This window comes from Actinophytocola sp. (genome assembly GCF_035634895.1).
Taxonomy (GTDB): Bacteria; Actinomycetota; Actinomycetes; order Mycobacteriales; family Pseudonocardiaceae; genus Actinophytocola.
The window spans coordinates 1-57,671 of the sequence record NZ_DASQCC010000153.1 but is presented as its reverse complement, the minus strand read 5'-3'; the positions used below and the strand labels follow the sequence as shown (position 1 = coordinate 57,671).

Sequence of the window (57,671 nt, the reverse complement as noted above, 5' to 3'; positions counted from 1 at the left end):
GTGGGACCGCATCAGTCATGGGGTCGATGCTGGTCGAGCCCCGGCCGAGGGCGACAGAGACATTCCGGCAGTCACGTGCGCAGTCACGCTTGCGTCCAGGTGTGCCGCGCTGACTCTGCTGCCGGACGCCACCTCGGGGCGAGGCTCGACCAGACGTGCGTTGTCCGGCCAGTCCGCCACAGGAGGTGACAGGTCGTGAGTGGCACCACTCTCCGCCTGCCGTTGTCGTTCGGCCAGCGTCGGCTGTGGTTTCTCGATCAGCTGCGCCCCGGCGCGGTGGACTACCACCTGCCGATGCTCGTCCGGTTGCGCGGCAGGCTCGACACCGGTGCGCTGCGCGGCGCGCTGACCGAGATCATCGCGCGGCACGAGGTGCTGCGCACCAGGTACGCCGTGGTGGACGGCGAGCCCGCGCAGGTGGTCGAGGAGCCCACGGGGCTGGAGCTGGTCGAGACCGACGCACGCGGCCTCACCGACGACCAGGTCGCCGAGCTGGTGGAGAGCCACTGGCGGCGGCCGTTCGACCTCGCGCGGGGGCAGGTGCTGCGCGCGGCGCTGCTGCGGTTGCCCGACGACGAGCACCTGCTGCTGCTCGTGGCGGCGCACATCGCGTTCGACGGCTGGTCGTGGGGAGTGCTGGCCCGCGAGCTGCGGGAGCTGTACCGCTCGCTGACCACAGGTGAGCCCGCTTCCCTCCCGGCACTGCCGGTCCAGTACTCCGATGTCGCGCGGTGGCAGCAGGAGTGGCTTTCTGGGCAGTTTCCGGACGACCAGCTGGCGTACTGGCGTGCCCAGCTCGCCGGGCTGGCGCCGCTGGAACTGCCGACCGACCGGCCGCGTCCGCTGGTGCTCGACGCGACCGGCGCCCGTGCCTGGTTCAGCGTGCCCGCCTACCTCGTCGCCGCGTTGTCGCGGCTCGCGAGGCAGCGCAGGGCGTCGCCGTTCATGGTGCTGCTGGCCGCCTTCCAGCTCCTGCTCGGCCGCTACGCCGGCACCGACGACGTCGCGGTGGGCAGCCCGGTGGCGGGTCGCAACCGGGTGGAGACCGAGGACCTCATCGGGTTCTTCGTGAACACCCTTGTGCTGCGGGCGGACCTGCGCGGCGATCCGTCCTTCGTGGACCTGCTGGAGCGGGTGCGCGACAGCACCCTCGACGCGTTCGAGCACCCGGACCTGCCCTTCGAGCTGCTCGTCGACGACCTGGTCCCGGACCGCGACCTGTCCCGCAACCCCTTGTACCAGGTCAGTTTCGTGCTGCAGAACGCGGCGGCGGAGCCACTCGCCCTGCCCGGCATGGCCGTCGAGCCGGTGCCGACCACGTTCGCGGCCTCGCCGTTCGACCTGACCCTGCACCTGGTCGAGCAGCCGGACGGCTCGCTGGCCGGTGTCGTCGACTACGCCACCGCGTTGTTCGACGAGGACACCATCACCCGGCTCGGCGGCCACTACGTGCGCCTGCTGACCAGCATCGCGGCGGACCCGACCGCGCGCCTGTCCGAACTGGAGTGGCTGACCGAGCCGGAACGCACGCAGCTGCTGGTCGACTGGAACGACACCGCGGTCGCGACGCCGGCCGTCGGCGTGCACGAGCTGTTCGAGGCGCAGGTGGACCGTACCCCGGATGCGGTCGCGATCCGGTTCGGTGCGGACGAGATGACCTACACCGAGCTCAACACGGCGGCCAACCGGCTGGCCGAACGGCTGCGGGCGCGGGCGGTCGGACACGACTCGGTGGTCGCGCTGTGCCTGCCGAGGGAACCCGCGCTGGTCGTCGCGGTGCTCGGGGTGCTGAAGGCAGGCGCGGCCTACCTCCCGCTCGACCCGGACCACCCGGCCGACCGCCTGCGTGACCTGACCACCGACAGCGGGGTCACCACGGTCCTCACCACGCCGGCTCTGCGGTCCATTGTGGACGAACAGTTGCCGACCCTGCTGGTCGACGACCACGGCGACCACGGTGACGCGCCGGCCGGCAACCCGGTCCCGGTGACCACACCGGACAGCCTCGCCTACGTCGTCTACACCTCCGGCTCGACCGGGCGCCCCAAGGGCGTCCCGATCCCGCACCGGGCACTGGTCAACTACGTCACCTGGTGCCTGCGCGCCTACGCGACCGAGGGCGGCTCCGGCTCGCCGCTGTACTCCTCGCTGGCCTTCGACATGCCGGTCACCTCGGTGTTCCCCGCGCTGCTGTCCGGGAGGACGGTCACGATCGTCCCCGAGACCGGCGAACCCGGTCTCGGCGCGCTGGTGGCGGAACTCGAGCACGGCGGCTTCGGCCTGCTGAAGATGACCCCGTCCCACCTCGCCGTCCTCGGCCAGTCGCTGTCCGGCGACGGCATCCGGCGCGCGGCCCGGCGCCTGGTGGTCGGCGGCGAGGAGCTGCCGGGCGAGCTCCTCGCGCCGTGGGTCCGGCACGCGCCGGACACCATGGTGGACAACGAGTACGGGCCCACCGAGACAACCGTCGGTTGCTCGCTGTACGAGGGGACGGCCGCCGAGCTGCCCTCCGGGGTGCTGCCGATCGGCAAGCCCATCGACAACACCACGATGTACGTGCTCGACCGCGATCTGAAACCGTTGCCGATCGGCGTGCCCGGGGAGCTGTACATCGGTGGCGCGCAGCTCGCCAGGGGGTACGTCGGCAGGCCGGACCTGACCGCGGCGCGATTCGTGCCCGACCCGTACTCGCGCGAGCCGGGTGGGCGGCTCTACCGCAGTGGCGACCTCGCGAAGCTGCGGGCGGACGGCAACATCGTGTTCGCGGGCCGGGTCGACGACTACGTCAAGATCGGCGGGTACCGCGTCGAGCCGACCGAGGTCGAGGAGGCCCTCACCCGGCACCCGGCCGTCCGGACCGCCGTCGTCGTGGTGCGGGACCGGCAGTTGGTCGCCTACCTGCTGCCCGTGCCCGGCGCCGAGGACCGGCTCGGTGACCTCCGCACCTTCCTGGCCGACCGGCTGCCCGCCTACCTGGTGCCGAAGACGTTCGTGACCATGGCGGGGCTCCCGTACACCCCCAGCGGGAAGATCGACCGCAAGGCACTGCCGGCGCCGGAGGTGCGCAGGGCCGACCTCACCGGCGACTACGTCGCGCCGGCCACCCCGGCCCAGAAGACGATCGCCGCGATCTGGGCGGCGGTGCTCGACGTCGACCAGGTCGGCGCGCACGACGACTTCTTCGACCTCGGGGGCCATTCGCTGCTGGCCACCAGGGCGATCTTCCAGCTCCGCGAGGCGTTCGGCGTCGATCTGCCGCTGCGGCTGATGTTCGAGCACCGCACGGTGGCCGGGTTGGCCGAGGTGATCACGAACCAGGCGACGCCCGCGGGTCTCACGGCGCCGATCGTCGCCAGAGGGGACAGGCCCGCGCCGCTGTCGTTCGGCCAGCACCGGCTGTGGTTCCTCGACCGGCTCCAGCCCTCGGCCACCGACTACCTGTCACCGGTCGCGCTGCGGCTGCGTGGAGCGCTCGACCCCGCCGCCCTCCGTGGCGCGCTGGACCGGGTCGTCGCCCGGCACGAGGTGCTCCGCACCCGGTTCCGGCAGGGCGACGGTGAGCCGACGCAGCTCGTCGACCCGCCGGGGCCGGTGCCCGTCGAGCGGGTCGACCTGACCGGGCTCACGCCCACCGCGCGGGAGACGTCGGTGACCGAGATCGTCGCCGCCGACCTGCGCACCCCGTTCGACCTCGAACGCCAGTGGCCGGTCCGCGCCACGGTGGTCCGGCTGGCGGAGAACGAGCACGTCCTGCTGCTGACCATGCACCACAGCGCGTTCGACGGCTGGTCCGTGGACATCCTCGCGACCGAGCTGGCCGAGTTCTACGCGAACCCCGGGTCCACCGTGGACCCGCTGCCCGCGCAGTACGCCGACTTCGCCGTGTGGCAACGGGAGTTGCTCGCCGGCGGGACGCTTGCCGGGCAGCTCGACTACTGGCGGGACCAGCTCGCCGGCGTGGAACCGTTGGAGCTGCCGACGGACCGGCCCCGTCCGCCGGTCCGCGACTCGGCGGGCGCGGGATTCTCGTTCACCGTCCCCGCCGACGTGGCGCGGGCGCTGACCAAGCTCGGCAGGGCGCAGGGCGCGACGCCGTTCATGGTGCTGCTGGCCGCCTTCCAGGTGCTGCTCGCTCGCTACACCGGCCAGTGCGACATCGCCGTCGGTACCCCGGTCGCCGGCCGGGACCGCGCGGAGGTCGAGCGGCTGATCGGGTTCTTCGTCAACACCGTGGTCATGCGTGCCGACCTGTCCGGCGACCCGTCCTTCACCGACCTGCTGAACCAGGTGCGGCGCACCGCGGTCGACGCCTACGCCAACGCTGACCTGCCGTTCGAGCGGCTGGTGGACGAGCTGCGGCCGACCAGGGATCTGTCCCGCAACCCGCTGTTCGGGGTGCTGTTCGACCTCCGGCACGCCCAGCGCACGCCGTTCCGGTTGCCCGGTGTCGAGGTCGAACCGTTCGGCGTGGACATGGGGATCGCCAAGTTCGACCTCAGCCTCACCGTGGACGAGCAGCCCGACGGCGAGCTGTCGTGTTACCTCGACTACGCCACCGCGTTGTTCGACCGCACCACCGTCGAGCGGATGGCCGGGCACCTCGGCAGGCTGCTGACGGGTATCGCGGCGGACCCGGACGCCCCGGTGTCCCGCCTCGATCTGCTCACGCCGGCCGAGCGCGAGCAGTTGCTGGTGGGGTGGCGCGGGCAGGAGCTGGCCCGGCCGGACAAGACGCTGGCGGAGCTGTTCGCCGGCCAGTCACGGTCCACACCGGACGCACCGGCCGTCGTGTCCGACGCCCACGCGCTGACGTACGCGGAGCTCAACGCGTCGGCGAACCGGCTCGCCGGCCACCTGCGCTCGCTCGGCGTCGGCGCGGAGACCCCGGTGGCCGTCGCCATGCGCCGCGACGTCGACCTGGTCACGTCGCTGATCGCCGTGCTCAAGATCGGTGCCGCGTTCGTCCCGCTCGACCCGGACAACCCGGCCGACCGGCTGGCGTTCATGGTGCGTGACTCCGGCGCGGAGGTCGTGCTCACGCACTCCGCGTCGACCGGTGGGCTGCCGGCCGGCGCGGCGACGGTGCTCACGCTCGACACGCTGGGGGACCGGCTGTCCGCGTGCTCCACCGAGGACCCCCCGGAGCCCGTGGACCCACTCGGCGCCGCCTACGTCATGTACACGTCCGGGTCGACCGGCCTGCCGAAGGGCGTGGTGGTCACCCACGCCGGCATCCGCAACCGGGTGTTGTGGGCGGTGGACCGGCACCGGCTCGGCCCGGCCGACCGTCTGCTCCAGAAGACCACGATCGGCTTCGACGCGGCGATGTGGGAGTTCCTCGCGCCACTGGTGTCCGGCGGCGCCGTGGTGCTGGCGGCCGACGGGGTGCAGCGCGACGCGGCGGCCATGGTCCGGGCCGTCGTCGAGCAGGACATCACCGTGTTGCAGGTGGTTCCCTCGATGCTGCGGCTGCTGGTCGAGGAGCCCGGGCTGGCCGCGTGCCGCTCGTTGCGGATGATCTTCTGTGGTGGTGAGGCGCTGCCGGCCCGGCACTGCGCGCGGGCGCGGGAGATCCTCGGCGTCGAGGTGTTCAACACCTTCGGCATGACCGAGTGCTCGATCGACGTCACCGCGGCGTTGTACGACCCGGCGGAGCCCGGCGAGATCGTCCCGGCGGGCACCCCGCTGCCCAACACCCGGATCCTGGTGCTGGACGCGGCGGACAACCCGGTTCCGGTCGGGCTGCCGGGGGAGATCTGCGTCGCGGGGGTCCACCTGGCCCGCGGCTACGTGAACCGTCCCGACGCCACCGCTGCCCGGTTCACGCCCAACCCGTTCGCGACCGTGCCGGGCGAGCGGCTCTGCCGCAGCGGCGACCTCGGGCGCTGGCGTGCCGACGGGTCGCTCGAGGTACTGGGCAGGCGCGACCACCAGGTCAAGGTGAACGGGGTGCGGATCGAACTGGGCGAGGTCGAGGCCGCGCTCAACACCCACCCCGACGTCCGCGTCGGCATCGTGAGCGTGCACCAGCCCGACGGCGGCGACAAGCGGCTGGTCGCGCACGTGCTGCCGGCCGACGGCGCCCGGCCCGTCGCCGCCGACCTGCGTGCGCACCTCGGCAGGCGGCTGCCCGCGCCGATGCTGCCGTCGATCTTCCTCGTCCTCGGCGAACTGCCGGTCACGTCGAGCGGCAAGGTCGACCGCGCGGCGCTGCCCGCACCCGACGGCCACCGGTCCGACCTGGCCGGCGAGTACGTCGCGCCGAGCACCCCGGACGAGTGCGCGGTCGCCGCCGTCTGGGCCGACGTGCTCGGCGTCGACCGGGTCGGCGCACGGGACAACTTCTTCGAGCTGGGCGGGCACTCCCTGCTCGCCACCCGGGTGGTCTTCCGGTTGCGTCAGGACCACGGGGTCGAGCTGCCGCTCGCCGACATGTTCACCACGCCGACCGTGGCGGGAGTCGCCGAACTGCTCGGCAGGCTCAGGTCCGGGGCCGCCGCGACCGCGATCACGCCGGTGGCCGGACGGGACGACCTCGTGCTCTCGTTCGCCCAGCAGCGGTTGTGGTTCCTCGACCAGCTGGACCCGGGCAGCACGGAGTACCTGGTGCCGTTCGCGTTGCGCCTGCGCGGCCCGCTCGACACCGGGGCACTGGAAGCCGCCCTGACCGACGTGGTCGCCAGGCACGAGACGTTGCGCACCAGGTACGTGGCCGTCGACGGCGAGCCGACGCAGGTCATCGATCCGCCTGGCCTGCTGCGCCTGACGCGTGCCGCGCTCGGTGACCGGGACGTCGCCGCCGTCGTCGACGAGGAGAGCATGCGGCCGTTCGCGCTCGACCGCGAGTGGCCGATCCGGGCGGGGCTGGTGGGCGTCGCCGCCGACGAACACCTGTTCCTGCTGACCATGCACCACATCGGCGGCGACGCGTGGTCGACCGGGTTGCTGTTCGCCGAGCTGGCGCGGCGCTACGACGCGCACCTCGCCCGCGACGGGTCCACCGTGGACGCACTGCCCGTGCGGTACGCGGACTTCGCGGCGTGGCAACGGGACTGGTTCACCGGCGCGGTCCGCGACGATGAGCTGGCCTACTGGCGGGACCGGCTCGCCGGCCTGACCCCGACGGAGCTGCCGACCGACCGCCCACGCGCGGCACGGCGCGAGGTGGCCGGCGCGGTCGTGTCCCTCGACGTGCCTGCCGAGACCGGCGACGCGGTGCTCGGCATCGGCAGGACCCTCGGCGCCACCCCGTTCATGGTGCTGCTCGCCGCCTTCCAGGTGCTGCTCGCCCGCTACACCGGCGAGCACGACGTGGTCGTCGGCACCCCGGTCGCCGGCCGGACCAGGGCCGAGACGGCGGAGATGATCGGGCTCTTCGTCAATACGCTGGTACTGCGTGGCGACACGGCGGGCGATCCGGGGTTCCCGGAGCTCGTCGCCAGGGTCCGGGACGCGGCCGTACGCGACTACGCGCACCAGGACCTGCCGTTCGAGCAGTTGGTCGACGAGCTGACCCCAGAGCGGGACCTGTCCAGGAACCCGTTGTTCCAGATCATGTTCGAGGCCGACGCCGCCGGAGCGGCCACCCCTGAGTTCGGCGCCGCGGCCGTCGAGTGGGTGCACGGTGCGTGGCACCCGGCGAAGTTCGACCTCAGCGTGCGCGTCGAGCACCGGCCGGACGGCGCGATGAGCGTGCACGTCGAGTACGCCACCGCCTTGTTCGACCGCACCACCGTCGAACGGCTCGCCGGGCACTACCGCACGCTGCTGGCGAGCATCGCGGCGCGACCGGACACGCCGGTGCACGACCTGGAACTGCGCACCGAGGCCGAGCGGCGGGCGTGGCTCGACCTAGGTGCGGGCACGCGGGCCGAGGAGTACACCGCGTCCGTGCCGGAGCTGTTCGAGCGGCGCGTGGCGGCCGCCCCGGACACGGTGGCCGTGGTGTTCGGCGAGCTGGAGCTGACCTACGCGCGGCTGAACGAGCGGGCCAACCAACTCGCCCACCACCTGCGCCGCCTAGGCGTCGGCCGGGAGACCCCCGTCGCGGTCTGCCTCGAACGCGGGCCCGAGGTCGTCGTCGCGTTGCTCGGGGTGCTCAAGGCCGGCGGCGCCTACGTGCCGTTCGACCCGGACCACCCCCGGCGGCGGCTGTGGTCGATGCTCGACGACGCGGGCGCGGACGTCGTGCTCACCCAGCAACGGTTCGTCGACCGACTCACCAGCGGACGGGCGAAGGTGCTCGCGATCGACGACGACCAGCCGCCCTGCGCGGAGGAGAGCACCGACAACCCGGCGACCGTCCTCGGGCGGGACGACCTCGCGTACATGATCTACACCTCGGGCTCGACCGGGCAGCCGAAGGGCGTGCTGATCCAGCACGGTTCCTACGCCGAGCACTGCGCGGTGATCGCCGCCGAGTACGACATCGTGCCCGGCGACCGGGTCGTGCTGCTCTCCGCGCTGACCTTCGACGTCGCGATGGACCAGATGGCGGCCACGCTGCTGGCCGGCGCGACGGTCGTGGTGAGCGACCCGGTGTTCTGGAGCCCGGCCGAGCTGCCCGACCGGCTCGCCAGGTACGGGGTGACCACCGTGGAGATCACCCCGGCCTACTACCGGGAGGTGCTCGCCTCCCTCGGCTCCGACACCGACCGGCTGGCCGGCGTCAAGCTGATGAACGTCGGCAGCGACGTCGTCACCGTGGACGATGCCCTGCGCTGGGCGGAAACCGGGATGCCCGGCCGGTTCCTGTGCAACTACGGCCCGACCGAGGCGACCGTCACCTGCCTGCTGCACGCCGTGTCCGGCGACCTGCGCGACCTGCGCGGCGAGGCCGCGTTGCCGCTGGGGCGGCCGGTCGCCGGTACCCGCGCCTACGTCGTCGACGAACACCTGCGGCCGCTGCCCGTCGGGGTGCCCGGTGAGCTGTTGCTCGGCGGGGTCCGGCTCGCCCGCGGCTACCACCGGCGGCCCGCGCTGACCGCCGAGCGCTTCGTGCCGGACCCGTTCGGCGACGTGCCGGGCGCGCGGCTGTACCGGACGGGCGACCTCGTGCGGCGCAGGGCGGACGGCGAGCTCGAGTTCCTCGGCCGTATCGACCAGCAGGTGAAGGTCCGGGGCTTCCGGATCGAGCTGGGGGAGGTCGAGGCCGCGCTCGCCGGGCACCCCGACGTTCGCGCGGTCGCCGTGGTCGCGACGGGCGCGAGTGCCGGTGAGCGGGAGCTGGCCGCATACCTCGTGATGCGCGACGGGGCGCCGGTCGACCCGGTCCGGCTGCGGGCACACCTGCGCGAGCAGGTGCCCGAGTACATGATCCCGTCCTGGTGGACGGGCCTGCCCGCGCTGCCGCTGACCTCCAGCAAGAAGGTCGACCGCAAGGCGCTGCCCGCGCCGGACCGGTCCCGGCCGGACCTCGACGCGTCCTACGTCGCGCCGCGGGACCCCGCGGAGGAGGTCGTCGGTGAGATCTGGGCCGAGGTGCTCGGGCTGGACCGGATCGGCGTGCACGACGACTTCTTCGCCGCGGGCGGGCATTCACTGCTCGCCACCCGGGTCCTCGCCAGGCTGCGGGACGCGTTCGCGGTCGAGCTACCGCTGCGTGCCCTGTTCGAGGCGACCACCGTGGCGGACCTCGCCGAGGTGGTGCGGACGGCGATCGAGGCGGAGATCGACCAGCTCACCGACGCCGAGGTCGCGCTGCAACTGGCCAGGGAGGGCGACCGATGACCACGATGTCCCGCGAGGAGCTGCTGCGGCTGCGCCTGCGTGGCACGGCGAAACCCAAGCAGACCAACGAGATCGCGCCCGTACCGAGGGACGGCGGGTTGCCGCTCTCGTACGCGCAACGCAGGCTGTGGCTGGTCGACCGGATGCGCCCCGGCGGTACCGAGTACCTGATGCCGGTGCTGCTGCGGCTGCGTGGCGCGCTGGACACCTCGGCCCTGCGGCGCGCACTGGACGAAGTCGTGGCCCGGCATGAGGTGCTGCGCACCCGTTACGCCACTGTGGACGGTGAGCCGGTGCAGGTGATCGACGCGCCGGGGCCGGTGCCCTGGGCCGAGGTCGTCGGCGAACGGCGGCTCGCCGAGGTGGTGGCTGCGGCCGGCAGGCGGCCGCTCGACCTGGCCACCGAGTGGCCGGTCCGCGCGGTGCTGGCCCGAGTGGCCGCCGACGAGCACGCCTTGTTGCTGACCCTGCACCACATCGCGGCCGACGGGTGGTCGGAGTCGGTGCTGCTGACCGAGTTGGACGCCCTGTACCAGGCGTTCGCGGCCGGCAGGCCGTCCACGCTGCCACCGCCCGCCGTGCAGTACGCGGACTTCGCGGCCTGGCAACGCGCACGGCTGTCCGGGACACGGCTCACCGAGCGCCTCGACTACTGGCGTACTCGGCTGTCCGGGCTCGCGCAGCTCGAACTGCCGACCGACCGGCCACGCGGTCCGGTCCGGGACGCCGACGGCGCCACGGTCGCGTTCACCGTCCCGGCCGACCTCGCCGGCGCGCTGACCGACCTCGGCCGCAGGCACGCCGCCACCCCGTTCATGGTGCTGCTCACCGCGTTCCAGCTGCTGCTGGGCCGCTACGCCGGCCAGACCGACGTGGTGGTCGGCAGTCCCGTCGCCGGGCGGGACCGGACCGAGCTGGACCGGGCGATCGGCCTGTTCGTCAACATGGTCGTGCTGCGCACCGACCTGTCCGGCGACGGGTCCTTCACCGACGTCCTCGCCAGGGTGCGGGAAACCGCGTTCGGCGCGTACGAGCACCAGGACATCCCGTTCGAGCGGCTGGTCGACGAGCTGGCGCCGGTGCGGGACGCATCCCGCACCCCGTTGTTCCAGGTGGTCTTCCAGCTCGCCACCACCGCGGACGAGCCACCCACCGGGCTGCTCGCCGAGCAGGCGCGGGCCGGGTGGAGCATGGCCAAGTTCGACGTGAGCCTCGCGCTCGTCCCCCAGCCGGACGGTTCGCTCGCCGGGGAACTCGAGTACGCCACCGCCCTGTTCGACCACGCCACCATCGAGCGGATGGCCGGGCACTACCTGCGGCTGCTGACCAGCATCGCGGCTCGGCCCGACTGGCCGGCACGCAGGCTGGAGCTGCTGACCGACGCCGAGCGCGCGCGGTTGCTGGCGTGGAGCGGCCCTGGCGAGAGCTTCCCGACCGGGCCGAGCCTGCCCGAGGTGTTCCAGGAGCAGGTCGCGCGTACCCCGGACGCGGTCGCGGTGAGCCACAACGGCGCCAGGCTCACCTACGCCGGACTCAACGCGCGGGCGAACCGGCTCGCGCACCACCTGCGCGGCACCGGCGTCGGCCGGGAGACGCTGGTGGGTGTCTGCCTCGGCCGCGGCACCGACGTGGTGGTCGCATTGCTCGGCGTCCTCAAGGCGGGCGCGGGGTACGTCCCGCTCGACCCGGAACAGCCGGTCGCGCGCCTCGCCCACATCGTCGCCGACGCCGGGATCGACGTCGTCGTCTGCTCGGACGAGCTGACCGGGCGGTTCGCCGGCGGGGCGGTGACCACCGTGGCACCGGGCCAGGACACCGGGCCGGACACCGACCCGAGCCCACTGTCCACAGCGGACAACGTGGCGTACGTGATCTACACGTCCGGCTCGACCGGCCTGCCGAAGGGCGTGCCGGTGACCCACGGGAACGTGTTGCGGCTGCTGCGGTCGTGCGCGGCGGACTTCGGGTTCGGCCCGGCCGACGTGTGGACCCTGTTCCACTCCTACGCCTTCGACTTCTCGGTCTGGGAGCTGTGGGGCGCGCTGCTCCACGGCGGCCGGGCCGTGGTCGTGCCGTTCCCGGTCTCCCGCTCCCCGAGGGAGTTTCTCGACCTGCTGATCACCGAGCGGGTCACCGTGCTCAACCAGACCCCGTCGGCGTTCCGGGGTCTGCTCAGCGCGGTCGACGAGGTCGACCTCGCGCCGGACGCGCTGGCCCTGCGCCAGGTGGTGTTCGGTGGCGAGGCGCTGGACGTCGCGGAGCTGCGGCCGTGGTTCACGCGGTTCGGCGACACCGGGCCCCGGCTGGTGAACATGTACGGGATCACCGAGACCACCGTGCACGTGACCCTCCGCCCGGTCGGGCCGGCCGAGGACCGGCGCAGCCCGATCGGCCGCCCGCTGCGCGATCTGCGGGTGTACGTGCTCGACCGGGAGCTCGAACCGGTGCCGGTCGGGGTGCGTGGCGAGGTCCACGTGGCCGGGCCTGGACTGGCCAGGGGCTACCTCGACCGGCCAGGTCTGACGGCCGACCGGTTCCGCCCCGACCCCTTCGCGACCACGCCGGGGGAGCGGATGTACCGCACCGGGGACCTGGCCCGGTTCACCGCGGACGGCGACCTGGAGTTCCTCGGCCGGGCCGACGACCAGGTCAAGATCCGGGGGCACCGGATCGAACCGGGTGAGGTCGAGGCCGCCATCGCCACGCACCTGTCGGTGGCCGGGGCCGTGGTCGTCGCCCATCAGGGTGCCGGCGAGCGGGAACACCGGCTGGTGGCCTACGTGGTGCCGGTCGACGGTCACGCGGTCGGGGTGGCGGACCTGCGTGACCACCTCGGCCGGAGGCTGCCCTCGTACATGGTGCCGGCCGTGTTCGTGCCGGTCGACGCGCTCGCGGTGACGGCCAACGGGAAGGTCGACCGTGCGGCGCTGCCCGACCCGGACGAGTACCGCGGCGCGCACGAGGGCGACCGCGTCGCGCCACGCACCCCCGTCGAGCGGCTCATCGCGGAGGCGTGGGTGGAGGAGCTCGGCGGGCCGGCAGCCGGCGTGCACGACAACTTCTTCAGCATGGGCGGCGACTCGATCCGCGCCATCCGCGTGATCGGCGCGCTGCGGAAGCGCGGGATCGAGCTGACCGTGACCGACCTGCTGGTGCACCAGACCATCAACGGGCTCGCCGCGCACCTCGACGCCACCGCACAGTCCACTGTGGACAGTGTGGAGGAGTGGCGGGTCGAACCGTTCGCGCTGCTCGGCGACGCCGACCTGGCCGCGCTGCCTGCCGGACTGGTCGACGCGTACCCGATGTCGATGGTGCAGGCCGCGATGGTCTACCAGATGCTCGCCGACGAGCAGGAGAGCCCGTACCACAACATCACGCTCTTCCCGATCGTCGACGACGCCCCGTTCTCGCTGCCCGCACTGCGCGCGGCCGCGGCGCGCCTGGCCGCACGCCACGAGATCCTGCGCACCAGCTTCGACCTCACCGGCTACACCGAGCCGTTGCAGCTGGTCGCCGCCACCGGTGTCGTCGAGGTCGGCTACGACGACCTGCGCGGGCTCCCGGCCGACGAGCGGGACGCGGCCGTGCGGCGGTTCGTGGCCGCCACCCGGAGCAGGCCCTTCGACGTCGGGCGGGCCCCGTTGCTGCGCTTCCACGCGCACCAGACCGAGGACGACCGGTGGACCTTCTCGTTCATCGAGTGCCACGCCATCCTCGATGGCTGGAGCCACCACTCGCTGATCACCGAGCTGATGGCCGGGTACCGGACGATCCGCGACGGCGGCGAGCCGGAGCCGGCCGAGGCGCCCCCGGTCCGGTTCGCGGACTACGTCGCACAGGAGAAGCGGTCGCTCGCGTCCATGGTGGACAGTGAGTTCTGGGCGGATCGGCTCGGCCGGTTCGACCGGGTCGAGCTGCCTGCCGCCTGGGCGGCGGCACCAGGGGCGGGCGAGCGGCCCTTCCAGCTCCGGGTGCCCTTCGGCGACCTCGAGCCGGGACTGCGCAGGCTGGCCGGTGCGGCCGGGGCGCCGCTCAAGAGCGTGCTGTTCGCGGCGCACGTGAAGGTGCTCAGCGTGCTCAGCGGCCGGTCCAGGTTCCACACCGGACTCGTCGCCAACGGACGGCTGGAGACCGACGGCGGCGCCGCGGTGTGCGGCATGCACCTCAACACCCTCCCGGTCGGCGTCGAGCTGACCGGCGCCACGTGGACCGACCTGGTCAGGGAGGTGCTCGCCGCGGAGGTGGCGGTGTGGCCGCACCGCAGGTACCCGCTGCCGGAGATGCAGCGCGCGTGGGGCGGTGGCACCCCGCTCGTCGACATCGCGTTCACCTACCTCGACTTCCACGTGCTCGACAGCAGGCGGATCGAGTCGGCCGGGGTCGTCGACGTCAGTCCCAACGAGTTCGCCCTCGACGTGTGGACCTTCCCGGGCACGCTGTTCGTGTCCTGCCGGCCCGACCGGATCAGCAGGGCCAACGGGCAGCGGCTCGCCGCGTTGTACCGCCGCGTGCTGGCGGACATGGCCGCCGACGTGCTCGGCGACGCGCGGACGACCGCGCTCGACGAACGGGAGACCGCACGGCTGCTGGCCTTCGCCGAGGGGCCGCGCGCGGACTACCCCGACGCGTGTGTGCACGAGCTGTTCGAACGCCAGGTCCGCCGCACGCCCCAGGCGGTCGCGTTGCGGTGCGCGGACGGGACGACGGTCGGCTACGCGGAACTCAACGCCCGCGCCAACCGGCTCGCCAGTTACCTGCGGTCCAGGGACGTCGGGCCGGAGTCCCTCGTCGGCGTGTTGCTGCGGCGCGGCCCCGAGCTGGTGGTCGCGTTGCTCGCCGTGCTCAAGGCCGGCGCGGCGTACCTCCCGCTCGACCCCGGCGACCCGCCCCGGCGCCTGACCACCCTGCTCGACGAGGCAGGCGCCATCCTCGTGCTCACCGAGTCCGCCCTGGCCGATCCGCTCCCCGCGTCTGCCGTCCTGCTCGACACGAACACCGACATCGCCGCACAGCCCGACGTGGACCTCGACAGCGGCGCGACCCCGTCCTCGCTCGCGTACGTGGTCCACACGTCCGGCTCCACGGGCACGCCCAAAGGTGTCATGATCGAGCACCGCAACGTGGTCAACTACCTGTCCTGGTGTCTTGGCACCTACACCCCGCGCGGCGGCACCGGTGCCGCGCTGTACTCGTCGATGGCCTTCGACCTCCCGGTGACCACGGTGTTCCCCGCGCTGCTTTCCGGCCAGCCGGTGACCATCACCCCGGACGACGGCCTGCCGGGGATCGGCGCGCTGGCGGCGGAGCTGGAGCGCGGTGAGTTCGGTCTGCTCAAGCTCACCCCGTCCCACCTGGCCGTGCTCAACCAGACCCTGTCCGCCGACGCGGTCCGCAGAGCCACCGGCAGGGTGATCGCAGGTGGCGAGGAACTGGTCGGTGACGTGGTCTCCGCCTGGGCGCGGCACGCCCCGGACACGGTGGTGGACAACGAGTACGGGCCGACCGAGACCACCGTCGGCTGCTCGCTGTTCGAGGCGAGGGCCGCCGACCTGCCCACCGGGGTGCTGCCGATCGGCAGGCCGATCGCCAACACGGTGCTCCGGGTGCTCGACGCGAACCAGCGGCCGGCCCCCGTCGGGGTGGTCGGGGAGCTGTACATCGGCGGTGCGCAGCTCGCCCGCGGCTACGTCGGGCGACCCGGGCTGACGGCGGAGCGGTTCGTGCCCGACCCGTACTCGTCGGTGCCCGGACAGCGTCTGTACCGCAGCGGCGACCTCGCACGCTACCGCGAGGACGGCACCCTGGAGTTCGCCAGCCGGGTCGACCACCAGGTCAAGGTGCGCGGGTACCGGATCGAGCTCGGCGAGGTCGAGGCCGCGTTGTGCGGACACCCGGCGGTCGCCGAGGCCGCGGTCCTGGTCCACACGACGGCCGGCGGCGACCGGGACCTGGTCGGTTACCTGGTCCCCGCCGGTGCCGCGCCGGTCGACCCGGCCGCCGTGCGGGACTGGCTGGCGACCCTGCTGCCCGCCCACCTCGTCCCGGCGGCGCTGGTGGTGCTCGACGCGCTACCGCTCACCCCGAACGGCAAGGTGAACCGGGCGTTGCTGCCCGAGCCGGCCGATCCCCGCGACGGGGCCGCCCTGGTCGCGCCGAGAACCGCGACCGAGCGCATGCTCGCCGGCGCGCTGGCCGAGGTGCTCGGGCGCGCGGCGGTCGGGGTCGACGAGGCGTTCACCGACCTCGGCGGGCACTCGATGACGGTCATGCGGGTCATCGTGAAGCTCCGCGACGAGCACGGGATCTCGGTGCCGTTCCGGGACTTCTACCAGCACCGCACGGTCGCCGAGCTGGCCCGCGCCATCGACCCCGGCGCTCGTGCCGGCCTCCGGTCCACCGTGGCCTCGGACTGGGAGGCCGACCGGGACTGGTCCGACGCGCTGCTGTGGTTCCGCCGCACCGGTGACAAGCCGCCGCTGTTCTGTCTGTACCCGGGCGGTGGCCAGTGGTACGTGCACCTGGCCGAGTGCCTCGACCAGGACCGCCCGGTGGCCGCGCTGGAATGGCCGGGCCTGCACCGTGACGCGCCGTCCCCGCAGAGCATCGGCAGCGTCGCCGAGGTGTTCGTCGCCCAGCTGCGCGCGGTGCGGCCCACGGGTCCGTACCACCTGTTGGGCTGGTGCGGCGCCGGCCCGGTGACCATCGAGATGGCCTACCGGCTCCGGCGTGACGGCGAGCAGGTCACCACGATCCTGCTCGACCCGGCCCTGGACAGTCACACCCGCGAGAACCTCTGGGAGGAGACCGCGATGTTCGTGCGGGGCGAGTCCGTGCTGGAGAAGCTCGACCAGGCGCGGACCGACGCCGAGATCGCCGAGCTGCAACGCGAGTTCCTCGAAGTGCTCGACTACATCATCGACGAGGGCGGCAAGGACGCCCCGCTGCCCGGCGACACCTTCTGGGCCGGCAGGCTGCGGGTGTGGCGGGAGCTGACCCAGGCGATGCTCGGCTACCGGCAACGGCTCTGCCCCGGCCCCTTGCACCTGCTCGTCGGCGACGAGCTGGCTGGCGGCGGCCACGACGTCTCGTGTGGACAGACGTTCGCCGAGTACCTGGACCGGTGGGGTGAGCTGACGCCGGAGGGGCTCGAGGTGCACCGGGTCGGTGGTGACCACCTCGGGGTGCTGCGCAGGCCGCACGTCGCCGGCCTCGCCCGGCTGCTCACTCGCCTCATGGCCGCGTCCGAACCAGTACAACGAGACACAGCAAAGGATGTGCAGTGATGTCGACAGCCATCGACGTCGACGCTCATGCCGGCGTCGTCACCATGAACAGAGCGGACGGGCTGGCCGCCGAACAGGTCGCGGGCAGACTCCTGGCGGTGGCGGGCGGCCGGATCGACGACCCGTCATGGATCGCCGAGGCGAGCCTGCTCTGGCACGATCTGCCCGAGCAGCTGCGGCGGTCGCTCGTGACCTACCGGCGCGACTCGGGCCGGAGTGGCGCGTTGCTGGTCCGCGGACTGCCGATCGACGAGTCCCGTGTTCCCGAGACGCCGATGGTGAGCGGGTCCGTGCAGCGGCAGGCGACCGTGCCCGCCGCCCTGCTGGTGCTCGCCGCCAGCGCCTTCGGCGACCCGATCGCGTTCAGCAAGGAGAAGTCCGGGGCCATGGTGCAGGACGTGGTGCCGGTGCCGGGCAGTGAGGAGCTGCAGGGCAACGAGGGCTCGGTCCTGCTGACCTTCCACAACGAGAACGCCTTCCACGAGCACCGCCCGGACTTCGTGCTGCTGGTCTGCCTGCGCGCCGACCACGACCGGGTCGCCGGGCTGCGCACCGTGTCGATCCGCCAGGTCTACGACCGGCTCGGCGACGCGCACCGGGAAGCGTTGTTCAGCGCGGAGTTCGTCACCGCGCCGCCGCCGTCGTTCGGGGTCGGCGGCCCGGCGTCGGTGCCGCACGCCGTGCTGTCCGGCGCGCAGGACGACCCGGACGTGATGGCCGACTTCGCGGCCACCGAGCCGTTGACCGAGCGGGCCGGCGCCGCGCTGGCGGAACTGCGGTCCCTGTTCGTCGCGCACGCGCTCACCCACTACCTGACACCCGGCGACCTGGCTGTCGTGGACAACCGGACGACGCTGCACGGCAGGACGAGCTTCACCCCGCGCTACGACGGGCGGGACCGGTGGCTGCAACGCACGACCGTGGTGCAGAACCTGCGCCGGTCCCGGGCCCTCCGGGTCGCCGACGGCCACGTGCTGGCCGGGTGAGGACGTGACCGCACAGGTCGAGCGTGCCGAGGTCCCGCCGCCCGTCGCCGACGTGTCCGTCTTCGAGGCGATGGAGTCGGAGGTCAGGGCGTACTGCCGAACGTTCCCCGTGGTGTTCACCCGCGCGCGTGGCGCCGAGCTGTACGCGGAGGACGGCCGGCTGTTCATCGACTTCTTCTGCGGTGCGGGGAGCCTGAACTACGGCCACAACAACCCCCACATCAAGCGCAAGGTGGCCGGCTACCTCGCCGCCGACGGCATCAGCCACGGCCTGGACATGTACACCGCCGCGAAGCGGGAGTTCCTCACCGCGCTGCGGGAGGTCGTACTCGTCCCGCGCGACCTCGGCTACAAGGTACAGTTCTGCGGCCCGACCGGTACCGACGCCGTGGAGGCCGCGCTCAAGCTGGCCCGCAAGGCGACCGGCAGGCGGGGGATCGTCTCGTTCGCGGGCGCGTACCACGGCATGTCCCTCGGCTCGCTCGCCGTCACGGGCAGCAGGAAGGCGCGGGCCGCGGGCGGCGGGGTGGCCGGCGTGACGTTCGTGCCCTACGAGGACGGTCCACACGGGCCGTTCGACTCGATCGGCTACCTGGAACGGATGTTCACCGACCAGTCGTCCGGGATGGACCTCCCGGCGGCGGTGATCGTCGAACCGTTGCAGATGGAGGGCGGCGTCTACCCGGCGTCCCGCGAGTGGCTGCGGGCGCTGCGGGAGCTGACCCACCGCCACAGCGTGCTGCTGATCTGCGACGAGATCCAGGCCGGCTGCGGGCGGGCGGGCACGTTCTTCGCCTTCGAGCACGCCGGTGTCGTGCCGGACATAGTGACGATGTCGAAGTCCTTGTCCGGCTACGGGTTCCCGCTGGCGATCACGCTGTTCCACCCGGAGCTCGACGTGTGGTCGCCCGGCGAGCACGCCGGCACCTTCCGCGGCAACCAACTCGCCTTCGTCGCCGGTACCGCGGCGCTGGAGCTGTGGCAGCGCACCGAGTTCCACACCGCGCTCGCGGCCGAGAGCCAGCGGCTCGACCGCTTCGCCGACGAGATCCGCCTCCTCGACCCGGCGATCACGGTCCGCGGCAGGGGGATGGTCCTCGGCGTCGACGTCGGCGCGGCGGGCGGTGGACCGCGGGCGAACCGCGTCCAGCGGCACTGCTTCGACAACGGCCTGATCGTCGAACTGTGCGGCCGCGACGACGAGGTGGTCAAGGTCCTGCCACCGCTGACGATCGACCCGGCCCGGCACGAGCGCGGGCTGGACGTACTGCGCCGGGCGCTCGTCGCCACGGGCTAGGAGGTTTCGGTGCGACACCTGCTCTCGATCAGTGATCTCGACGACAACGACCTGCGGCACGTGGTCCAGCGCGGCGCGCAGTTCTCCGCCGGGTCGGCGGGCTCGGCCGCCCCGCTGCGGGGCAGGGTCGTCGGCATCTACTTCAGGAAGACCTCGACCCGGACGCGGACGGCGTTCTCGACGGGCGCGCTGCGGCTCGGCGCGCAGATCGTCAGCTACGGCCCCAACGACCTGCAGGAGAACACCGGCGAGGCGGTGGAGGACACCGCGGCAGTGCTGTCCGGGATGCTGGACGGCCTGGTCGCGCGCACCGCGGGCAGCCAGGCCGAGCTGGCCGCGTTCGCCGCGCAGAAGCGGATGGCGGTGGTGAACGCGATGAGCGCGGACGAGCACCCGACACAGGCGCTCACCGACCTCACGACGATGACCAGGCGGTTCGGGGACGTCAGTGGGCTGCGGGTGCTGTACGTCGGGGAGGGCAACAACACGGCGTCGGCGCTGGCGCTCGCGCTGTCCCGGTTCCCCGGCGCCGAGCTGCACCTGCGGACGCCGCCGGGGTACGGCATCGACGCCAGGTTCCTGCACGCCGCCGCGATCGCGGCGAAACGCAGCGGTGCCAAGGTGGTAGAACGGCACGACATGACCGACCTGCCCACGTTCGACGTCCTCTACACGACCCGCTGGCAGACCACGGGGACGACGAAGCCGGATCCGGACTGGCGGGCGGTCTTCGCACCGTTCCAAGTGGACGGTGAGCTGCTCGCGACCAGTCCTGGTGCGGTGTTCATGCACGACCTTCCCGCGCACCGGGGCGAGGAGGTCACCGCGGAGGTGCTCGACGGCGTGGCGAGCATCGCCTTCGACCAGGCGGAGGACAAGTTCCACAGCGCCCGCGCGGTGCTCGAGTGGTGCGTGGGCTGAGGTGTCGTGGAGCGAGCCGTGGTACACGGTGTGCACACGTCGCCACCGGCGGCGAAGATCACCGTCGTAGGCGTGCCACACGCCGCCGCCTCGGCGGCGGTCTTCCGGATCGTCGCGGAACAGAAGGTGGAGCCCGGCCTGATGAGCCAGCACCCGGCCGACGGCGCGACGATCGCCATCACCGTGCCCAGGTCTTCGGGCCCGCCCGTGCTGACCGCCCTCCGCGCCGTCCGCACGAGGATCGGCTTCCAGCGGGTCGACCTCGAGGACGACGTCGTCGTGCTCACGCTGACCGGCGCGGGCCTGCGCACCGATCCCACCGTGCCGGCGACCTTCTGTGAGGTGCTGGCGCGCGGGGGAGTGCGACTGGGACTGGTGACCATCGAGAACGGCCGGATCTCGGTGGTCTGTGGCTCGTTCGAGGTCGAGGTCGCCGTGCGGACGTTGTGCGAGGCGTTCGAGGTGGGAGCTGACCACGCCATCCGAGGGCGGGCCGGTCTCGTTCGTTGACATCCGCTGCACCAGGTCGACCTGGGCGCGCCCCTCAAGTCCAGGAGCGAGAAGCACCTGCGGCTGGTCACCTCCCGAGCCGGCGGACGTGGCAGTGGACAGCTGAGTCCGAGGTCGCACCCGGCGACGTGCATGGGGCGACGTGCATGGGGTGGGGGTCATGACGGACCGGCAGGCGTCGCGATGGGACGCGTACTTTCGGCTTAAGACCGTGTCTCACGTGGCAGCTTTGCGGAGTTTTCTTGTATTAGGTGAGGGCAGCAGCGAGGGTGAGGAAGGCCAGAAAGTGGCTGGCTTTCCGGCTGGACGCCGTCAGCGTCAGGGGCCGCGGCGCGGCTGAACTAAAAGGAAGGAGCCGCGCCGCGCGTATCAGCCGCGTAGTGGGTCCCACGATGGGGTGAATCCGACGCTCGTTCGACATCCCGGAGTAGCACCGGCTACACCAGTCACGTACGCGGAATGACCACTTCAGCGGAGATGCATGTCCTGGCTCAGGAGCTGCGGAAGTGTTGGTTGGCGCCGCCGTGGCAGCGGTATTGGATGGTCGGCGTGCTGTCGGCGCTACTTGCACCTCTCACATCGAGGCACTTGCCGGCGAAGGTCCGAATCTCCACCTCGCCGTAGCCGACGCCGCGAACACGGAAGTGTTGGTTGGCGCCGCCGTGGCAGCGGTACTGGATGATCGGCGTGCTGTCAGCGCTACTTGCACCCCACACGTCGAGACATTTCTCGGCGAAGGTCAGGATGCTTACTGTCGGTGCTGGTGAGGTGGCCGGCAATGGGGACACGTCAGCGCCAGTCTGGGCTGTCGCAGTGCCCGCCACGCACAAGGTGGCCAGTACCCCTGCGGCGCCGAACGCTGCCGCACGCAGCATCGAATGGATCTTGCGAGCCATCGAACAACCTCCCGTTTCTGATGCCCTGCCTCGAGTGACAGGGCATCACAAACGCTGACCCAGCCCGGCTGGGGCCGCACCCGGAATCACTCCAACAGGTGTCACACGAAAGTTCGGGTCCGTCGGGGTTGTCCGACTATGCCGTGTCGCCGTTGGGGATGCGCGGTGCGGTGCTGGGGCAGTTGTTGGCTGGTGAGGTGCGGGTCGCGGTGTTGTGCCGCACCTCGACCGAGGATTTGCAGGATCCACGGCAGTCGGTGTTGCGGCAGGTCCACAACGTCAAGGACGTGTTGCCGAAGGCGTGGATGATCGTCGCGTACTTCTACGACGTCGAGTCCGGCCGCATGGAACTGGACCAGCGGGGTCGCAAGACCGGCTACGGGCGGTTCAACATCCCCCTTCCGCGTGACGGTGGGATCGGTGACCTGCTGGCTGAGGCTGGGCAGCGGAAGCGGCGGTTCGACGTGGTGATCTGCGAGAGCATTTCCATTGTCGCCCGCCGCGCCTTCGAGGGGCTGTCGATCGAGCGGGATCTGGAACGGGCGGATGTGCCGTTGTTCGCCGCGAATGAGCCGATCACCCTGGACGGGTCGCAGGCGCAGAGGATCCTGCTGCGGGGGATCAACCGGTCGGTGGCCGAGTATGAGGCGGTCAACACCGGTGAGCAGTCCTGGGGCGGGCTGTGCGCGCACACCCGGGACGGGTTCAACATCGGCAAACCCCCACACGGCTACAAGGCGAAGGTGTACCGGCACCCGAACTCGGTGAAGGCCGACAAGGGCCACACCAAGTCCCGGCTGGAGCCGGACGGGGCGCGTGGGGAGACGGTTACGCAGATCGCGTTGTGGCGTTACCACGAGAACCTCGGCTACGGCACCATCGCCGACCGTCTCAACGCCGACCTCACCAAGTACCCGCCGCCGGTGCCGCCCGGCGAGACGCGGGCGCGGGGTGCGTGGAGCAAGACCAGCGTGTACGAGATCCTGAAGAACCCGAAGTACACCGGCTACATGGTCTACAACAAACGCGCCACCCGCTCCCGGGGCGGGAAGGTCAACGACCCGATGCTGTGGGTGTGGTCCGCCGAACCGGTACACGAGCCGCTGATCCCGAAGTGGATGTACGACGAACTCGCCGCCCGCCGCCAAGCCAAGCGTGGTTCCCGTGACGGGAACGCCCCGAACACCCATCCCAAGACCCGCCGCTCCTACGTGCTGCGGGGGATGGTGTTCCACTCGTGTGACCGGCGGATGTATGGCAACCACCGCCACGGCTCCCAGTACTACATGTGCAACCCCGCCTCCAACAACCGGGGGAGGCCGAACAAGCACGTCGGGCACGAGAAAGCCGCCTACATCCGAGAGGACGAGATCCTCGGCGTTCTACCTCGACCGAGTGTGCAGCCCGCACCGGCGAGAGCTGTTCGCGGCCGGTCTCGCCAGTACCGATGACCGCGAGACGAGACAGCGAGAGGCCGAACGAGAGCGGCTCCAACGCACTCTCGCTGACCTCTCTCGCAGACAGAACAACGACATGCGGCAAGCCCAGGACAGTGCCCCCGACGACCCCTTCAGCCAGGGGTTGCGAGAGACCTATAACACCCTGGAAACCGAACGCCGGACCACTCTCGCCGCCATAGACGACCTGGACGCCGCCGAGCGGGCCGAACCCACCCGGCCCGCCGCCGAGGACGTCGACCTGTTGAATGCGCTGCCTTACCTGACGCTCAACCTTGCCCAGGCGCCCCAGCAGCTCCTCCGGGGTCTGTTCGAGATCACCAGCCTCACCATCCGCTTGCACGCGGACAGTGACGACGCAACGATCACCATCAGGCTTCCAGCAACGGAGCTACCCGTCATCGCCGAAGCCGCAGAAAGGATCACGAACACCATGAACACCGCACAAGAGACGCCTGCTCAGCCAGCGGGTACTTCTTGTGCGGATGCTGTACGTGCCCCCGGTGCGATTCGAACGCACACTGGACGGGTTTTGAATCCGATCAGGAACATGGCCCTAACCAGCACAAACGCATCTGCGCGCGTCTGCGGGGGTGGGCATGGGGTGCGGGGCGCGCGTTCAGTTGCCTTCTGGCGACACGCTGATGTCGGTAGTCGTACCACACCAGCATCCTGTCAATAAGCGCTCTACGCCTGTCTCAGCGCTCTGTTCCCGTGATCGGGGAGCGCTTCCCATCAAATGGCCGCCCGCTGCATGGCCTCCTTGTGTCGTGGAACGGTGACGGCAGGCGACCTGAAGCTCAGACGTCTTCTGCTGGCGTTTCGGCGTGGTGTCTGAGGGGGCGTGTCTTGGTGGTCGACTCAGTCTCGCCGCCGATTGGCGGTCCCTCTGGCCATAGGGTCGATAGTTCATCTGGAGTCAGCGGCGATCGGTATGCCGTGCCGATAACCATCCGTGCGGTTTCTTTCGGTCCCCTGTCGGCGAGTCTGACGAACCAGTCGATTCCAGCTGGGTAGGCCCACAGATAGGTTCGCAGTAGTGGGTTCACCCCGCGGTCCGCAAGCATGTCCCCGATGGCGTCCTCGGTCCAGAACGGTGCATGCATCTTCGCGATGGCTACACAGTCGGGGACGCTGGCACCATCGTTGATCGCGAGGTGAAGCTTGGCGCGAACGAGTTCGATGTAGTGGGTGAGCCGTACGCGTGCGATCAGTGGTCGGTCGTTGGGGCAAACGAATAACGGGAGTGCTTGAGCTAAGCCTTCCAGTAACACCTGCTGTTGGGCGTGTACGGAAGTGATTCTAACCCAGGGTACATCCTCTTGTTGGCAGCTTTGTGCGTAACTCGCGCATTGCAGGCCGTGGCCGAGAATCTCGTGAAGCGCAAATTGACGCGCCTGAACATCCGTGAAGCTCGCGCGCCGGGAATTGATTCGCATCCGAACATTTGCACCCGCACCGTCAAGCCAATAGGCCCAGTAGGCGTCAAGGTCAACGTGCTCGATCGAGAGATTGAAGGGTGCGTCCGAGTCCGCAAGATGGCGGACGTCCAACTCTAGTTCACGAGCGTATTTTTGGATGACGTCGGCTGCGTCGACTGCGTCCACCTGTACCTCGGTGGCCTTCAATTCATCCAGGGTAGTGGGTCCCCAAGGCACGTCCAGTTCTGCCAAGTGCTGAATGGCAGTGTCGCGAACGGAAGCGATATAGGGCTCAGGCCAGCCATGTGCGTCACAGCCTTGTGTGGCTTTGATATATGCCCGGACTGGCGTCCTTATACCAAGCAATGCGTCAAGATAGGTAATTGCGGCTGACGCACGGTGAGCCAGATGTTGCGTTGAGTTGTCAACGGTTGCTGCGGTGAACAGTTCTGCAAGCCGGGAACGTACCGCCAGGCGATTCGGCGCAGCTGCTATCTCCTTGTCAGGCGGGGAACAGTCGAAGTCGACAATGGGCGGTGCGCCACGATCAATCTCGTGGCGGTTCCACGAGCGGAGCGTGATTTCGATGTCGTTCCGAAGGCTCACGCGGGTTCCCACCTTAGAGTCGCATACTGATTCGGCTGAAGATAGTCGCGGGTGAAGGTTATGAGCACGTCATCGCCATCGTAATCCCAAACGACGGACTTCTGTGCGAGGCTCTCAGTGCCGTCGGTTAGCTCTTCGGTTGCCGTTATTCCTGCAAGCTCACCGAGGTCATGATGTCGTACCCGCAACGTGTACTGCCGGGTATGTCGAGCGAACGCCTGTCGCCAGTAGAAGTCTCTCTGGAACTCTGCGCCGGAGCATACATAGCCGAAGGTGGCTGACTCGCCTGGGGCAATAGCGGGCGAAAGTTGACAAGCGAACTTCGCGACATTGTCAGCTGTGTGAAGGCGTTGAATAGCGTTCTTCGTTGGTCCCTCGCGCAACGCCACGAGTTCCAGTCGTCCACGGCTGTGCTGGAACCATAGATCGCGTGGAGCGCGATTCACTGGTTGATCTGTGAGGTTTAGGAGGTGATAGCGATACGTTACCGAGCAAAGACCGTCCTGTTCAATACGTAGATCAATCGCTAAGCTGAGGTCAACAAGATTGCCGGCGAGTGCGGCTAGTTCCCGAAGTTCATCCGGTGGGATGCGATAAATATGGCCGATATCGGCTAACTTATGGGCCATAAGTTCGGAGAGTGACATGTCGCTGAGGTCCACAGATGCTCGTGTGGCCATCGGTCGTCCCGGGCCAGGTGAGAAACTGGTCCACGAGCTACTTGCCGCAGCGGGGTTGGCGAGGCCGTCTTGGATACTCCGCGTGAGCCCTTCAGTGAACGTGTCCTCCGAGTCGGGCGCATTTTGGGGACATCCAGGCCCGCAGGGTTCAAAGAGTTGCTCTGCTGTCCAGTCCTGAAACATCTGCTCCAGGACTCGACAGTGATCGGGATAGGGCAGCTTCTTGATATCGCCTCGCATCCAGCGATGAAGCTGCGCTCGGCTCGGATAGGTACCGACAAGCGTCGGATCGACCACCTTCGCTGCCTTGTCGTATTCGCGGCAGAAGGTTCGGTAGACGGTCCATCGACGAGCACGCAGCGCGTCCTTAAGCCTGACGTGCTGATCTGACATCTATACCTCCCCATGCCCTGCCAGCCCGCGAGAAACGTAGCACGCATGCGAGACACAGATGAGACATCGCGCGACAGAGAAGCCGCGGATGCAACCTTCGTGGTAGCGCGAAGCAACCCTCGTGAGCTGCATCTTTGTGGCAGCACCGGAAGCCCGGCAGGCCCCAACGACACGGTCACCGTGAGCGGGGCGACGAACAGCCGATGGAGGAAGCTATGGCGAAGCAGACGTTCCCCCAGCTCAAGCAGGGTGGCGGCATATTGCGAAAGGTCATCGGCAGTGCCCTGCTCGTTGCTGTACTGGTGCTCGTGGTGCGGTACCCCGCTGACGCAGCCAGCGGAGTGAAGGCAGCCTGGGCCGCAGCGGGCAGCTTGGTGGATGGCCTCGTGACGTTCCTTAGGAGCGTCGGAAGCTAGTCCACGAGGTTGGCGAGAGCGCCAGCGACTCGAGCCTCCAGTGCGTCGAGATTGTCACGGGCGTCTCGAAGTTCTGCTTGGACCTCGCGGAGTTCCTCGCGAGCAGCAGCAATGCGGTCCGAGGCTGGTTCAGGCCTCGTCTGGGGACGCACCCGGCTACCACTCTTGTCCACGATCTCTACCAGGCCTTCTGCGGCAAGCAGACGCATAGCCTCGCCCACGGTATTCGGAGCCGCACCGATCTCGTCGGCAAGCTTCCGGTAGCCCGGAAGCCGGCTGCCTACCGTGTATGTGTCGTCTGCGATCCGCTTGCGTAGTTCGGCCGCGACCTGGTTGCGGTCAAGCCTCATGCATGGCCTCCGTCATTGCCCGGCTCAGGCAAGTCTAGCGCTGTCTTAAGGCAGGGATTGACAGAAGCTATCTGCCTTATCTACTGTCGCACTCACTGCAACTGCCTTAAGTCAGATGATCGGAGCGACGCGGTGTCTACACAGATCAGACGGATCGCTGACCGGGAGGTCCGCGAGGCGTGCTTGTGCAGCCTTGACCCGGACGTTTCCGCTGTTCAGCGGGACGAAGACGTGGCGTCGGAGATGGCCGAGGTTGATCGGTTGATCGAGGCTGTGGAGCGGGAGTTGGTGGAGACCGAGCGGTCGGTGTTGGTGCGGTTGACGCATGACTTCACTGATCAGCGGCGTGCGTTTCGGTCGGCGCGTCGGGCGGGTCGTGGGGTGTTGCGGTCGTTGCCGCGGGTGGTGCCGGCTGAGGCGCTGCTGCGGGCAGCTGTGGGTGGTGAGGTGGCGTGATCCGGCGTCGGCAGCCCCGGCGGCTGGCCAGCGGGTCGGTGTGGGACCGCTTGGACCTGGGTGACACCGCCGTGACCAGGTGGATGCGGGACGCGCTGTGTGCTCAGACGGACCCGGACGCGTTCTTCCCGGTCAAGGGTGAGCCGACCGGGCCAGCTAAGCGGGTGTGCCAGGCCTGCCCGGTGGCGGCCGAGTGCCTGGCCTACGCGCTGGCCCACGGTGAGCGGTTCGGGGTGTGGGGCGCCACGAGCGACCGGCAGCGCACCGCACTGCGTCGCCAGCCGGCAGGGCAGGTGGCGTGATGACCGGCGGCGGGTTCGCGTTGTGGGCCAGCTGTATCGCGGTGTTGGGCACGTTGTTGGGCGGTCTGCTGACCGGTGTGGTGCAGGCCCGGCTGGGGCGTACCGCGCGGCGAGAGACCCGCGCTGCTGACCGGCGCGCGGAGGCACTGGCCGCGGTGACTGCGCTGCTGGCCGCGGTAGCCGACCATCGCCGGACCATGTGGACGCTGGAAGACCTGCGACTGTCCGGCGCCGACGACGACACGGTGTTTGCGGCGCGTGAGGCGACGCACATCACCCGATCGGCTATCACGGCACCGCTGGCCACGGTCTGCATCCTGCTCCCGGAGCTGGGCGATTCGGCTGAGGCTGCGGTGCAGGCCACCTACGCCCTGCGCGGCGTCACCGACCAGGACGCCCTCGAACACCTGCGGTTCGCCGCGGTCGTTGCGGAGAAGCAACTGCGGCAGGCCGGGTCCCACGTGTTCGCCGCCGACTGCCGGGGCGGTGGGTGATGGGCCGCCGTCAGTATCCGTGGGTGTTCGCGACCGTGCCGTGGTCGGACTGGACGGAACCCACCCGTGGCACATACCAGGGTCTGCCGTTGCTGTCCTGGGGCCTGGCGCCGAAGGACAAGCTCGCGACCCGCGGGCAGCTGCGGGAGATGGGGCTGCGCCCCAACGGCCAGGAACCGGTGGCCTACCTGTACTTCCGGTACCGCCCGGCCCACCGGCAGGTGTTCGCCGAACTGTTCCTGATCTCCGGTGCGGCACCGAAACGCACGGCGACACCGGCCCAACAGACCGCGCTCGCGAAAGCCAACCTGGCCCGCCGGATCTGCTCGGAGTGCGGCCGGGACGCCTTCTACGTCACGCCCCGCGAGTGGGGCCGCCGGTGCGAAGCCTGTTGGGCCACCTGCCCGGACAACCCCGTCAACCAACTCGAAGCCACCGGCCACCAGGCCGCGTGAAGCAACAACACCGAGAAATACTCCTGAAAGGACAGTCATGGGCAGCCTCATGACCGACAACATCACCACCACCGGCGACCTGACCCGCCTGGCGGCGCACGTCATCGACGCGCTGTCCGGCTATGACCACCTGCCCGCGCTGGGGTCCATCGGCGTGTCCCAGTGGGGGCGGGTCTACCTCAGCCCGCGCTACGACTTCCACAAGAACGCGGAAGTGCGGCAGGTGTGCCTGTGGGCGGACGCGTTCGGTGTGCCGGTGGTGATCGACCTGTCCAGCTCCGGCGAGATCGCCGCGGTGCTGGACCTGAACGGTGTCGAGGCCCGGCTGGACAAGTACATCACCCACCGGCAGGCCTACGAGTACGGCGCCGCGCTCGGCATCCCGGTCTCGCCGGGCGGACAGGTCCAGGTCGAGGCTGCGGCGCTGCTCGCTGTGCTGGACCAGCAGTACGGGGTGGCGGTATGACCGCCCGATTCCTGAGCACCCCCGGCCCGGTGGTGACGCCTGGCAGCAACTCCCACCGGGTCGGGGTTCCCAACCACCACCACAACAGCGGAAGTGGAGAGACCCTCATGGTAGACACCCGCCCCTCAACCGGGCGCCGGCTCGCCGACACCACGGAGCTGGTGGCTCTGGTGGCTCTGCTCGATGAGGCCCGTGCGGAGAACACCGCGTTGCGGGAGCAGTTGGCCGCGGAGCAGGACGCCGCGAACGACGCGATCACCGAGTTGATTGGTCAGCTGGACGAGGCCCGCGCCGACCGGGATGTGCCGCCGCAGCGGGTGGACGGCTCAGCAGCGGCGCTGCTGGCGGAGCGGGGTGCGTGATGGGACGCAACCCGAAGGTGGCCCACGCGCGTGCCCAGGGTGTCCGTAACCGGCGGCGGGCGTTGTGTGGCGTGTCGGGTACGGGGCTGAGGTTCCGGTCGGGTGACGGGGTGACCTGCACGCTGTGCCTGATCGTCGCGGCGCGGGTCGGTGACCGGTGATGGCCCCCGCGACATCCACGCTGGTCGCGATCACCGCTTTGGCGTCGACTCGTCCGGGTGCGGGTGCGCCTGCTCGGTTGGTGGCCGATTGGTACGAGCGGAAGGCCACGGTGTTGCACCGTATCGCCGATGAGAGCGCACCGTCCGAACGCGACACCTACCAGGGGTGGGCCGATCAGGCGCACGCCCACGCGGCCCGGCTCTCGACCGGTGGTGGTTCCCAGTGACCGCCCCACGAAACGCTCACCTCGCCGCTGGCGTGGTGGTGGACCTGCACCGCGCCGAGTACACCGAACTCAAGGACGAGCAGCGCACCCGGATGACCATCCGCGACAACCTGGGGTACGCGACGTGGGCGGGAATCGGTCTGGTCCTCGCTGCGGGCCGGTTCACCGGGCCGGCCGCGTCGCCGGTGTTGTGGTTGGCGTTGCCGGTCGTGGTGGTGGTGTTGGGCTGGACCCGTATCCAGAACGACCTGAAGATCACCCGCATCGGCCAGTACATCCGCGAAGACCTCGCACCCCGGGTGAGCGCGGTGGTGGGTGCACCGGTGTGGGGGTGGGAGACCGCGCACAACGCGCCCGACACCCGCCGGCAGTTGCGTATGTGGTGTCAACTGATCGCCGATCTGGCCCTCTACACCTTCGTGCCGACCGCCGCGCTGGCCGCGTACTGGACGAGCGCGGACTCGGTAGGACTGTGGGTCGCGGTGTCGGTGTTCGAGGCTACCGCCGTGGCGGGTCTCGCCGCGGTGATCTGTCTGCACTCCGGTGTGCGGCTGGGTGGTGGCGGCTGTGGCTGACCACACGAGTATCGAGTGGACCGACGCGACGTGGAACCCGGTCACCGGCTGCACCGAGGTCTCGCCGGGTTGTGACCACTGCTACGCCCGCACGTTCGCCGAACGGTTCCGCGGTGTGCCGGGGCATCACTTCGAGCGCGGGTTCGACGTGCAGCTACGCCCGGAACGGCTGGACCAGCCGCTGCGGTGGCGTCGACCACGCAAGGTCTTCGTCAACTCCATGTCGGACTTGTTCCACAAGGATGTGCCGGACGAGTTCATCGCGCGCGTGTTCGCGGTGATGGCGTCGACACCGCAGCACACCTACCAGATTCTGACCAAGCGGCATGGTCGGATGCGCAGCGTGTTGCGCAGCCAGTGCCGCTGCGATCGGAACCACCGACACGAACCCGGGCGGCACTTCCGCGCTTGGGTGTCCTCCCAGGCGCATGCCATGGGGCTGGACTGCCGGGCGGTGGAAGACGGTCCATGGCCGTTGCCGAACGTGTGGCTCGGTGTGTCCTGTGAGGACCAGAAGCGAGCTGATGTGCGGGTGCCCGCTCTGGTGGAGACACCGGCGGCGGTGCGGTTCGTGTCCTGCGAACCCCTGCTTGGTCCGATCGATCTGACGCCGTGGCTGGTGTGTGAGCACCATCCCGCGCTGTCTGCCACCACGGTGCCGGCCGTGTGGGAGTGCGACTACTGCGGACTCGTGCGCCGGGTGGTCGACGACCCGGACGGCCCGGTCCGCCAGTGGTCCCTGGGACGGCAGCCGCGCAGGGTGCGGTACGACCAGGTAGCGCCCGGTCGGCTGTTGGACTGGGTGATCGCCGGTGGCGAGTCCGGGCACGGCGCGCGGCCGATGCACCCGGAGTGGGTGCGGGACCTGCGTGACCAGTGCGCCGCGGCGCGGGTGGCGTTCCTGTTCAAGCAGTGGGGCCAGTGGCGCCCGGCCAGCACCGCCGACCGACCGTCCCGGCCGGTCGCCTACCGCGAACTGGACCCTGGCGGGTGCCCGATGGTGCGGGTTGGCAAAGGCGCCGCTGGTCGTGTCCTGGACGGGCAGACCTGGACCCAGTTCCCCGACCAACCCGAGACGACCGAGACGACCGAGGTGACCCGATGACCTACTACTGGTGGTCGAGACCGTCCGCGTGGACCCCGGAAGAGGACAACGGTGAGCTGCACGTCACCGGCACCCATGACGTCGACACCGCCCGGCAGCACGCCGCCACGTTCCTGGCCCGCAACCTGGACCTGACGAGCGCCCAGACCACCGCGATGCTCACCGGCTCCCCGCGCCGGTGGTGGGCGCTGCCGAGCTGGCCGGACGGGCCGGACGGCCCTGACGGTGACGTGTGGTTCTCCTCCGTCCCCGACGGGACACCGGGGGCGGTACCGGCGCTCACCTGGATCCCGGGCGCACCGGAGGTGGGGGCGTGAGTGCGTGGGAGGTGCTGGCGCGGTTCGGCACGGTCAAGCTGCTCGGGTTCGTGGTGGCGTTGCTGGTGTTCGTGGCGCTGCACCTGACCCGTATGCCGCTGCTGTTGCTGGCCCGGTTGTTGGAGGCGGCGATGTCGCGTGTGGACCACGCGATCACCGCGGCAGTGAGTGACAACGGAGCGTCTGGGGTTCGGTCTGGCACCGCGGGTGCTGGTGGGGAGGGCATGCGATGAGCTACACCACAAGCAACACCACGAGCAAGAACGGCAAGACGGCCGGGAAGACCGTGCGGACGCATTATGTGCGGACCGAGGATGGGTTCCGGGTGTTGGTGCCTGGCGAGCCGACCCGCACCGACCGGGTGATCTCGTGGGTCGGGTGGCACCTGCCGGAACTGGGTGGGGTGTTGGTGCCTGCCGGGTTCGCGGTCGCGGTGTCGCCGTGGTTCGGGCTGCTGTCCGGCCTGGTGGGTGTGGGCTGGCTCGTCCACGCGGTGCGGGACGCGCAGCAGCAGGCCGCGGTCAAGACCGGGCCGGCGCTGCCTGCCGGCACCGGCCCGGAGTCACCAGCGGCCCGTTCGGAGACGGGGTCGGAGACGGGGTCGGGGTCGGGGGAGGTGGCGGGATGAGTGCGGTGACGTATCAGCCGGTTGCGCAGGCGCCGGATCCGGTGCATCTGGTCGCGTTGTCCGGTATTCACACGCTGGTCGGCAAGATCCGGTATGCGTGTGAGCACAACCAGCCCAACCCCACCCCGGAGGTGGTGCGGGTTTGGCTGGCGCGGTACCACGTGACCCCGCACGAGGCGGTGGTGGCCACGGTGGTCGACGGGTGGCGTGCGGAGCGCGACCTGTCACCGGCACCGACCGAGCAGGCACGGGACGGGCACATGGCCCCGTCAACCCCGGTGTCGGGGCGGCGGGGTGCGCCGGTGGGTGTGAAGGGCTTCTATGTCGCGGCGTTCCTGTCGATGCTGGTGTCGATCGACACGAGTTGGCGGTTCTTCGGCGATGTCCTGCACATCACCGACACCGTCGAGTTGCTGGGGCTGCCGGTCCAGTTGGAGCGGATCGTGATGTTCGCTGTGCTGGAGGTTGCTCTGGTGGCGTGTGGGTATGGCATGCGCGCCAACGTGATTCGAGACGGCCGGCCCGGGGCGCCGCGGTTGATCGCGTGGTTGTTGTGCGGGCTGGCCGGCTACATGGCCTGGCAGCTGTCCGGGTTCGCGGACGGGCTCGCGCGGGTGGCGTTGGGTCCGATGTTGGGTCTGGTCATGCTGGACCGCGCGTTGGGGATCGAGAAGCGGGCAGGGCTGCACCGGACCGGTACGTGGGCGCGGGTCGGGCGAGAAATGCGGGAACGACTGCTGTCCCGCGTCGGGTTGGCCGACGACACCCGCGATGCCCTGGCCCGCACCCGGGATCGTGCGGTGGCGCGTGCGGCCCGGCTGGCGTTGGCGGGCCGGTGGACCCTGTTCCGGCAGGCCCGGTTGGCGCGGGCACTGCGCGCGGGGAACGTCTCCCACGACGTGGCGGCGCGGGCACGGCTGCTGGCCGACCTCGCGACCGCCCGGCACGCCAGCGAACTGGGGGAACTGGCCTTGCCCTCACCTTGGCACACCACCGGCGCACACCCGAGGGTGGACCCGTCGCACACGGCCGCAGACGACGCGTCGGTTCCGCCGGCGGGCACGACGCGTCCCACCTCGTCTGCCGGACCCGCCCCGGCGCGGACCCGCCCCCGGACATCGACGACCCGCGAGCCGCGGACCCCGGCAGCGAGCAAAGGCAAGGGCGGCCGGCCGACGCGGGAGGAGTACCTGGCGCGGGCACGGGCGGCGCTGGCCGACAGCGGGCCGGTGACGGTGACCGCGCGATGGGTGCAGGCCGCGGTCCCCGGGATCTCCCGCTCCATGTCGTATGTGATCGCGGACGCCCTGTCCGCCGACCCGTCCAGCACCACCACTGACACGTCCACGGACCGTGCCGTTGGTGGGTCCACGAACCGTGTCCCTGGACCGGGAGCGGACGGTCCCGCGGACGAGTCCGTGGATGAGTCGGGGGACGTCTCGGTGGACACCGACCGGTCCCTGTCCCTGAACGGAGGTGCGCGATGAACGACCAGCAACCCACACCGCCCGTGGACGACGCCGCCGTGGACGGTCCCGCGGTAGGTGATGGTGAGGGTCGGGAGGTGACCCGACGCGAACCGAGCAGCCTCGAACCGGCTGCGGTGTGGGATGCCGAGTTGGTGTCCGATGAGGAGTACCGGTCGGTGCAGCGACGGAAGGCGCTGGAGCGTTACCGCGGTTATCGCCGTGACGTGGTGGTCGCGGCGACCGCGGCCCGGAGGGCGGTCACCCACCCGCGGACGAAGACGACCACAAAGTTCGTGGCCCGTAACACCCTCTACGTGCTGCAAGGCGCGGGTGTGGTGGGGCGGCGGGTGTGGGAGACCAAGACGAACTCCCGCTACGAGCGGCAACTGCGCAGCGCGGAGGCCGCGGGGAACCAGGAGTTGTTGCAGGAATGGGAATCCCGAGCCGAACAGGCCCGCCAACGCCGGCATGACCGGCGGATGGACTGGTTGCAGGCGCCGGGGGACCTCGCGAAAGCCATCGGGATCTTCGGGATCACGGTGTTCGGGATCCTGCTCACGCTGGGTGTGCTGCTGGCGATAGCGTCCCAGGACGCATCCCGGATCCTCGGCCCGATCCAGGCCACCCTGGATTTGATCGAGTGGACCGCGTGGGCGCTCACGATCGCGTGGGGACCGTTCGTGCTGGCCGCGCCGTGGATCCTGGTGCTGGTGTTGTGGCACATCGGCCGCACCAAGGCCACCACCCCGGCATGGGTCGCGGCGTCCACCACGACACAGGACGAGATGTCCACGCTGGTCACCGCGGACGGCATCGTGCGTGCGTTGCGGCACCTGAACATCCCGGCCCTGAACAAGGCGTTCAAGGACGGCTGGATGCCGCGGTTCGAGCTGACCCCGACGCGGGAGGGAACGGGGGCGTTCAAGGGCTACCGCGCGATCTTCGACCTGCCGGACGGGGTGACGCCGTCCATGGTCGCGGACAAGCGTGAGGTGCTCGCGGTGAATCTGCGGCGCATCACCATGGAGGTCTGGCCGTCCGATTACGGGCAGGAGAAGGGTGGCCGGGCCGGGTGCGTGAACCTGTATGTCGCCGACGCTGGGATCATGAACAAGCCCACCCCGGAGTATCCGCTGCTGCATGACGGTACGGCGGACGTGTTCGAGGGCGTGCCGATCGGCATCACCCAGCGCGGTGACGTGGTGTTGATGCCGATCAACGGCAGCAACACCGGGTTCGGTGGGCGGCCCGGACAGGGCAAGTCCAACGCGGTGCGGGTGGTGTTCGCCGGTGCGGCGCTGGACCCGCTCGCGGAGCTGCGGGTGCATGTTTTCGCAGGTAACGGCGATTTCGACGCCTACGAACGGCGCCTGTCCCGCTACCACAAGGGCGCGGACCCCGTACACGCCGCACTCGCCACCGAGCACCTCCACGACCTGCTCGCCGAAGTCGAGCGGCGGGAGACCCGGCTCGCGGAGTTGGGGGCGAAGAAGCTCACCCGCCAGATCGCCCAGCAGCACCCGGACATGCGGCCCCTGGTGGTGGGGTTCTCCGAGTGTCACGAGCTGTTCGGCGACGAGGAGAACGGCAAAACCGCCGCTGACCTGGCTATACGGGTGGTGAAGCGGGGCCGGAAGACCGGTGTGTTCACCGTGTGGGACACCCAGTCCGCCCGTGCCGACGCCATCCCCTCCTCGCTGGTGGAGAACATCGGCGTGAACTGCTGCTTCTCCGTGAAGACCTGGCAGTCCAACGACGGGTTCCTCGGTGCCGGGTCGTTCGCGGCGGGGATCCGGGCCACCGAACTGCGGTTCAACGTGGACCGGGGCACCATGGTCACCACCGGCCTGACCGAAGAGCTGTACGAGATCGTGCGCACGTTCTTCATCGAGGTCAACGACGACACCGGCTACGACGCCGCCACCGAGATCATCGACCGCGCCATGGACCTGCTCGACCCCGCCACCCCGCTCGCCGGCAGGCGACCGGTCCTGGCCATCGAAACCAGCCGTGACCTGCTCGAAGACCTCGACGACGTCCTGGACAACGACCCGGTGCCGGCCGGGGAGGTCATCGGCGCGCTGCGCACCCTCGCCCCCAACTGGCGGCCCTACCGCGACCTCACCGTCCCGAAGCTGGTCGCCGAACTCTCCGCCCGCGGCGTCAAGGTCCCGACCAGCAAGAACAAATACCCCATCGACCCGGTCACTGTCCGTGTCGCTTTGGCGCGGCAGGCGACCGCCGACCTGGACGACGATCAGGCGTGACATCAGCGGGCCGGGTTAGCTCGCCGCGACCATCGCCCTGCCCGCCAAAACCGGGTGCTGACGCACCCACGCCACGGCGATCTAACCCGCTCACCCGCTAACCCACAGCACAGTCTCCGCAGGTAGACGCTGGAGTCACGGGATCTAACCCAGCGGGTTAGAAATCTAACCCGCTCCCGGTCTCCTAACCCACGCGCTAACCCCGATCTCACCCACCCCGGCGGCACCGCATCCCGGTGCACGCCCGACCTTCCACACCCACCGACCGTCACACACAGTGACGAATTGGAGGATTGATGAAGATCCGGTTGATGGGCACCCGCGCCGACATCAACACCGTGTTGCCGGTGTTGACCGCGGTGCTCACCGTGCAGGAGGTCAGCGACTTCCACCCCAACCGCGGCACATCGGTGCTCGGCAGGGTTTACCTCGACGTCGCTGGCCCCGCCCCCAACGTCGTGCGGGTCGAGGCGGTCCGCACCGACCACGCACACCCGACGCGTGAGGCGATCGACCCGACCCGGCGCGGTGAGGCCCGATGACGCCGCGGCGGACGCCCGAACCACGTAACCACGCGGCTGGCGTGCCGGTGCGGGCGGTGAGCGTGGCCCGGCCCTGGGCCGGGCTGATCCTGCACCGCGGCAAGGATGTGGAGAACCGCACCTGGTCCACCCGCTACCGCGGGCTGCTGGTCATCCACGCCAGCCAGTCCTGGGACCAGTGGCCCGACGACATCGCACGGCAGTTCGCCCTACCAGCCGACAAGGGCGGGCACCCGACCGGCTACCTCGGTGTAGCCGAACTGGTCGACGTGCACCGGCACACCGATGACCGGCAATGCTCGCCGTGGGCCGAACCCAGCACCTGGCACTGGTGTCTCACCAACCCACGCCCGTTCCCGCACCCGATCCCCGGTCCCGGACGGTTGGGCCTGTACACCCCGCCACCGGCAGTGGTCACCGCCGCACGGGCGGCCTGCTCGGGTGGTGGTGTGTGATGGCGACACCCGTGCAGTTCCTGTTGGGCACCCACCAGCCCGGGTGGCTCAGGACCGCGGGGGTGCCGTTGTTCGTGTCGGACACCCGGCTCCGCGGCTACAAGACCCTCCCGCGTGCGGTGTCGCCGTTCGCCGTCGACTCCGGCGGGTTCACCGAGTTGCAACGCTGTGGCGAGTGGACGGTCAGCCCGCGCGATTATGTGGCGCGGTTGCGTCGGTATCGGGATGAGGTCGGCCAACTGTTGTGGGCGGCGCCGCAGGACTGGATGTGCGAACCGGTGATCATCAACGGCGGCATCGTGAACGGGCAACGGTTCGTCGGCACCCACCTCACGGTCGAGGAGCACCAACGCCGCACCGTGCTCAACTATCTGCGACTCCGCGAGTTGGCCCCGGAGTTGAACATCATCCCGGTGGTGCAGGGCGACGGGCCGGACGCGCATCGGCGGTGTGTGGACCTGTACTGGACGCTCGGACGTGTCGACCTCACCGAGCAGCCCTTGGTGGGTGTGGGCAGTGTGTGCCGGCTGCAAGCCAGTTCCATGGCTGGACGGATCCTCGCCGCGCTGCACCAGCGGGGCGTGACCCGCCTGCACGGGTTCGGATTCAAGACCCTCGGACTCATCGCTCACGGCCACCGACTCACCTCAGCGGACAGCCTCGCGTGGTCGATCGACGCGCGTCGGATCGGCACACCGTTGCCGGGCTGCACCCGACACCGCAACTGCGCGAACTGCCTGCGGTACGCGCTGCGCTGGCGCAACTCGGTGCTCGCCGCCGCGCACGCCCGCCGCCACATCCAGGGGGAGCTGTTCGATGCCTGACCCGATGTCTGACGGCCGCATGAACCGCCCCACCCCTGACCGATCCGATGTGGAGAGAACTCTCATGGTAGACAGCAAGACCGACGGTGCGCGGTTGGCGGACAGTCTGGTCGACCTCGCGCGGCTGGCGCTCGCGTTCGGGCGGGTGGACCGCACGGCGGTGTACCACCCCGACCAGACCACCCCCGAGTCCGACACCGACCACACCGTGATGCTGGGCTGGGCAGCGTGCGCGCTCGCCGCCACCTGGTTCCCCCAGCTCGATGTCGGGCTGGTGGCGCAGTTCGCGCTCGTGCACGACGCCCCCGAGGTCTACGCCGGGGACACCCCCACCCTGCGGATCACCGACGCCGAACGCGCCGCCAAAGCCCGGCGGGAAGCCGCGGCGGTCGACCGGCTCGCCGCCGAGTTCACCCACCAACTGCCCTGGTTCCCGAACACCCTGCGCGTCTACGAGCAGCAACAGCTGCCGGAGGCCCGGTTCGTCCGCGGGGTCGACAAGGTGCTGCCCAAGCTGGTGCACCTACTCGACCACTGCACCGGACTGGTGCAACAGCAGATGACCCGCGACGAACTGACCGACGTGTTCGACCGCCAGCGCACCGACATGCACCGCTACGTCGGCGAGTTCACCACCCTGATGGACCTCCGAGACGAACTGGTGCGACGGGTGCTCGACCAGCCCGAACTCACCGGGCCGGACGTGGCCGCGTGACCACCACCCCGAACCACAGCCCCACCGACACCGACGACGACCTGACCCAGTCGGGTAAGTCCGATGACCTACTGCTGCCGGGCCAGCGGGTCACGATCTTCTGGTGGACACCGTTCGACCGCCCCATCGTGCTCACCGCCCTCGCCCTGGCCGCCGGGACGCAGCCCCCACCCGCGGACGACGTCGGCACGTCGGCAACCGAGCAGGCCAGCGGGCGGGAGGTGTCGTCATGAGTCGCGTACTGCCCGATCCCACCGTTCTGGACTCGGTCCGTGCCTGGCTACTCGCACAGGCGCGTGCCTGGCGAGCTGAGCATGCCCCGGACATGGCGGCCGTGTCCTGCTGGCGCGCCCGGTTCCTGGCCACCATCGCCGCTGCCGGACCGGTACCAGCGCTGGGTTCGCCGGCCTGGGTGGCGCTGCCTGACACCGACCCGCGCAAGACCGCCGCCGCGGTCGGCCCGGCCGTGGCGTACCTGATCGACAACACCCAAGCCGTGATCGAGTCGCGGTTGCGGGGTGAACTGGCCGCGATCGACCACGCCGTGGTCGCCCGGATCCGGACCGCGTCGTGGGACCTGTCCGGCGCGCAGGACTGGCGCCACGCCGCCCACTGCCCCAGCCACGCCGACCTGGTCCGCCGCCGTTCTCAGGCCGTGTGCGTGCGCTGCGGGGCCGAACACGGGTTCACCGACACCCACTGCCCCGGCTGCGGCCGGGGTGGGACACCTGAACAGATCCGCGCAGAGGCCACCGCTTCCTGGACCACCCCCACCGTTCCACACAGGAGGGTCGCATGACCGCCCCACCCGCCACCACCAGACCCGACAACCCGGACAGCGGTCCTGCTCGGTTCGCGCCTGTGCTTGAACCCGTGCTTGAACCTGTGTTGGAGTTGGGGGGCACCAGGACCAGTCACCGCTGGCGCGAGATGCCCGGCAACTGGGACCGGCTCAACACCCGCGCCCTCTACCCGTCGGACAACGTGTGGGGCATCCCCACCTTGCCGGCCGCGTCGTTGGTGCCTGCTCGGTTGGTGGCCTACAACTCCCGCACCGAGTGCGCCGCCGTGGCGCGTCAGTCCACACCGGACGGCACACCGGCCGATCCGGTGGCGGCGGTGCATTTCTTCCTGGACGACTACCGGTTCGAGACCGTCTGGAGCAAGCCCGAACGGGGCCTGTCCCGCTGCCGGTCGGTCGGTGCCGCGCTCACTCCGGACTTCTCGCTGTGGACGGACATGCCGCTGGTGATGCAGATGTGGCAGACCTACCGGTCCCGCTGGTGCGGCGCCTGGCTACTCACCCACGGCGTGCAGGTGGTGCCCACCATCTCCTGGTCCACTGAACAGTCCTACGCGTTCGCGTTCGCCGGGATCACTCGCGGTTCCGTGGTCGCGGTGTCCACAGTGGGCACCCAACGCGACCCCGATGCGCGGGTGTTGTTCACGGCCGGGTTCGGCGAGATGGTCCGCCGGATACGGCCAGCCACGGTGCTGGTGTACGGCACACCCCCAACCGAGCAGGTCACCGCCGGGCTGCCGGAGGGCACCGAGGTGCGCTGCTACCCGTCCCGCTGGGACACCCGCAAACCCACGCGCCACACGAACACCGGTGGGGGTGGTCGGTGATGGGAGGCCGTGGAAGCAAGTCCCCCGGGCAGGCACGCGCCAGACTGCTGGCGCCAGTGCCGGAGGAACCGCTACTGCCGCCGGACGCCACCTTCCGCCCAGACGAGGACCCGGCCGAAGCACCGGCGCCGGAACCCGGTCAGGACGACCTCGCACCAGTCGACCCGCCAACCGAGCAGGCACCCGCGCCGGAGCCTGAGGAGGAACGGCCGGAGGAGACGGAGCCGAAGCCGCCGGTGTCCGGGTGGCCCTCGGACAAGCCGTTGCTGCCCAACGAGTGGGGCACGTTCCCCGGCCCGGACACGCCGATCGCGTACCACGACGACGGCGAGATCGGCAGTGCGCTGAAGGCCATGCCGTCGCGGGAGGCGCGGATGGACGTGGACGGGGAACCACTGGCCAACGTGCTGGGCAAGCTCGCCACCGACGTGCGGATGGGCCGCAAGACCCCGCAGGAGGGGGTGGACGCCTACAAGGAACTGCGGGACCGGCTGCCCGAACGCAGCCAGGCCCGGTTCCGGCTGGACATGGCTCTGCAACGGATCGACGCCCCGCCCGCACCCCCACCCGAGTTGCCGAAGGACACCCCGGCGCCACTGCGGCGACTGGCTGCGGACCTCAACGAGGTGCCGCTCGCACGGGCCGACCCGAAGGAACTCACCAAGATCCGCGCACTCGCCGACGACCTCGCTGCCGGCAAGCCCGTACGACTCAGGCAAGAAGTGGAGTGGCTACGCAACACCCGCCACGAGTCCCAGGGCGACGCCGGCAAGTTCCAGATCGACGACGCCGTCCAACGCGCCGTCCAGGCCCTGGAAGACATGGGCCGATCAAAGCCCACCTGACCGCACCCTGCTCGGTTCGCGACCCGCTACCGCCGGGGCGCGGGTGAGACTCCCGCGCCCCAACCCAAAGGCCCTGGTCCCCACCCGTGCCCGCACAACGAAAGGCCCGAAAGTGGACACCACCATAGACACCACTGTGGACAGCACAACCACACCCGCAGCCATCACCGGTGCCGCACACGGTGGTGTGGCATGAGCGAGCCTGCTCGGTCGCTGTACTCGGTGCCCGGCCCGGACACGGCACGGGACGGGGTGGGAGATGCCGGGTGGGAGCTGCCGCTGCCGCTGTCCGCTGCCCAGTCGCTGCCGCCGTTCCCGGTGGCCGCGCTGCCGGGCTGGGTGGCCGACCAGGTCGCCGCGGTCGCCGAAGCTACCCAGACCCCGCCCGATCTCGCCGGGTGCGTCGCGCTGGCCGCGTTGTCGACAGCTGCGGGTGGTCGGGCGGTGGTGCAGGTTCGGCCGGGCTGGGTGGAGCCGGTCAACCTGTACACGGTCGTGGTGATGGAACCGTCCGCGCGGAAGTCGCCGGTGTTCACCGCGATGGTCCGTCCGATCTACGCGCTGGAGAAGGCGTTGCGGGAGGAGGCCAAGGAGAGCATCGAAGCCGCCCGGGTCCGGCGCCGCGCGGCCGAAGCCGCCAGCGAACGCGCGGAGAAGACCGCCGCCACCCTCGACAAGATCGCCGACGACAAAGATCGGGACGCCGCCATCGCTGACGCTGTGGAAGCCGCGCTGTCCGCCGCGGCGATCGACATCCCGGTCGAACCCAAACTCGTGGTCGACGACATCACCCCCGAAAAGGTCGGCACCGTGCTCGCCGAACAAGGCGGCCGGCTCGCGGTCCTGTCGGATGAGGGTGGGATCTTCGCGATCATCGCCGGCCGCTACTCGGGGAGCAGCAACACCAACGTGTTCCTCAAGGGCTACACCGGCACCCAACTACGCGTGGACCGCACCAACCGGCCCAGCGAACTGGTCGAACACCCCGCCCTCACCCTCGGGCTCACCATCCAACCCGCCGTGATCGACGACCTCGGCAACACCGCCATGCTCCGCGGCTCGGGGTTCCTCGCCCGCATCCTCTACTCCCAACCAGTGAGCCTGGTCGGTCACCGCAAAGCCCGCCCCCACCCCGTCCCCGACCACGTCGCGGACGCCTACAACTCCCGGTTGCACACCATCGCCCACACCCTGCACGGGTGGGCGGAGGACCCTGCTCGGTTCGTGTTCGCCGAACACGCCGACGACCTGATGGCCGAACTCCAAGACGACCTGGAAACCAGACTCAACCCGCACGGCGGGGCCTGGGCACACATCGGCGACTGGGGCGGCAAAGCCGCCGGCCAAACCGCTCGACTCGCCGGACTCCTCCACACCGCCATCCACCCAGACAACCCATGGGAACACGAGATCACCGGCGACACCTTCACCCACGCCTGGGAACTGATCGACTACTACGGCGCCCACGCCCTGCACGTCTTCGACCAGATCGGCGCCGACACCGACCTCGACACCGCCCGCCGACTCCAAGACTGGCTCACCCGCACCGGACCTGCCCGGTTCAGCAAACGAGACGCGTTCAAAGCGGTCCGCAACACCACCGTCCAGAAAGTCAACGACCTCGACACCGCGCTCGAACTCCTCACCGACCACGGCCACATCCACCCACAACCCCAACCCGAACGACCCAAAGGCCAACGCGGACGGGCACCCAGCCCCACCTACTGGACCCACCCCACCTACCGCCGTGCCGGCGGCACCGAGCAGGGGGAGGGCACCCGGTGACCCGCACAGAAAGCACAGAAAGCACAGAAACCCCCTGCGGGGCACGTTCCCGCAGGTCACGCCCCCTCTCAACGATCACGGGTGGGGCCGCACAGAAATCCGCAGAATTCGCACACAAATACCCCCACACCCTCCCCAGCCCCCACCTGCTCGGTTCGGTGCAGCGACCTCCCACAGCCACACCCCAGCCACCGCACACCCGGCCCAGACCCCCACCACCGAATTGTGTGCGAAAACTGTGCAATTCTGTGCCGACCACCCCAAGATCACCCCGCAGGTCCCTGACCAGCACAAATAGCACCTCCAGCGGAATTCTGTGCTTTCTGTGCTTTCTGTGCGCCCCCCAGCCACACCCCTGGCCAGGCCCCGTCACCAGCGGCCCTCAACCGCTGGCGTACGGCGTCGCTGCTGACGAACCAGAACGGAGCACGACGTGAAGACCAACGGCTACCTCACCGTTGATCAGTTCTGTACCGAGATGGACATCTCTCCCCGCACCTTCTACGAGTGGCGCGCGAAGAGGCGTGCGCCCCGCTGCATCAAGCTACCGAACAGAGAGCTTCGGATCCGTCGTGCGGAGTTCGAACGGTGGCTTGCCGCGCGCGAGGAGGCCGCCTAGTGTCTACGACTTTCGACGTCAAGTTCTGGAAGATTGAGAAGCGTGAACGCGCGACGAAAACGAATTACCGTGTCGCCTGGTTGGTTAACGGCAGGAAGTTCACGGAGCTTTTCGTAACTGAGCCACTCGCGGACAGCTTCCGTTCGGACCTTGTCGCGGCAGCAAGAAGAGGTGAAGCGTTCGACTGTGACCAAGGCTTGCCGGTGTCGATGATCCGAGCGGAAAATGCGATGTCGTGGTTCGCGTTTGCCGTGAAGTACATCGACATGAAATGGCCTCGTGCGGCGGCGAAATCGCGGGCAGGAAATGCGGATGCACTGGCGACCATCACACCGATGATGTTCTCGACGGATCGAGGCAACCCGGATGCGCGAATTCTTCGGCGGGCGCTTACTGGGTGGGCATTCAACACCAAGAATCGTGACGCCGTCCAGCCGTTGGAGATTGAGCGTGCCTTAAAATGGATGGCGTCAAACACCTTGCCGGTGGCCCGGTTGGAGGATGTGGCGATGCTCCGGCAGGCGCTCGACATGCTGTCCAAGAAACTTGACGGTAAGCAGGCTGCGGCCAAGACGGTCACGCGGAAGCGTGCCGTCCTGTACAACGCACTCGACTACGCGGTGGAGTTGAAGGCCCTATCGGCCAACAATCTGCACGAGGTGAAATGGACTGCTCCGAAGACCGTACGGGCTATCGACAAGCGAGTGGTCATCAACAAGAGCCAGGCGAAGCGGCTGTTGAACGGGGTGGCCGCGCAATGGGTCGAGGACCAGCCACGCCGATCGTCTGGCCCGCGGCTGAAGGCGTTCTTCGCGGTTATGTACTACGCGGCACTGCGGCCGGAGGAGGCCGCGATGCTGAGCAAGCCGGACCTTCAACTTCCGGAGCAAGGCTGGGGAGAACTGCTGTTGTCGCGGACCGCCCCAACCGCGGGAGCGTCCTGGACCGACTCGGGAGAGCGCCGCGATCGGCGGCAGTTGAAGCAGCGGGCGGAGAAGGAGGTCCGACTGGTCCCTTCCCCGCCGCAGCTCACCCAGATCCTCCACGAGCACCTGAAGGAGTTCGGGACAGCTGCGGACGGTCGGCTGTTCCGCAACCTGACCGGGGGCGACCTCGCCGAATCGACCATTGCCCGGGTATGGGGCAAGGCCCGCAGGATCGCTCTGACCGAGGAGGAGTACGCCTCCGCGCTCGCTCGGCGGCCGTATGACCTCCGCCACGCGTGTGTGTCTACCTGGCTGGCCGCCGGCGTGCCGTCGACCCAGTGCGCGGAGTGGGCTGGGCATTCGGTGGGTGTCCTGCACCAGATCTACGCGAAGGTTATCGCTGGGCTGGAGGACGCAGCTCACGAGCGGATCGAGAAGGCGCTCAGCGACGACGAGGACGAGTAGCCCGGGGGGCGAACCCTGGGGGGCGCATGGGGGGTGAGTGGCCGCATACGGGCGCACACAGCCGCATATAGCCGCACCCGGCATGTTCGTGAAGGGGGGCATCTTCGCAGGTGACGGCGCTGGTCAGCACTGGTAGGCGAGGGTGCCCCCGGAGCGATTCGAACGCTCACTGGACGGGTTTTGAATCCGTTGCCTCTGCCGGTTGGGCTACGGGGGCTGGCGCGGGACGACTCTACGGGATCGTTCGTGTGCCGGTCGTCAGGGTTGGCATGTTGACCATGGGGCTTGGCACCGCATCCGCGGGACGGCCACGACACGACCCGGCCGTGTGCTCCAAGTCACCGAGAGTGAACGACACGCCGGGCAGTGTGGCGCACGTCATCCTATTGGCCGAGGTTCTGTTGCTAGCCCGTTAACGTTGTGCTGATCACGCCTTGTATTCGGTCGCGCTGCGGCCTGCCGCCGGTACGCTGGAGGCTCAGACCGATCGCATTCAGGAGGACCCCGGTGACCGATCAGGCTGCCGAGGCCCAGTCCGGCCCGGCCGTGCAGCGAAGCGTGCTCGTCGCGGAGGATGAGGCGCTCATCCGACTCGACCTTGTGGAAATGCTCAAGGAAGAGGGCTACCACGTCGCTGGGGAGGCCGCCGATGGCGAACAGGCCGTCGCGTTGGCTACGGAGCTGCGGCCTGACCTCGTCATTCTTGACGTGAAGATGCCCAAGATGGACGGGATCGACGCCGCTGCTCGCATCGCGGGGGAGCGGATTGCGCCCGTCGTCATACTCACCGCCTTCAGTCAGCGGGACCTCGTGGAGCGGGCGCGGGAGGCCGGGGCCATGGCCTACCTGGTCAAACCCTTTGCCAAGCACGACCTCGTCCCGGCCATCGAGCTCGCCGTCAGTCGCTTCTCCGAACTGCAGGCGCTCGAGCACGAAGTGGCCACGCTCACCGACCGCATGGAGACCCGCAAGCTCATCGAGCGGGCCAAGGGCCTGCTCATGACCAAGCAGGGACTCTCCGAGCCGGAGGCCTTCCGGTGGATCCAGCGCACGGCCATGGACCGCCGGGCCACCATGAAGGCCGTCGCCCAGGCGGTCGTGGAGAACATCACCTGACGGCGAAGTTCAGCACAGCCGACACCGGTCGTTCGCTGCCGTCCATGGCGTACTCGCGTACCTCCATGATGTGCTCTCCCTTCGGTATGCCACCGGTCGCGATCGACACGACATGGTCGCCGCCCAGGCCGGGGCCGTCGGTGTGGGTCGGCACGCTCGCGATCAGCCGGCCGTCCAGCCACACCTGAAAGCCCTGCACGCCATCGATCGAACCGGTCTCCCACTGGGTGGCCGACGCGTCCAGCGACACCTTGAGCAACACCTGCCCTCGGTGCGGTATCACAGTGGTGGTCAGCGGCTCGCCCGCCGAGTTGCACAGCACGGCGTCGATCGACGGCAGTTCGTCCGGCCCCACCGGCCGGGCGGGCTTCAGGTCCGTCGGCGGCGGGCGGCCGCCGCCGATCGGGGTCACCTCCAGGTACGCCTCCACCAGGCGGACCTGCTGGCTCGCCCCGGGCGCGCGCAAGACGAACGGCGTGATCGAGTCCGCGCCCGACACGCCGAGGAACAGCGCCGGCACGTCGGCGGCGACGGTCACCGCCGCCCCGTCCTCGGACGACGGTGCGGCGACCACCGGTTTCGCCGGTACCCGCAGGTCGCCGAACTGGGCCACGACGCCTTTCGGGTCCATGCCGCCCGCCGTCGCGATCGTCGCGACCAGGCGGGCCGAGGTCGCGGTCGTCAGCGGCTTGCGGGCGATCCCCAGCTGCGGGGACTGCTCGGTCAGGTTGAGCACCCGCTGCGTCCCGGCGTTCACCAGCACCTCGTTCACCGGGGGCACCTTCGTCGCCGGGCCGCTGAACCCCGCCGCCAGCACGTGCACCCGCGACCGCCGCCGGTCCGGGCCGCGGAACCCCAGCAGCACCGACGTCGACGTCCACGACGGCACCACGCCGGACCTCGCCACCGCCAGCCCGTCCTGGTAGACCTGCAGCCCGGCCGTCGTCAGCACCACCTCGAACAGGTGCGGTACGCGCGGCCCGCGGGCCGGCGCCGGTAGCACCTCCAGCGGCCCTGGCGTCACCGCGGGCACGTCGGGCGCCGCGTTCACGCGCACACCGGACGAGTCGATGCCGACCCGGATCGTGCCGCCGGGCAGCGTCGGGTCCCGGGCGGGGAGCTCGTTCGCCCGCCGTGCGTCCACGCCGACCCGGTCGACCGGGCCGGGCGCCAGCGTGATCGTCAACTCGCCGCCGACCCCGGCGCTGTCGGTGCGCACCGCCACCCTGCCGAGCTCGCCGGCCGGGGTCGGCGGGGTCAGCGTCATCGGCTGCCGGGCCCGCAGCACCGCCAGGTCCGCGCCGCAGCCCAGCTCGATCGGCAGCCCGTGCCCGTGCTCGGACACCACGTCGACGCAGCCGCGGTACCCGGACAGGTGCCAGTGCTCGTTCAGCCGGGGCGGCTCGCCGAAGTCGTCGTACATCCCGCTCAGCTCGGGCGTCGCGCGCTCACCGGTCTGCTGCGGTGGGACCTGGTCCAGCACCACCGGCGTCGACCGGCGGCCGAACGCGTCGACCGTGCGCACCTCGACCCGCACGCGGCGGGCGGCGTCCAGCGGGCTGAGCAGCACGTCCGGCGAGGCCACCAGCCTCGTGTGCGACTCGCCGCCCTGCCGCCAGCGGACCTCGTAGCCCGTGGCCCCGAACGGCGCCTGCCCACCGGGCAGCCCGTCCGCCCAGGACACCCGCAGCCGGCTCCAGCCCACGGGCGTGGCGACCACGTTGGCCGGCGGAGCGGGCCGCTGGTCCGGGTTCGGCAGCACGACGTAGTCCGCGCCGTACCTGTCGATCACAACCGGCCTCGGCCTGTCGTCACTCTTCGTGTCACTGCTATGGGACTCATCAGTCGCACGGAGAGTGACCACAGCCCCCGCGATGAGCGCGACCGCGCCAAGCCAGATCAGCACGCGTGTTCTGGAGGGCACACCAGAAGCCTAGAAGGGGCAACGCCGATCCAAAGTGGCCTGTTGCGAAGTTGAGATGGTGTTACCTGCGCATGACCGGAAGGTCCGGCTTCGTCCGAAGAGCGGACACGGACGGTCAATTTAGTTGCAGTCTGGTCACGAGGGCTCTTGAGACGTGACTAAGACTGCGCTCGGTTACTAGGTTCCGGCCAGCCCTCCGACATCTTCGGGGGCCGGGTTCGGCATGCTATGCGGCACTGCTCGGACAGATAACGGAGAAAGGGACGTCACGTGCGAAACCAGACGGTGAAAGCCGCGGCTCTGGTAGCAGCTGGTGTGGTGCTGCTCGCGGCTTGCAGCACGAACAAGGATGAGTCGTCGGGTGGTGGCAGTGGCAACCAGTCGAGTAGCTGTGACCAGAGCAAGGGCACCCTCGTCGTCGGCGTCATCGCGCCGCTGAGTGGGGACCTCTCCGCGCTGGGCGCAGGCATCAAGAACGCGTCGCAGCTCGCGGTCGACCAGGCCAACAAGGAGTGCAAGGTCCCGGGCTACAAGCTCGCCCTCGAGCCACTGGACGACGAGCGCGACCCGACGAAGGGCGCCCAGGCCGCGACCAAGCTGGCCTCGGAGGACGGCGTCGTCGGCGTCGTCGGCACGCTGAACTCGTCGGTGGCCCAGAGCGTCGCGCCGATCCTGGCGCAGAACAACATCCTGCAGATCTCGCCGGCCAACACGAACGACGCCCTGACCAAGGGCGAGGACTTCCTGAAGTCCCCCAAGCGGGTCTGGAAGACCTACTTCCGCACCTGCACGGTGGACTCCTTCCAGGGTCCGTACGCGGCGAACTACCTGATCGACAAGGCCGGCAAGAAGAACATCGCCATCGTCACCAATGGTCTGACCTACGGTGAGGGCCTGGCCGACACGTTCACCACGCAGGCGGAGAAGAAGGGCGCGAAGATCGTCACGCGCCAGAAGGTCGGCGAGAACGACACCGACTTCTCCAGCGTGATCGCGGCCATCAAGCCGTTCAACCCGGACGCCGTCTACTTCGGTGGCGAGTACCCGGGCGCCGGCCCGCTGTCGAAGCAGTTGGCCAGCGCGGGCCTGAACGTCCCGGTGATGGGCGGCGACGGCATCTACGACAAGGCGTTCATCGAGCTCGGCGGCAAGGACGGCGACCTCGCCACCTCTGTCGGTGCGCCGACGGACACCCTGGACAGCGCGAAGGCCTTCATCAAGGCCTACGACGGTGCGGGCTTCAAGGAGGGCTACAGCGCCTACGGTGCCTTCGCCTACGACGCCGCCAACGCGATCATCGGCTCGCTGGCCAAGGCCATCGGCAGCGGTGAGTGGAGCTCCGACAAGCGCGACGCGCTGCTGACGGCTGTCGGCGAGTACTCCGCGGACGGTGCCACGGGGACGGTCAAGTTCGACAAGTTCGGTGACAGCACCAACACGGTTCTCACTGTGTACCAGGTCAAGGGCTCCGACTGGGCGCCCGTCCAGACCGGCAAGTTCGAAGGCTGAGCTGACGGGTTTCGACGGATCTCGTGACTTGTGACACGACGGCGGGGGTGGGTCCAACCCACCCCCGCCGTCTATGGAGGCAGATGTGACAACACTGTTACAGCAGATTGCCAACGGTCTCGTGCTCGGAGCGACGATCGGCCTGATCGCCGTCGGCTACACGATGGTCTACGGCATCATCCAGCTGATCAACTTCGCGCATGGCGAAATCTTCATGACCGGCGCGTTCGGGGGACTCGCCGTGTGGCGCTTCGTACCGGGCGTCAAGGACATGGACTGGTACTTCGCCCTGCCGCTCATGCTCGTCGGCGGCGTGGTCGTCTCGGTGACCATCGCGGTGCTCATGGAGCGCTTCGCCTATCGGCCATTACGCAACGCGCCCCGACTGGCACCCCTGATCACCGCGCTCGGCGTGTCGATCGGGCTTCAGGAGGCGGTGCGGATCTGGTTCCCGGACGCCGACCGTTCCCAGTCGTTCCCCCGGGAGTTCGTCAAGACCCAGGTCAGCATCGGCCCCATCGAGGTGCCAGCCACCGGGCTGTTGCTGATCGCGGTCTCGATCGCGCTCGGCGCGCTGGTGCAGTTCTACATCAACAAGTCCCGGCTCGGCCGCGCCATGCGGGCGACCTCGCAGGATCCGGACACCGCACGGCTGATGGGCGTCAACCCGGACCGGGTGATCGTGCTGACGTTCGTGATCGGCGCGATCCTCGCCGGTGTGGCCGGCGTCCTGTACGGGATGCACGTCCAGACGCTCGGCGTCCGCGCCGGCTTCCAGAACGGCATCTTCGCCTTCACCGCCGCCGTCCTCGGTGGCATCGGCAGCCTGCCCGGCGCCGTGGTCGGCGCCTTCGTCATCGGGATGGTCAAGACACTCGGCGGCCAGTACCTGCCCGGCGGTACCCAGTACGACTACGTGTGGATCTTCGTGGTCCTCATCCTCGTGCTGGTGTTCCGGCCGCAGGGTCTGTTCGGTGAGTCGGAGAAGGTGCGCGCATGAGCAGACTCACCGCCATGGTTCCGCGCACCCTCGGCAGGCCGCTCAGTGCGATCGGCGGGTTGCTGCTGCTGATCGCGGCTTTGCTGCCGTGGGCGACCTTCGTCCTGAACGAGGGTGCGTACCCGGAGAAGTCGACACTGCAGTTCTTCGACGCGCCGTTCGAGCTCACCGGGTTCCGGTGGCACCTGCTGCTCTTCGGCGTGGCCGCGCTGGTCGTCACGTTCGTTCCGCTCCCCAGCAAGGGGCGCGTGCTGCGTGCGGTCGGTTGGGGCGGTCTGGCGATCTCACTGGTCAACGCCGTCTTCATCACCTCGGAGGGTGGTGGGATCGGCGCGATCACCGCCGCGGACGGCAACTTCGCGTTCGGCAGCATCGTCGGCTTCATCGGCGGGCTCGCGCTGATCTTCGGCAGCGCGGGGATCGGTCTCGCGGAAATCCCGCGGCTGCCGGACCTGCCGCGGGTCGTCGAGTACCTGGTGCTGCTGGTCGCGTTCGCGGCCACGCTGTGGCTGGTGTCGGAGACGCTGACCGCGGGTGGTTCGGCGGGTGTGTCCTCGCCGTACGCCGGCGCGGTGTTCCTGGCGTTCCTCGGCATGGCCGGCGGGTTGCTCGGCGCGCTGCACGGGGTCGGGGTCACCGGCTGGATCTCCCAGATGTCCGAGCGGCACCGGGCGTTCTCCGTCATCGTGCTGCTGGTCTGCGCCGCGGCCCTGCCGTTCACCAGTGCCGGCACGCAGTACTGGATGAACGTCGCCGGGACCGTCGGCATCTACGCGGCCACCGCGATCGGCCTGAACATCGTGGTCGGCCTGGCCGGTCTGCTGGACCTCGGGTACGTGGCGTTCATGGGCATCGGCGCCTTCGTGTCCGCGAACCTGTCCGGTGCGGCGGCCGCGAAACTCGGCATCACGCTGCCGTTCCCGGTCGCCGCGGTGATCGCCGCGGTGATCGTCGGCGTCTTCGGTGTCATCGTCGGCTCGCCGACGCTGCGGGTGCGCGGTGACTACCTGGCCATCGTGACCCTGGCGTTCGGTGAGATCTTCACCCGCTCGGCGCAGAACAACGTCGGCGACCTCACCGGTGGCGCGAACGCGATCCCGAGCATTCCGCCCATCGCGGTCGGCGGGCTCCAGTTCAACGAGCCGATCGACCTGTTCGGCACGAAACTGCCGTCCGGGGTGATGTACTACTTCCTCATCACCCTGCTGGTCGCGCTCGTCATGGCGGTGTTCGCCAACCTGAAGAACAGCCGCATCGGCCGGGCGTGGATCGCCATCCGCGAGGACGAGGACGTCGCCCGCGCCATGGGCATCAAGACCGGGAAGATGAAGATCCTGGCCTTCCTGACCGGTTCGATGCTGGCGGGCCTCGCCGGCGCGGTGTTCGCGCACAAGCTGGGCACCGCGTCCTACGACGCGTTCACCTTCCTGCAGTCGGTGACGCTGCTCGCGGCGGTCATCCTCGGCGGCATGGGCTCGATCCCCGGCGCGGTGATGGGTGCCGCGCTGCTGTTCGTGCTGCCGGAGAAGCTGCGTGAGTTCGAGGACTACCGGCTCCTGCTGTTCGGCCTGGCGCTGATCCTGATCATGCGGTTCCGGCCGCAGGGTCTGGTGCCCGACCGGTTGCGCAGGGCGGAGTTCGCGGGTGAGACGCCCGACGGCAAGCCCATCGAGGAGGTCGAGGAGCAGGCGGTGCTGGAGCACGAGCACGAGCTCGAGTCGTCGAAGGGAAGTAAGGCGTGAACGCGGCGGCCAGGCACAGCATGACCGAGACCGTGCTCGAGGCCAGCGGGGTCACCATGATCTTCGGTGGCCTCACCGCGCTCAACGACGTCACGATGACCCTCGGCGAGGGCCGGATCGTCGGTCTGATCGGGCCGAACGGCGCCGGCAAGACGACGTTCTTCAACTGCCTCACCGGGCTGTACACCCCGACCCGGGGCTCGGTCCGGCTCCGGGGCGCGGAGCTGCCGTCCGACCCGGCGAAGGTCACGGTGGCGGGCATCGCGCGGACGTTCCAGAACGTCCGGCTGTTCCCCAACATGTCCGTGCTGGAGAACGTGCTGGTGGGCCGGCACATCCAGATGAAGCAGGGGCCGGTCGCGTCCCTGTTGCACGGGCCGGGCTTCCGCCGCAGCGAACGTGCGGCGCGGGCACGCTCCCGGGAGCTGCTGGAGTTCGTCGGCCTGACCGGCGACGAGAGCACGGCGGCACGCAACCTGCCCTACGGTGACCAGCGGCGGCTGGAGATCGCGCGGGCGCTCGCCACCGAGCCCGCGGTGCTCCTGCTCGACGAGCCGACCGCGGGCATGAACCCGCAGGAGACCGAGGCCGCCCGGCAGCTGATCTTCCGGATCAGGGACACCGGCGTCTCGGTCGTGGTCATCGAGCACGACACCAAGTTCATCTTCTCCCTGTGCGACTCGGTCTCCGTGCTCGTGCAGGGTGAGGTGCTGGTGGAGGGCCCACCGGAGACGGTGCGCGACGACCCGAGGGTGATCGAGGCCTACCTCGGCAAGCCACGCGAGGAGGTCGAGGCCGAGGTGGCCGAGGCGGCGACCACGGTCATGCCCCGGTACAGCGACACCCAGGCTGGCGATCCGAAGACCGAGGTCATCGACCGGTACAGGGAGGACCAGCCGTGACGGCGCTCTTGGAAGTCAGCGAGCTCAGCGTCGCCTACGGTGCGATCGAGGCCGTCCGCAACGTGTCGTTCGTCGTCGAGGAGGGGCAGATCGTGTGCCTCATCGGGGCGAACGGCGCGGGGAAGTCGACCACGCTGCGCACCATCTCCGGACTGCTCCGGCCACGGGGCGGTGACATCCGGTTCGAAGGCAAGTCGCTCATCAAGGAGCCGGCGCACAGCATCCTGTCCCGCGGTATCGCGCACTCTCCGGAGGGCAGGCGGGTGTTCGCGCGGATGACCGTCGAGGAGAACCTGCTCCTCGGCGCGTACACCCGCAAGGACGAGTCCGGCGTGCAGACCGACATCAAGCGTGTGTTCGAGCTGTTCCCCGTGCTGGGGGAGCGGCGCACGCAGAAGGCCGGCCTGTTCTCCGGTGGTGAGCAGCAGATGCTCGCGATCGGCCGCGCCATGATGTCGAAGCCCAGGCTGCTCATGCTGGACGAGCCGTCGATGGGTCTCTCGCCGATCATGACGCAGCTGATCTTCGACACGATCAAGGAACTGCAGCAGCAGGGGACGACGATCCTCCTGGTCGAGCAGAACGCGCTCGCCGCGTTGGCGCTGTCCGACCGCGGGTACGTCGTCGACCTCGGCGCGACCACGCTCGAGGGCCCCGGTCACGAGCTGCTCGCGGACCAACGGGTGCGCGAGGCGTACCTCGGTCAGTAGCCGATGGCGGGAAAGGCGCTTTCAGCACGTGCTGAAAGCGCCTTTCCTGTCTTCAGGCGCCGGGGGCCGAGTCGCGGAGTACGCAGGTCAGGCGAGCCGTGCAGGTGCGCCTGCCCTCCTCGTCGGTGATCACGATCTCGAACGTGGAGGTCGAGCGGCCCGTGTGGACCGGGGTCGCCACGCCCGTGACGTAGCCGCTGCGGGCGGCGCGGTGGTGGGTGCAGGACAGCTCCAGCCCGAGCGCCACCCGGCCCGCCGGGGCGTTGAGCGCGGCCGCCACCGAGCCGATGGTCTCCGCGAGCGTGGCGTTCGCGCCGCCGTGGAGCAGGCCGTACGGCTGGAGGTTGCCGGCCACGGGCATCGTGGCGACCACACGCTGAGCGTCCCACTCCTTGATCTCGATGCCCATCCTCGTGGGAAGCCACTGGTCGACGAGGTCCTGCCGGACACCCGGCAGGCTCTCCGGGAAGTTGGCCACACGGTCTCCTAGCTGGTCATACGGGGTCTGCGGAGAATTGTCGGTGACCCACCCTAGACTCGCAGGGTGCCTGAGACGCCCGCCACAGATTCTGTCAAGACCTCCGAGCGCCGGTTGCTGCTCATCGACGGTCACTCGATGGCCTACCGGGCTTTCTACGCGCTCAAGGACGCGAACCTGGTCACCAAGACCGGGCAGCACACCGAGGGCGTGTACGGGTTCACGTCGATGCTGATCAACCTGCTGCGCGACGAGAAGCCGACGCACATCGCCGTGTGTTTCGACGTCTCACGCAAGACCTTCCGCAGCGAGCAGTACGCCGAGTACAAGGCGAACCGGTCCGCGACGCCGGACGAGTTCAAGGGCCAGATCAGCCTGATCAAGGACGTGCTGGAGACGCTGGCCATCCAGGCGCTGGAGAAGGACGGCTTCGAGGCGGACGACCTCATCGCGACGCTCACCACCCAGGCGACCGCGGTCGGCTACCAGGTGCTCATCCTCACGGGCGACCGCGACGCGTTCCAGCTGGTCAACGACCAGGTCACCGTCATCTACCCGACCCGTGGCGTGTCCACGGTGAGCCGGATGGACCCGGAGGCGGTGCACACCAAGACCGGGGTGCGTCCCGACCAGTACGCCGACTACGCGGCGCTGCGTGGCGACCCGTCGGACAACCTCCCGAAGATCCCGAGCGTCGGCGAGAAGACCGTGGCCAAGTGGATCAACCAGTACGGCACGCTGAACGAGCTGATCGACCGGGTCGACGAGGTCAAGGGCAAGGTGGGCGACGCGCTGCGGGACAACCTGTCCAACGTGATGATGAACCGCCAGCTCACCGAGCTGGTGAAGGACGTGCCGCTGGAGCTGGCGCCCGACGACCTGGCGGTCCGGCAGTGGGACCGCAACGCGGTGCACCAGCTGTTCGACGACCTGGAGTTCCGGGTGCTGCGCGAGCGGCTGTTCGGTGAGCTGGAGGCGGCCGTGCCCGAGGCCGAGCACGGCTTCGAGGTGACCGGCGGCACGTTCGAGCCGGGCAAGCTGGGGTCCTGGCTGTCGGCGAACTCCCCGGCCGGCACCCGAATGGGACTGTCGTTCCAGCTCAGCTCGACCGGTGTCGGCGGGGAGGCCATCGAGTTGCGCTCCGTGGCGCTCGCGCGAGCCGATGGCATCGGCGTGTACGTCGACGTCACCGCCTTGGACGAAACCGACGAGCAGGCGCTCGCGGGGTGGCTGGCCGACGAGTCGATGCCGAAGCTGACCTACGACGTCAAGCCGTCGCTGCACGCGCTGCGCCACCGCGGCTGGACGCTGGCCGGACTCGTGACCGACACGCAGCTGGCGGCGTACCTGGTGCGGCCCGGCCAGCGGTCGTTCGCGCTCGACGACCTGGTGTTGCGGTACCTGAAGCGTGAGCTGCGGGTGGAGCAGCAGCCGGAGGAGCGGCAGCTGTCGCTGCTGGACGGCCTGGACGGCGACGACGAGAAGGTCGCCGAGGGCGAGATCGTGCGGGCACGGGCGATCGCGGAGCTGGCCGACGCGCTGGCGGTGGCGCTGGACGAGACCGGTCAGGCCGCGCTGCTCACGGACATGGAACTGCCGCTGCTGCGGGTGCTCGCCGAGCTGGAGGCGGTCGGCATCGCGGTGGACACGGCGCAGCTGGCGTCGCTGGAGGCGCACTTCGGGTCGCGGGTGAAGCACGCCGAGCAGGACGCGTTCCGGGTCATCGGCAAGGAGATCAACCTGGGGTCGCCGAAGCAGCTGCAGGTGGTGCTGTTCGACGAGCTGGAGATGCCCAAGACCAAGCGCACCAAGACCGGCTACACGACCGACGCGGACGCGCTGACCGGGTTGTTCGAGCAGACCGAGCACCCGTTCCTGGCGCACCTGCTGGAGCATCGGGACGCGATGCGGTTGAAGATCACGGTCGAGGGCCTGATCAAGTCGGTGTCCGACGACGGCCGCATCCACACGACGTACAGCCAGACGATCGCGGCGACGGGCCGTCTGTCGTCGACGGAACCGAACCTGCAGAACGTCCCGATCAGGACGGACGAGGGCCGCACGATCCGCGACACGTTCGTGGTGGGCCCGGACTTCGACGCGTTGATGACCGCGGACTACTCGCAGATCGAGATGCGGATCATGGCGCACCTGTCGGGCGACAAGGCGTTGATCGAGTCGTTCAACTCCGGACACGACTTCCACGCGGCGACCGCGGCGCGAGTGTTCGCTGTGGAGCCGACGGAGGTCACCGGCGCCCAGCGAGCGAAGATCAAGGCGATGAACTACGGGCTGGCGTACGGGTTGTCGGCGTACGGGCTGTCCCAACAGCTGCGCATCTCCACGGAGGAGGCGCGCGGCCTGATGGAGGAGTACTTCGCCAGGTTCGGCGGAGTGCGTGACTACCTGCAGGAGATCGTGGCACAGGCCAGGAAGGACGGCTACACGTCGACGATCTTCGGTCGCCGGCGCTACCTGCCGGACCTGACCTCGGACAACCGTCAGCGTCGCGAGATGGCTGAGCGGATGGCCCTCAACGCGCCGATCCAGGGGAGCGCGGCGGACATCATCAAGGTCGCGATGCTCAATGTGGACCGTGAGCTTGCCGGCCTGCGGTCGCGGATGTTGCTGCAGGTGCACGACGAGCTGGTGCTCGAGGTGCGCGAGGATGAGCGTGTCGAGGCGGAAGCGTTGGTGCGCAAGGGGATGGGGTCCGCGTACAAGTTGGACGTGCCGTTGGATGTGTCGGTCGGGTTTGGTCGCTCCTGGAACGATGCCGCTCACTGAGGGTTGTGTCTCTGGTTGCTAGCCGGGCCGGCCGGGGGGCGGGGCCGGGGGTGTGGTGGGCGAGGGTTGGGCCGGGGGCTGGTTGGGTGGGGCTGGTTGAACTTCGTGGGCGTTAGGTGGGTTGTCGTCTAGCGCTTTGCCTCAGGCATCTGTGCCGGCAGTGTCAACGCCCCCAGGTTGCCGTGCTCGGCGGCCGGCTCCCGTGCGGTCGTGAAGCGTGGCGCCGTGGGCCTTCCGCCACGACTCTGCGTGGTTCTCGCCATGGCTCTGGTCTCTTCTCGCTCTTGTTCCCTGCTCGCTCTCGTTGGCCTTCTCTGCTCCGCCCCGTTTTCCGCCCGGTGTCCATCGTGGCCCTATGCTTGCTGCCTTGCTGCCTTGCTGCCTTGCTGCCTTGCTGCCTTGCTGCCTTGCTGCCTTGCTGCCTTGCTGCCTTGCTGCCTTGCTGCCTTGCTGCCTTGCTGCCTTG

General features: G+C 69.6%; 48 protein-coding genes and 1 tRNA gene (1 of these 49 running past the window's edge). 41 read left to right on the top strand and 8 right to left on the bottom strand.

Going from position 1 to position 57,671, the window contains the following annotated elements; translation table 11 throughout:
* Positions 1 to 19 carry the 5' portion of an MFS transporter gene (locus VET29_RS23150; RefSeq protein WP_324923909.1) on the bottom strand. The gene continues 1,238 nt to the left of window position 1, outside the view, so only the first 19 of its 1,257 coding nucleotides appear in the window; its start codon is at positions 17 to 19; its stop codon lies beyond the left edge, outside the window.
* Positions 20 to 195: 176 nt separating this feature from the next.
* Between VET29_RS23150 and VET29_RS23145 the strand changes: the two genes are divergently transcribed.
* The 6 genes from VET29_RS23145 to VET29_RS23120 are packed head-to-tail and all read left to right on the top strand — an operon-like array spanning position 196 to position 20,729.
* Positions 196 to 9,729, top strand: a complete 9,534-nt coding sequence (locus VET29_RS23145; RefSeq protein ID WP_324923907.1) for a non-ribosomal peptide synthetase — start codon at positions 196 to 198, stop codon at positions 9,727 to 9,729.
* Positions 9,726 to 17,015 (top strand): non-ribosomal peptide synthetase, encoded by a 7,290-nt coding sequence (locus tag VET29_RS23140; protein WP_324923905.1) that lies wholly within the window; start codon positions 9,726 to 9,728, stop codon positions 17,013 to 17,015. Before VET29_RS23145 ends, VET29_RS23140 begins: the two co-directional genes overlap by 4 nt.
* On the top strand, positions 17,015 to 18,001 hold the full coding sequence (locus tag VET29_RS23135) for a TauD/TfdA family dioxygenase (protein ID WP_324923902.1): 987 nt from the start codon (positions 17,015 to 17,017) through the stop codon (positions 17,999 to 18,001). Before VET29_RS23140 ends, VET29_RS23135 begins: the two co-directional genes overlap by 1 nt.
* 4 nt (positions 18,002 to 18,005) lie before the next feature.
* The gene (ectB, locus tag VET29_RS23130; protein ID WP_324923900.1) at positions 18,006 to 19,298 is read left to right on the top strand and encodes a diaminobutyrate--2-oxoglutarate transaminase; all 1,293 of its coding nucleotides are present in this window, start codon (positions 18,006 to 18,008) and stop codon (positions 19,296 to 19,298) included.
* A 9-nt stretch (positions 19,299 to 19,307) separates the two neighbouring features.
* On the top strand, positions 19,308 to 20,219 hold the full coding sequence (locus tag VET29_RS23125; protein WP_324923898.1) for an ornithine carbamoyltransferase: 912 nt from the start codon (positions 19,308 to 19,310) through the stop codon (positions 20,217 to 20,219).
* A gap of 6 nt (positions 20,220 to 20,225) precedes the next feature.
* A complete protein-coding gene (locus VET29_RS23120) occupies positions 20,226 to 20,729 on the top strand; it encodes a hypothetical protein (protein WP_324923896.1) in 504 nt (167 codons plus the stop codon).
* Positions 20,730 to 21,220: 491 nt separating this feature from the next.
* Here VET29_RS23120 and VET29_RS23115 read toward each other — a convergent pair whose 3' ends face one another.
* A complete protein-coding gene (locus VET29_RS23115; protein ID WP_324923894.1) occupies positions 21,221 to 21,625 on the bottom strand; it encodes an RICIN domain-containing protein in 405 nt (134 codons plus the stop codon).
* 128 nt (positions 21,626 to 21,753) lie between these two features.
* On the opposite strand from VET29_RS23115, the gene VET29_RS23110 reads away from it, so the two are divergent.
* On the top strand, positions 21,754 to 23,076 hold the full coding sequence (locus tag VET29_RS23110) for a recombinase family protein (RefSeq protein ID WP_324923892.1): 1,323 nt from the start codon (positions 21,754 to 21,756) through the stop codon (positions 23,074 to 23,076).
* Positions 23,077 to 23,158: 82 nt separating this feature from the next.
* The gene (locus VET29_RS23105) at positions 23,159 to 23,764 is read left to right on the top strand and encodes a hypothetical protein (RefSeq protein WP_324923890.1); all 606 of its coding nucleotides are present in this window, start codon (positions 23,159 to 23,161) and stop codon (positions 23,762 to 23,764) included.
* Positions 23,765 to 23,882: 118 nt separating this feature from the next.
* On the opposite strand, the gene VET29_RS23100 is transcribed toward VET29_RS23105, so the two are convergent.
* The gene (locus tag VET29_RS23100; protein ID WP_324923888.1) at positions 23,883 to 25,109 is read right to left on the bottom strand and encodes a hypothetical protein; all 1,227 of its coding nucleotides are present in this window, start codon (positions 25,107 to 25,109) and stop codon (positions 23,883 to 23,885) included.
* Positions 25,106 to 26,182 (bottom strand): hypothetical protein, encoded by a 1,077-nt coding sequence (locus VET29_RS23095; protein ID WP_324923886.1) that lies wholly within the window; start codon positions 26,180 to 26,182, stop codon positions 25,106 to 25,108. The genes VET29_RS23100 and VET29_RS23095 overlap by 4 nt, the downstream gene beginning before the upstream one ends.
* Positions 26,183 to 26,397: 215 nt before the next feature.
* On the opposite strand from VET29_RS23095, the gene VET29_RS23090 reads away from it, so the two are divergent.
* On the top strand, positions 26,398 to 26,598 hold the full coding sequence (locus VET29_RS23090) for a hypothetical protein (protein ID WP_324923884.1): 201 nt from the start codon (positions 26,398 to 26,400) through the stop codon (positions 26,596 to 26,598).
* On the opposite strand, the gene VET29_RS23085 is transcribed toward VET29_RS23090, so the two are convergent.
* Positions 26,595 to 26,948 (bottom strand): winged helix-turn-helix domain-containing protein, encoded by a 354-nt coding sequence (locus VET29_RS23085; RefSeq protein ID WP_324923882.1) that lies wholly within the window; start codon positions 26,946 to 26,948, stop codon positions 26,595 to 26,597. The genes VET29_RS23090 and VET29_RS23085 overlap by 4 nt on opposite strands.
* 132 nt (positions 26,949 to 27,080) lie before the next feature.
* Between VET29_RS23085 and VET29_RS23080 the strand changes: the two genes are divergently transcribed.
* The 25 genes from VET29_RS23080 to VET29_RS22960 all read left to right on the top strand — a co-directional run bounded on the left by VET29_RS23080 (position 27,081) and on the right by VET29_RS22960 (position 45,037).
* Positions 27,081 to 27,404 carry a hypothetical protein gene (locus VET29_RS23080; protein WP_324923880.1) on the top strand — a complete coding sequence of 108 codons (324 nt, stop codon included), beginning with the start codon at positions 27,081 to 27,083 and terminating at the stop codon, positions 27,402 to 27,404.
* Positions 27,401 to 27,706, top strand: a complete 306-nt coding sequence (locus VET29_RS23075; RefSeq protein WP_414636576.1) for a WhiB family transcriptional regulator — start codon at positions 27,401 to 27,403, stop codon at positions 27,704 to 27,706. The genes VET29_RS23080 and VET29_RS23075 overlap by 4 nt, the downstream gene beginning before the upstream one ends.
* Positions 27,706 to 28,200 (top strand): protein kilB, encoded by a 495-nt coding sequence (locus VET29_RS23070; protein WP_324923878.1) that lies wholly within the window; start codon positions 27,706 to 27,708, stop codon positions 28,198 to 28,200. The genes VET29_RS23075 and VET29_RS23070 overlap by 1 nt, the downstream gene beginning before the upstream one ends.
* Positions 28,201 to 28,223: 23 nt before the next feature.
* Positions 28,224 to 28,655 (top strand): RRQRL motif-containing zinc-binding protein, encoded by a 432-nt coding sequence (locus VET29_RS23065; protein WP_324923876.1) that lies wholly within the window; start codon positions 28,224 to 28,226, stop codon positions 28,653 to 28,655.
* 37 nt (positions 28,656 to 28,692) lie between these two features.
* Entirely contained in the window at positions 28,693 to 29,121 is a 429-nt protein-coding gene (locus VET29_RS23060; RefSeq protein ID WP_324923874.1) for a hypothetical protein, read from the top strand.
* A complete protein-coding gene (locus VET29_RS23055; protein ID WP_324923872.1) occupies positions 29,118 to 29,483 on the top strand; it encodes a hypothetical protein in 366 nt (121 codons plus the stop codon). The genes VET29_RS23060 and VET29_RS23055 overlap by 4 nt, the downstream gene beginning before the upstream one ends.
* Entirely contained in the window at positions 29,483 to 29,644 is a 162-nt protein-coding gene (locus VET29_RS23050) for a hypothetical protein (protein ID WP_324923870.1), read from the top strand. Before VET29_RS23055 ends, VET29_RS23050 begins: the two co-directional genes overlap by 1 nt.
* Positions 29,645 to 29,867: 223 nt before the next feature.
* On the top strand, positions 29,868 to 30,446 hold the full coding sequence (locus VET29_RS23045; RefSeq protein ID WP_324923868.1) for a hypothetical protein: 579 nt from the start codon (positions 29,868 to 29,870) through the stop codon (positions 30,444 to 30,446).
* Complete coding sequence (locus tag VET29_RS23040; protein WP_324923866.1) at positions 30,439 to 31,551, top strand: phage Gp37/Gp68 family protein; 1,113 nt, start codon at positions 30,439 to 30,441, stop codon at positions 31,549 to 31,551. The genes VET29_RS23045 and VET29_RS23040 overlap by 8 nt, the downstream gene beginning before the upstream one ends.
* The gene (locus VET29_RS23035) at positions 31,548 to 31,868 is read left to right on the top strand and encodes a hypothetical protein (protein ID WP_324923864.1); all 321 of its coding nucleotides are present in this window, start codon (positions 31,548 to 31,550) and stop codon (positions 31,866 to 31,868) included. Before VET29_RS23040 ends, VET29_RS23035 begins: the two co-directional genes overlap by 4 nt.
* On the top strand, positions 31,865 to 32,101 hold the full coding sequence (locus VET29_RS23030; protein ID WP_324923863.1) for a hypothetical protein: 237 nt from the start codon (positions 31,865 to 31,867) through the stop codon (positions 32,099 to 32,101). The genes VET29_RS23035 and VET29_RS23030 overlap by 4 nt, the downstream gene beginning before the upstream one ends.
* Positions 32,098 to 32,496, top strand: coding sequence for a hypothetical protein (locus VET29_RS23025; protein WP_324923861.1), 399 nt, complete (start codon positions 32,098 to 32,100; stop codon positions 32,494 to 32,496). Before VET29_RS23030 ends, VET29_RS23025 begins: the two co-directional genes overlap by 4 nt.
* Positions 32,493 to 33,983 carry a hypothetical protein gene (locus tag VET29_RS23020; RefSeq protein ID WP_324923859.1) on the top strand — a complete coding sequence of 497 codons (1,491 nt, stop codon included), beginning with the start codon at positions 32,493 to 32,495 and terminating at the stop codon, positions 33,981 to 33,983. The genes VET29_RS23025 and VET29_RS23020 overlap by 4 nt, the downstream gene beginning before the upstream one ends.
* Complete coding sequence (locus VET29_RS23015; protein WP_324923857.1) at positions 33,980 to 36,232, top strand: MotA/TolQ/ExbB proton channel family protein; 2,253 nt, start codon at positions 33,980 to 33,982, stop codon at positions 36,230 to 36,232. The genes VET29_RS23020 and VET29_RS23015 overlap by 4 nt, the downstream gene beginning before the upstream one ends.
* Before the next feature lie 296 nt (positions 36,233 to 36,528).
* Positions 36,529 to 36,774 (top strand): DUF1942 domain-containing protein, encoded by a 246-nt coding sequence (locus tag VET29_RS23010; protein WP_324923855.1) that lies wholly within the window; start codon positions 36,529 to 36,531, stop codon positions 36,772 to 36,774.
* Positions 36,771 to 37,229, top strand: coding sequence for a hypothetical protein (locus VET29_RS23005; protein WP_324923853.1), 459 nt, complete (start codon positions 36,771 to 36,773; stop codon positions 37,227 to 37,229). The genes VET29_RS23010 and VET29_RS23005 overlap by 4 nt, the downstream gene beginning before the upstream one ends.
* On the top strand, positions 37,229 to 38,053 hold the full coding sequence (locus VET29_RS23000; RefSeq protein ID WP_324923851.1) for a DUF7221 family queuine tRNA-ribosyltransferase-like protein: 825 nt from the start codon (positions 37,229 to 37,231) through the stop codon (positions 38,051 to 38,053). Before VET29_RS23005 ends, VET29_RS23000 begins: the two co-directional genes overlap by 1 nt.
* Before the next feature lie 64 nt (positions 38,054 to 38,117).
* Positions 38,118 to 38,768, top strand: coding sequence for an HD domain-containing protein (locus VET29_RS22995; protein WP_324923849.1), 651 nt, complete (start codon positions 38,118 to 38,120; stop codon positions 38,766 to 38,768).
* On the top strand, positions 38,765 to 39,001 hold the full coding sequence (locus VET29_RS22990) for a hypothetical protein (RefSeq protein WP_324923847.1): 237 nt from the start codon (positions 38,765 to 38,767) through the stop codon (positions 38,999 to 39,001). The genes VET29_RS22995 and VET29_RS22990 overlap by 4 nt, the downstream gene beginning before the upstream one ends.
* The gene (locus VET29_RS22985) at positions 38,998 to 39,567 is read left to right on the top strand and encodes a hypothetical protein (protein WP_324923845.1); all 570 of its coding nucleotides are present in this window, start codon (positions 38,998 to 39,000) and stop codon (positions 39,565 to 39,567) included. The genes VET29_RS22990 and VET29_RS22985 overlap by 4 nt, the downstream gene beginning before the upstream one ends.
* Before the next feature lie 74 nt (positions 39,568 to 39,641).
* Positions 39,642 to 40,397, top strand: a complete 756-nt coding sequence (locus VET29_RS22980; RefSeq protein WP_324923843.1) for a DUF4417 domain-containing protein — start codon at positions 39,642 to 39,644, stop codon at positions 40,395 to 40,397.
* Positions 40,397 to 41,242: a hypothetical protein gene (locus VET29_RS22975; protein WP_324923841.1), complete on the top strand. Its 846-nt coding sequence runs from the start codon at positions 40,397 to 40,399 to the stop codon at positions 41,240 to 41,242. The genes VET29_RS22980 and VET29_RS22975 overlap by 1 nt, the downstream gene beginning before the upstream one ends.
* 192 nt (positions 41,243 to 41,434) lie before the next feature.
* A complete protein-coding gene (locus tag VET29_RS22970) occupies positions 41,435 to 43,027 on the top strand; it encodes a YfjI family protein (RefSeq protein WP_324923839.1) in 1,593 nt (530 codons plus the stop codon).
* Between the two features lie 433 nt (positions 43,028 to 43,460).
* Positions 43,461 to 43,646, top strand: coding sequence for a helix-turn-helix domain-containing protein (locus VET29_RS22965; RefSeq protein ID WP_324923837.1), 186 nt, complete (start codon positions 43,461 to 43,463; stop codon positions 43,644 to 43,646).
* On the top strand, positions 43,646 to 45,037 hold the full coding sequence (locus VET29_RS22960) for a tyrosine-type recombinase/integrase (protein WP_324923835.1): 1,392 nt from the start codon (positions 43,646 to 43,648) through the stop codon (positions 45,035 to 45,037). Before VET29_RS22965 ends, VET29_RS22960 begins: the two co-directional genes overlap by 1 nt.
* 143 nt (positions 45,038 to 45,180) lie before the next feature.
* Here the strand turns inward: VET29_RS22960 and VET29_RS22955 are convergent.
* Positions 45,181 to 45,254, bottom strand: a tRNA-Leu gene (locus VET29_RS22955).
* Between the two features lie 290 nt (positions 45,255 to 45,544).
* Between VET29_RS22955 and VET29_RS22950 the strand changes: the two genes are divergently transcribed.
* A complete protein-coding gene (locus VET29_RS22950) occupies positions 45,545 to 46,153 on the top strand; it encodes an ANTAR domain-containing response regulator (RefSeq protein WP_324923833.1) in 609 nt (202 codons plus the stop codon).
* Here VET29_RS22950 and VET29_RS22945 read toward each other — a convergent pair.
* Positions 46,146 to 47,945 carry a fibronectin type III domain-containing protein gene (locus VET29_RS22945; RefSeq protein ID WP_324923831.1) on the bottom strand — a complete coding sequence of 600 codons (1,800 nt, stop codon included), beginning with the start codon at positions 47,943 to 47,945 and terminating at the stop codon, positions 46,146 to 46,148. The genes VET29_RS22950 and VET29_RS22945 overlap by 8 nt on opposite strands.
* A 402-nt stretch (positions 47,946 to 48,347) precedes the next feature.
* Here VET29_RS22945 and VET29_RS22940 point away from each other — a divergent pair, with 402 nt between their 5' ends.
* From VET29_RS22940 to VET29_RS22920, 5 genes are all read left to right on the top strand, one after another.
* Complete coding sequence (locus VET29_RS22940; RefSeq protein WP_324923828.1) at positions 48,348 to 49,586, top strand: branched-chain amino acid ABC transporter substrate-binding protein; 1,239 nt, start codon at positions 48,348 to 48,350, stop codon at positions 49,584 to 49,586.
* Between the two features lie 85 nt (positions 49,587 to 49,671).
* Entirely contained in the window at positions 49,672 to 50,586 is a 915-nt protein-coding gene (locus VET29_RS22935) for a branched-chain amino acid ABC transporter permease (protein WP_324923826.1), read from the top strand.
* The gene (locus tag VET29_RS22930) at positions 50,583 to 52,328 is read left to right on the top strand and encodes a branched-chain amino acid ABC transporter permease (protein ID WP_324923824.1); all 1,746 of its coding nucleotides are present in this window, start codon (positions 50,583 to 50,585) and stop codon (positions 52,326 to 52,328) included. Before VET29_RS22935 ends, VET29_RS22930 begins: the two co-directional genes overlap by 4 nt.
* Entirely contained in the window at positions 52,325 to 53,230 is a 906-nt protein-coding gene (locus tag VET29_RS22925) for an ABC transporter ATP-binding protein (protein WP_324923822.1), read from the top strand. The genes VET29_RS22930 and VET29_RS22925 overlap by 4 nt, the downstream gene beginning before the upstream one ends.
* Positions 53,227 to 53,940 (top strand): ABC transporter ATP-binding protein, encoded by a 714-nt coding sequence (locus VET29_RS22920; RefSeq protein WP_324923820.1) that lies wholly within the window; start codon positions 53,227 to 53,229, stop codon positions 53,938 to 53,940. The genes VET29_RS22925 and VET29_RS22920 overlap by 4 nt, the downstream gene beginning before the upstream one ends.
* Before the next feature lie 52 nt (positions 53,941 to 53,992).
* Here the strand turns inward: VET29_RS22920 and VET29_RS22915 are convergent, their stop codons facing one another.
* A complete protein-coding gene (locus tag VET29_RS22915) occupies positions 53,993 to 54,418 on the bottom strand; it encodes a hotdog fold thioesterase (protein WP_414636574.1) in 426 nt (141 codons plus the stop codon).
* Positions 54,419 to 54,484: 66 nt separating this feature from the next.
* Between VET29_RS22915 and polA the strand changes: the two genes are divergently transcribed.
* Positions 54,485 to 57,205: a DNA polymerase I gene (gene polA, locus VET29_RS22910; protein ID WP_324923818.1), complete on the top strand. Its 2,721-nt coding sequence runs from the start codon at positions 54,485 to 54,487 to the stop codon at positions 57,203 to 57,205.
* Positions 57,206 to 57,671: the final 466 nt, after the last annotated feature.

What these genes read in the sequence shown, in the direction of transcription:
- VET29_RS23140 (WP_324923905.1), top strand. Translation starts at nt 9,726, where the DNA reads ATGACCACGATGTCCCGCGAGGAGCTGCTGCGGCTGCGCCTGCGTGGC.
- VET29_RS23135 (WP_324923902.1), top strand. Translation starts at nt 17,015, where the DNA reads ATGTCGACAGCCATCGACGTCGACGCTCATGCCGGCGTCGTCACCATG.
- VET29_RS23115 (WP_324923894.1), bottom strand. Translation starts at nt 21,625, where the DNA reads ATGGCTCGCAAGATCCATTCGATGCTGCGTGCGGCAGCGTTCGGCGCC.
- VET29_RS23105 (WP_324923890.1), top strand. Translation starts at nt 23,159, where the DNA reads ATGCGGCAAGCCCAGGACAGTGCCCCCGACGACCCCTTCAGCCAGGGG.
- VET29_RS23095 (WP_324923886.1), bottom strand. Translation starts at nt 26,182, where the DNA reads ATGTCAGATCAGCACGTCAGGCTTAAGGACGCGCTGCGTGCTCGTCGA.
- VET29_RS23090 (WP_324923884.1), top strand. Translation starts at nt 26,398, where the DNA reads ATGGCGAAGCAGACGTTCCCCCAGCTCAAGCAGGGTGGCGGCATATTG.
- VET29_RS23085 (WP_324923882.1), bottom strand. Translation starts at nt 26,948, where the DNA reads ATGAGGCTTGACCGCAACCAGGTCGCGGCCGAACTACGCAAGCGGATC.
- VET29_RS23070 (WP_324923878.1), top strand. Translation starts at nt 27,706, where the DNA reads ATGACCGGCGGCGGGTTCGCGTTGTGGGCCAGCTGTATCGCGGTGTTG.
- VET29_RS23060 (WP_324923874.1), top strand. Translation starts at nt 28,693, where the DNA reads ATGGGCAGCCTCATGACCGACAACATCACCACCACCGGCGACCTGACC.
- VET29_RS23055 (WP_324923872.1), top strand. Translation starts at nt 29,118, where the DNA reads ATGACCGCCCGATTCCTGAGCACCCCCGGCCCGGTGGTGACGCCTGGC.
- VET29_RS23050 (WP_324923870.1), top strand. Translation starts at nt 29,483, where the DNA reads ATGGGACGCAACCCGAAGGTGGCCCACGCGCGTGCCCAGGGTGTCCGT.
- VET29_RS23035 (WP_324923864.1), top strand. Translation starts at nt 31,548, where the DNA reads ATGACCTACTACTGGTGGTCGAGACCGTCCGCGTGGACCCCGGAAGAG.
- VET29_RS23025 (WP_324923861.1), top strand. Translation starts at nt 32,098, where the DNA reads ATGAGCTACACCACAAGCAACACCACGAGCAAGAACGGCAAGACGGCC.
- VET29_RS23020 (WP_324923859.1), top strand. Translation starts at nt 32,493, where the DNA reads ATGAGTGCGGTGACGTATCAGCCGGTTGCGCAGGCGCCGGATCCGGTG.
- VET29_RS23015 (WP_324923857.1), top strand. Translation starts at nt 33,980, where the DNA reads ATGAACGACCAGCAACCCACACCGCCCGTGGACGACGCCGCCGTGGAC.
- VET29_RS23010 (WP_324923855.1), top strand. Translation starts at nt 36,529, where the DNA reads ATGAAGATCCGGTTGATGGGCACCCGCGCCGACATCAACACCGTGTTG.
- VET29_RS23005 (WP_324923853.1), top strand. Translation starts at nt 36,771, where the DNA reads ATGACGCCGCGGCGGACGCCCGAACCACGTAACCACGCGGCTGGCGTG.
- VET29_RS23000 (WP_324923851.1), top strand. Translation starts at nt 37,229, where the DNA reads ATGGCGACACCCGTGCAGTTCCTGTTGGGCACCCACCAGCCCGGGTGG.
- VET29_RS22995 (WP_324923849.1), top strand. Translation starts at nt 38,118, where the DNA reads ATGGTAGACAGCAAGACCGACGGTGCGCGGTTGGCGGACAGTCTGGTC.
- VET29_RS22985 (WP_324923845.1), top strand. Translation starts at nt 38,998, where the DNA reads ATGAGTCGCGTACTGCCCGATCCCACCGTTCTGGACTCGGTCCGTGCC.
- VET29_RS22975 (WP_324923841.1), top strand. Translation starts at nt 40,397, where the DNA reads ATGGGAGGCCGTGGAAGCAAGTCCCCCGGGCAGGCACGCGCCAGACTG.
- VET29_RS22970 (WP_324923839.1), top strand. Translation starts at nt 41,435, where the DNA reads ATGAGCGAGCCTGCTCGGTCGCTGTACTCGGTGCCCGGCCCGGACACG.
- VET29_RS22930 (WP_324923824.1), top strand. Translation starts at nt 50,583, where the DNA reads ATGAGCAGACTCACCGCCATGGTTCCGCGCACCCTCGGCAGGCCGCTC.